Raw genomic sequence first — 57671 nt, forward strand, 5'->3', positions numbered from 1 at the left:
CGACGACCAGGACGGTGCCGTGCTTGGCGGTGAGCTTGTCGAGAACGGCCCGCATCTTGGGCTCGCTGTTCGGCAGCCGCTTGTCGAAGACCCGCTTTCCGGCCCGGGTCACCGCGGTTCCGTGGTGCTCGCCCTTGCCGACGTCCAGGCCGAGGAAGACGTCCACATCGCCGGTGTCGATCACGCTGATCCCTTACGAGGTCGTGCTGTCCCGGCCTCGTTGGCGTGGCATCAGTCGCCGGCATCCACGTTACGAAGAGCCTCCCAGCACGCTGGTGGTCCTGCCTCTATTAGCGGTCTACCGATGCCTCCGGCCCGGTGACACCACCCCCCGGATCATGCGAACTACAGGGGGGAACAGTCATGCCGGACCGGAGGCCGGGAGCCCCATTGCGGGGCCACGAAGAAGGTAACGGGGGGATCTGGCCTGGTCAGAGGCCAAAATCCCCCGGCACATCTTTGTCCAAATTGGTTTGGCTAATGGGTCCAAAAGAAAGGATGTAGGTAACAACAAAAAAGAGAAGCCACGGGCCCCCACACATTCCACCCGTCATTCGGCGGGTGGCCCACCGAAGAGAAAGAGAGCCCATCATGTTGATTGCCGAAGCCTGTGTAGAGATCGACCGGATTATCGAAGCCGGGGGCGTCGAGGACGCCTTGAACCTTTCCCGGCGACTCGCCCGCGAGGGTCAGGTAAACCCGGCGGTGGCCGTACGGCGGACCGTCAGCCGGGGCGAACTCGACCGGGGCGCCCTCTGGAAGACCGGCGAGGACTTCGCCGAGATCGCCGCCCGGAACGGCCAGTGGGTACGCGTTGAACACCTCGACCCCGGCCACGAAGCGGCCCAGTTCGGTGAGTTCGCCTCCATCCGCGAAGGCTGCCCTGAGTCGCAAAGGCTGTTCTGATTTCCGTGTGATCTCCCTGTCCAAATTGGTTTGGACAGGGAGTCATCGCGAAAGGATGTAAGTAACACCAAATACTGACAAAGGAGGGCAAAGTGGAAGCCGCCACCACCAAGGCCGTGTTCGCCGAGGCCGCCCGTTCCACCTCGTGGAAGGTCACCAACCTCGGCCCCGTCACCGAGGTCAGCCACAACGGCTACACGTACTCGGTCCAGCTGCCCCCCGCCAACGCCCCGAAGCCGTACCCGGCGGCCATCACCTACCGGGAGGGCTGCGGCGGCACCGACTTCCTCGACGTCCCCGCCACCTGGGCCCAGACCGCCGGAATCGTCGAGTCCGCCATGGCGGCAAGCCGCCTCCTCTGACCCTCCCCGGCGGGGCCCCACTGGGCCCCGCCGGCTCCCCCCTCAACCCTCAGCCGAAGGAGCGCCACCATGCCTCACACCCCGTCCCCCGCCACCATCGCCCGCCAGGCCGCAGAGGCCGCGTACCGCGCCAACCCGAACCCGGCGACGCTCGCCGACCTGCGGGCAGCAGGCCAGGCCGAGATGGACGAGTACCTGGCCGGCTTCGACGCCCGCCACGCGGCCGACGTGGAGGCCACTCCGTGGACCGAGCCCGAGCGGACGCCCGCTGCGGCCCCCTCGCGCGCGGACTACGCGCGGTACGTGTACGACGGCATCGGCGCCACGGACGGCTACTACGCCCCGATGGACTTCGAGCACTGGGCGCGCACCCTCGGTCGCACCCTCGCCTGACTGCCCCTCACCTCACCCACCCACCGGCCCGGCGGCCCGGCCTCCCAGCGAGGCACGGGCCCCGGGCCGGACCACATCCCGAAGGGACACCCGATGAGCGCGAGCACCTCCCGGTCCACGGGCAAGCTCGCCCCCCACTTCACCGCCGACGAGATCGAGCAGTTGCTCCGCGCGGTCGTCGACGCCACGTTCTTCGACGCCCACGACATGAGCCCCCGCAGGCAGGCCCTCGCCGCACGGGTCGACAAGCTGATCCACCTGGACATGGCGGGCAAGCTCCCCGACCCGCCGGAGCGCGAGGACACCGGCGACGAGATCCTCGCCACCGCCATGCGCACCGCGATCACCGGCGGCACGGGCATCGCCGTCGACCTCTTCCCGGACGGGTTCGAGATCACCGGCCCCGACGACGAATCGCTGTACCGGTCGGCCCGCACGCACACCCGGCGCGGCCTGGCCACCTTCCTCGGGATCGCACAGCACGACGTCCACCCCGCCTGACCCCTTCACCCACCGGCCGGGCGCGCACCGCAGCGCGCCCGGGCGGACCACGTACGGAAGGAACGACGCATGGCCGACATCACGATCAGTCACACCCGGGCCGAGGGCACTTCTGTTGGGCCGACGCGCCGGAAGTCGGCACCCGAGCTGATTGCGCGCTGTCCATCGATGTCGACGAACTCGTCATTCAGGACAGGAAGCTTGCTCATCACCTCGGCATACCCCTCGGGCTGGCCCAGCCCGCCACTGCCGCGAACCACCTCGACCACCTGCGGCAGTACGCGGTGCAGCGCCACGGCTCCATTGACCTTTTGCAGGACGAAGTCCGACGCCTCTTCGACCTTCTGGCTGCCGTCCCGAAAGGTCCGGTCACCCGTAACCGAGCCGCTCCCGCCAGGCCCGGGACAGCCGGGGTCGCAGGAAAACCACCCCCTGCTGGGTGCCGACGGCGAGGTCGAGGACGGGGCTCGCGGGCAGGGCGGCGAGGGAGGTGACGAGCGCCGGGAGAGGCGCCGACCACACCTTCTCGCCACTCGGTAGATGGCACAGTGCCACGCCCTGTTCGTCGCTCACCGCGACCAGCGTGTCGCCGGCCGGGACCCGTCCCGTCCACAGCAACCGGCAGGCCGGTACACCCAGCTGACGCGGGGTGTCGGGGGCGGCGGAATCCCAGACGGTGACCGGGGCCGCATGAGCGTCGTCGCAGGCCTCCGGGTCCAGGAGGAGCAGGACGGCGCCTCCGTCGGACAACTCGGTCCAGCGCAGGAAGACGTCGACTTCGGAGATCAACCGGTGACCGATGTTCGAACGGGGTTCGGCCACCGGCTGGCTCGGCCGGACCCGGTACCGGCTGTCCGTCGACAGATCGATGACTTCCGTCGTGCCCTCTCGCCCCTGCTGGGCCACCCACCGCGTCCCAGCTTTGGAGTGGTGCGGCAGAAGGAGGAAGACGTCGCCGAGGAGTTCCAGCGGCGTGCCCCTGCCGGGCGTGCCCGCTGAGACGTCCCACAGCCGGCCCTCCGTGACGCCGGTCCGCGGAGCCTCGCCTTCGACCGAGCGGTCGCATCGGCCCGCCACGCTGCTTTCCCAGCGCCAGATCGGGCGGGTGCCCGTCAGCAGCACGGTGGTTCCTGCCAGGGTGGTGAAGGCCGCCGAGCAGACCCAGTCGTTGCTCGGATCGACCGGCCAGGGAAGGTTGGTCCACCCAGGAGTGGAGTGCGGGGTGTCGAGGAGTCTCACCCGGCCGCGGACTGCGTCCAGGCCCAGCAGCCGGGTGTGCGGATGGCTTGATGTCGGTGGCAGCAGGTGCGCCTGGACCCCGAGATAGGCCCACCCCTCCAGCCAGGTCAGGTTCGTGTGTTCGGCGGGTTCGCCCGGGGCGATGCGGTGCCAGACCGCTTGGGAGTACGGCACGGAACTGGACCACCCGGGCAGGTCGGAGTGGACGTCCGGCTTCACGTGGCCCGTGTAGTCCCAGGTCAGGAGCTGGAGCGAGCCGTCCGGGTCCACAGCGCGCTCCTGTTCGGAGACTGCGTCGACGAACAGCTCCTCGACCAGGTCGAACGTGGTGCCGGGGGGCTCCGGGATGGGGGCAACGCGCCGGACCAAGCGGCCGGAGACGGCCATGACGCCGGTGGAGTCCTCGGGCCAGGCGATGATTGAGTCGATCTCCGGAGCGGACAGCTCTGGCGGTGCGGATCGCGGGTCGCCCGGGCTGTCGTGGTCGGCCCACCGCCACAGTCGAGCGGTCCCGTCGTTGCCCACCGCCAGGATGTCGGGTCCCGATTCACCGGGAGCGGGCAGTAGCCGGAGGGCGCAGACTGCGCCCTCGTGCCCCCACAGCGGTGAACCCACGGCGTCCGCGGTCGTGCAGCTGACCACGCTGACCTGGCTTCCGTAGCTGGTCGTCGCGGCGTATAGCCCGTCCCGCACCAGCACGGGTGCCAGGAGACGCGCATGGTCGGCTTCCTTGTCCCGGGCCGTGATGCGTTCTGCGGGGCCGTCGAGACGCGCGATGAGCAGATCGTAGTGGTCCTGCGTCACGAACACGGGGTCGTCCTCGCTGCTCAGGGCGAAGCCGCTCTCCTGCCAGGCGAAACCGTTGAACGGCAAGGCCACGATCCGCCCCGATCCCGTGCCGATCAGCGTCACCCGGGTGCGCGGCTCGCACACCGCGGCGACGGTGCCCTGACCGCCATGGATGCGGTCGGCCAGGAAGGGGCGGATGCAGTCGTCGAGCAGGACGTCGACGTCCCCCTCCGCGTCTAGGGAGTGCAGGGTGACACGACCGCGCACCACGTCGCACAGCAGGAGCCGGACGCGGCCGTCGGCGTCGTGGGTGAGGCAGGCGGATGCCCTAGGCGTGTCGACATCGTTCTTCGCGGATGTCTCGCAGGCCACCTGGACCAGTGGTTCCAGCAGGGGCAGCGTGCACACGCGGACCTGTTCGGCGTCCCCGTACACGACCACGGGTGTGCCGTCGTCGTGGAACCCCGCGTCGAACAGCAGCGTTGCCCCACTGGGGGCGGTGTGGAGCAGCGTCTGGTCGGCGACGTCCCATATTCGGATGTCCCCCCTGGCGTCGAGAGTCACTGCCTGCGCCGGGCTCGCACCGTCAATGAGCAGAGCGAGTCCCGCGACGTCGGCGGGATGCGGCAGCAGGGTCGACTGAGAGGGGTCGTCGAGCCACCACACGTGCACGTAGGGGGCTGACGGAGGCGCCGCGAGCACGACGTGGCCACCGTCCGGCAGGACCAGGTCCTCTATCTGCCACCCCATGTTGACCGAGCGGATCGCAAAAGCGTCCCCGTCGTGCCGGCCTACCACGCGATGCGGGGTGATCTCCCGTGGCTCCACCTGCACGCGCTCCAGCACGACCGACAGGTCCTGGGCCTGCCCGGACAGCGCGCGCTCCCCGTGTGTCGCCGCGACGAAAGCCAGCAGAGCTGGCTTGTCGACCCGGGCGGAGTCGGTGTTGGCGACGAGGTAGGCGTAGCGCTCGACGGCGAGGGCGAGCGTGGGACGGCGCAGTGCTCGCCGTACCGCTGGCAGCAGCGTCGCCGGGTCGGCGTGGATGACGAACGAGGCATCTTCGATGAGATCGTCCAGTTCTCCCGAAGCCGCGGCGTGCGTAGACAGGTGGGTGCGGACGTAACGATGCGCATGCAACCAGTTCCGGTCGGGCACGAGCTCCAGCAGGGTCGCCACGAAGCACTCCTGAAGGTCCGCCAGATCGCGGTATTTGAGCGCCCGCCACTTCAGATGATCCGTCAGTTCTTGGTGGTACAAACGGAAGTACTTCGTGCCGTCCACTTCGGCGTGCGCCAGATAGGAGCCGTCCTCGTCCAGCAGCAAGTCGACGTCCGCCTGGACGAGGGGGATGCCCGAGAGCTGCGTTGCCACCCGCACCCAAAGACGGCGCGGCAGGCCGTTGCCCTCTCCGAAGGCCAGCACGGTGAGCAGGGCCATGGTCTTGGCGTGCCGCTCCTGCGGCAGTCGCTGGAGATACGCCTCGAAGGCGCCTCCCACGTCCGAGGGCAGTTGCTCGGCCCAGCCCGGCGTGGTGGTGTCGACGACCGGGCCGCGCAACAGCGCGCTCGCCGTCATCCGGGCGACCAGGAAACACCTCCCGGCCCGGCGGGCTACCTCGCGGGCGACCCGGCGGGCCACGTCCGGCCGGTGTTCGTACGGTGCCCCCTCGTCGCAGAGGATCTTCGCCACGTACTCGGCTGGCCTTGTGTCCTGCGCATACTCACCGTCGTCGAGGTCGATCACCGGCATGTGGCCACCGAGGTGGGGCAGCAGCTCGCGACGTGAGCCGACTACGAGCCGGACACAGGCCACCGCCGCGAGGGGGCGGAGCAGTTCCCACGCGATGCGGCGGGCCTCGGCCTTGTCACCCGCTGAACCTGCCTCGTCGAGCGAGTCGACGACGATCCGGAAGGGGCGTTCCCGGTCCATGAGGGCGGTGCACAGGGCTACCGGCGTGCCCGCGCGGACGTCCGCCGCGGCGGCGATGCGCTGTATTAGGGCCTCCAGCGTTTGATGGTGCGCGTTGACGGAGGCGTCAGCACAGCCCTCCAGCACCAGTCGGCCCAGGACAGCGGACTTGCCCGAGCCGGGGTCGGCGGTGACGACCAGGGCTCGGCCCTGCTCGTCGCCCTCCAGATGGGCGCGTGCCACCCGCAGGGCCCGCTCACGTCCGGTGAAGTAAGAACCGGGGTCGTGCACATGCTCCACACCACGGCCGCGCGGCTCGAAGTGCGAGGAGAGGTCGGAGGCGTCGAAGACCGTGCGCCCGTCGCCCATGACTTCGGCGCGCGGGTCGAAGGAGGGGTTCACGAAGAATGGGGGCCGCTCGGACTGGTCGACGGACGAGCACGCGGCCCGCTGGGCCAGCCCCGCCGCCGTTAGGGAACGATTGATCCGCTCGGCAAGCGTGCTCGGCGCCAGGTACCGTTGCGATGGCCCGTCACCCCGATGGCTCGCCTCGGCCATTTCGGTCACGAAGGCGCCGTCGACCGCCAGATCGCGATGCCGGGCGGAGGCCAGCAGCCAGGTGCCCGCGCCGAATCCGTCGCCGCGTCCCCGGCCGGCCACGATGGTGTCGGTGACGGTGCCAATCTCCGCCGTGGCCGCCGCCGCGTGACAGGCGTCCACCACAAACAGGACGTTGCGGACCGGTGATGTGGCAAGGATTTCGGCAAGGTTGGGCAGTGACAGCCACGAGCGGGGTCGCCCCGGCTCGCTGTCAGCGCAGGCCAGACGGTACTGGCCGGCTGGGGAGCGGTCCCCGTGCCCGGCGTAGTACACAACGACGACGTCGTCAGCGGTCAGTCCGGGGGTGTGGCACCAGTCGGCCAAAGCGTTCTCGAAGGACTCGCAGTCCGGGTCGTAGGAGACGGCCGTCAGGACACGCTCGTAGCCCATCGCCACGAACAGCTCGGTCGCCTGGTCGACGTCCTTGTGGGCCAGGGGGAGTTCGGGGGCTTCCCGGTAGTGGCGGGTGCCCGCAGCGATGAGGTAACGCATCAGACAGGCCCGTTCCCCGGCAGCAGGCCCGTCAAGATGGCCCGCCCCGTCTCGACGGCGGTCAGGTACCGCGTGGCGTCGTGCATGTGGCTGCCGTTGTGCACCGCCACGTCCCGCACGCCGTCGCCGAAGGAAGGGCCGAGTTCGCGTACGACGGCGACGATGTCGGTGTCGTCGGCGATGTTGGTCCATGCCCGCAACGGCTTTGGCCACACGGCCCGGCAGTTCTCGGGCGCCGGTTCGAGCCGGTCGAGGACGAGGGCGCGCATGCCCAGCGGCGATCCCAGGGTGACGAGCATTGGGATGTCCCATTCGGCGTTGCGCCGCGGGTCGCAGAGCGTCTCGTAGGCGATGACCGACCCGAGCGAATGGGCCACGACGACCCGTGTCCTCGGGGTGATCCGCGCGGCCAGCCGGTCCTGCGCCGCACGCCGGATCTCCTCGTCGGTGAAGTAGCCGGTCATCTGCTTGAGACTGCCGATCAGCGCGCGGTCGAGGACTCCTCGCAGGTACCGGGCGCCCGTGAGGGCGTCCAGAGCTGCTCGTACGGCGTTGAGCCGGAGGGTCCGGGAGGCGGTCCAGCCCACGGGGCCCCGCGTACCGGTGGCTACGGGATCCGGGACCGCGGGGTCGGTGCGCGCCGCCTCGGCCCACCACTCCATCAGGAGGGCGAACTCCGCGTCGTTGTCGACATCGCCCTCGTCGTACGGGAGTTCGGCCCCCGCGCGGGTGCCGCGTGGCCGGAACAGGTCACCGTAGAAGGCCACCCCCACGTCGTCGGACGAAGGCACCGGTCCACCCGCCAGGCGTGTGCCGCCCTGGAGTTCGGGAACGACGTCCCGTGCCAAGGAATCCTCGCTCAGGTACTGCTTGCCGACGCCGTGCACGAAAACAACCTTGCTCAATGCCCCTCCCCGAGTGAGGGAACAAGATTACGCGGGCAAGGTCAGCCCGGCAGCTGGGTGACCAAGTCGAAGCGGCGCTCAGTCTGGGCGGTCGCCTCGGCTGACTACGAGAAGCACCGGCGCAGTCCCGGGGTGACGCTCCGCCGGATCGACGTCAAGGAGGCCGACCTGCGCAGGGTCGAGCGGCAGCAGATCCGCACCCTGCGGTGCCTCGTCGAGGACGTCGCGCGTACCGACCAGATCGCCGAGTCCTGGGAGGAGCTGGGCCGGCGGCACGGCGAACTCGCCGAGGAGATCGGTTACTGGCGGGAGGTCATCGCCGAGGCCGAGGCGAACGGCGTGAAGATCTGGTCCCGGGACGACTTCACCAAGGGCGACTTCGTGCGGTCTGGCGGCACCTGGTACGAGGTGCTGCGGGTGAACCCGAAGACGCTGACAGTCCCGTACACGCTGAACGTGGCCAAGGTGGTGACGGCCGCCGAGCACCAGCTGCGAGGGGTGACGTACCCGATCGAGTACAGCAAGGTGGCCGGGCGCATGAGCGGCGAAGAGATGCAACGGGTGCTCGCCGAGGTCGCCGCCCGCCGCGAGGCGAACCAGCCCTGACCTGTGGCTCCTTAGAAGTTTCTTTGCCAAATCCACTTGGATTGCACGGTTAGTCCAAGTGGATTTGGCCAAGGATGGAAGTAGATCAACAACACACCATCCATGACAAATCAACAGGGAGCGATTATGACCGTCACCACCACCACTCAGGCCACCACTTCCACCAGGAAGGCCCCGGCCCCCAAGAAGGCGGCACCCGCCAAGAAGGCCCCGGCCAGCAAGCTGGCGGCCCCCACGGCGGCCGAACCGAAGACGGTTCAGAAGACCATCCCGGTCGACCGCATCGACCGGGACCCCGGTCAGCCTCGTGAAGAGTTCAACGAGGCCAAGCTGAACGAGCTGGCCGCTTCGATGAAGAAGCTCGGGCAGCTCCAGCCGATCACCGTCCGGTACGTGCCCAGCACCAAGCGGTTTACGTTGGTCATGGGCGAGCGCCGGTGGCGGGCCGCCAAGATCGCGGGCCTCACCGAGATGACCGCGCTCGTCATGCACGGCGTCCCGGAAGGTTCCCGCGAGACCTTCGCCAAGGCGGTTGCCGAGAACTGCGGGCGCCTCGACATGACCCCCGTCGAGGAAGCCATGGCGTTCCAGCGCCTGGTCGACGCCGAGTACAGCATCGAAGAGGTCGCCGAAATGGTCGGCAAGTCCTCGGCCTACGTCGGCTGGAGGATCGACCTCCTCCGGCTGTGCGAGCCCGCCCGCGAAGCCCTCGGCAAGGGCCACCTGCCCGTCGGCCTCGCCTGGTACGTGTCCTTGCTGAACTGCGACAACCAGATGCGGTTCCTCACCCGGTACGCCCGGGGCGACTTCAAGAGCACCCGGGAAGCGGAGGCCTTCGCCCAGGCCGCCCGAGCGGAAGAGAAGCGGCAGGCAGAGCAGGGCAGCTTCTTCGTCCTCGCCGAAGAGGCCGCCACACCCGGCAGCGACCAGGACGCCCTCCCCGGAGCCCTCGACGTCCCCGAGGAGGAGCGCGAGCGCATCGTCTCCGAGCGCACCAAGTGGGTCGGCAAGATCGACCGGCTCGGCAACGCGGGCGCGATCCTCGCCGAGCTGGCCACCGCCGACCCCGAGGAGCTGGCACTCCTCCTCGCCGGTACCCCCGGCGGCGTCCCCGGCCACGCCCTGCGCATCGAGCACCTGCGGGACGTTGCGATGCGCGCCATGAAGAACCTCCGCCAGGCCCAGGCCATCGCCGCGGTCCGCGCGAACAGCATCCAGATCAACCCGGAGGCCGCCGCCTCCGCCTGACCACCAGCCGGCTGCGCCCCGCCCACCCGGGCGGGGCGCAGCCGCTGCCCGAACGAAGGAGACCGAGCATGTACCCACACTACGAGCTACCGAGTGAGCGAGTGATTGCTTATACGGCCGCCATGATCGACGGCGAGGGCAGTATCTGCATCCAAGGGTCCCATTACCAGGTCAACATCACCCAAGGCGTGGTGAATGACGGCGAGGACCTTTGCAGGTGGTTCGCCGAAGTCTGGGGATTCGGATACGTCGGCTGCCATCAGGGCGCGAGGAAGAACATGCACTGGAGGTGGGCGGTTGCTCAGACACATCAGTTGGACCACCTGCTGACGGCCTGCCTCCCGGACATGCGGGTCAAGAAGCAGAAGGCAATCGATGCGCTCGAATGGATCCACGGGCGTATCGCAGAGGGACGCAGGTGCCATTGGATGCGGCGAGGACCGGTGGTTGCTCGACCACTGGGATCAGCCTGATGCGGAGCTGGGTGCGGCATTCGGTCGCTCCAGGCAGTCGGTGATGAACCGCCGGAAGCTCATTCGCCCCGGAGCACCTGACCGTCGGGGGCTGGCGAACAAGCGGCGCGCACAGCCCCGGCCGTCCCCCAGCTGACGCCCCGGCAGCCGCCCAGGCGTCACCTGCCCTCTCCTGGGACGTAGGCGGCGCCCCTTCCCCCTCCATCCCCGGAGGGCTTCGCGGCGGTCACAGCGGCGTCCACGCCGCCCCGGCCAGAGGCGCCCCGCACCCTGTCTGACCTGCGGTTTCTTAGAAGTTTTGTTGACCAAATCCACTTGGTCTGTGCGGTTAGTCCAAGTGGTTTTGGTCAAGGATGGAAGTAGTGCCAACCACCCCAAAATCCCCACCCCGAGAGCGCCCGCCAATCGCGGTGAGCGCCGTCCGGCATGCCCGAAAGGAACCTCCGATGCGAATCCCGAACGAAGTCCTCGCCGTCCTCACCGACCGGCGGACGGTCATCAACCGCGACCGGGTGCAGATCCCGTTCCCGCTCGACCGGCCCGTGTACGACCAGGTCAACCGGATCCTCAAGGAGTTCGGCGGCCGGTGGGACGGCAGGCAGAAGGTCCGGGCCCACGTCTTCCCTTATCTGATCGAGGACTTCATGCGGCAATCGCTGCTCCTCGGAGAGTTCCCGTCCAAGCAGGACGAAGGATGGTTCCCCACCCCGCCCGCCGTGGTGGAGGAGATCCTCACGCTCGCCGGCATCCACCAGGGCGTCACGGTCCTCGAGCCGTCAGCCGGCGCCGGGGCCATCGCCGGACCGGCCGCCGCCCGAGGCGCCGTCGTCGACTGCGTCGAGATCAACGAGCGCCGCGCCCAGGTCCTCCGCGAGCACAGCGGAGCCCGCCGCGTCCGCCACGCCGACTTCCTCCAGCTCGACCCGCTCGACTACGAGACCGGGTTCGACCGGGTCCTGATGAACCCGCCGTTCCACAGCGGCCTGGACCACATCCGGCACGCCATGGGCTTCCTCGGCGAGGACGCGCTCCTCGTCGCCGTCATGTCCGCAGGCATCACCTGGTGGACGGACCGCAAGAGCACCGAACTCCGCGAGCTGATCGAAGAGGCCAACGGCGAGTTCATCCCGCTCCCCGACGACGCCTTCGCAGAGTCCGGCGCCAACGTCCGCACCGTCCTCGTCACCGCCGAGACCTGGCCCGGCCGCCGCCGGGTCCTCCCCGACCACGCCTGGCACCGGGCCCAGCCCCGCCAGCTCGACCTGTTCGCCGCCTAGCCGGGACGCCCATGCGCGCCCGACTGGTACACCTCTCCACCCATTTCCACCGAGAAAGGACCCCATCGTGAGCGATTCGCTCGCCCTCGCCACCTGCACCTACCAAGAGTTCCAGCCCGTCATGGGCGTGCCCGTGCGGACCACCGCCGGGCACCCCCGATTCCCCCTCGCCTACCAGCTCGCCGGCCACGCCCGGCTCGTCACCCCGACCCGACAGCTGCTCGCCGCGAACCTCCCCGAGGATGCCTACGAGTTCAGCTACCGGCGCCTGCTCGCCGGTCACGGCCTCGACGCCATCACCGCCGAACTCGCCGCGATCGCCGCAGGCCACGAGCCCGGCCGCCCGCTGGTCCTGCTCTGCTTCGACCGCCTGAACAAGCCCGGCGCATGGTGCCACAGGAGTCACCTGGCCAGGTGGTGGACCGAGCAGACCGGCCAGGACGTGCCCGAACTCGGGGCCCGCCCCGCCGGGCCCCCGCCCGCAACCCTCTTCGACTGACCCCACCCCGACAACCGACGGCCGGGACGCCAAGCGTCCCGGCCGTCCCCATGCCCGCACGGGAAGAACGGAGCGCCCGCATGAGCGCCAACCACATCACCAGCCGCGTCAGCATCGACGACCTGCTCGGCCCCTTCGAGGCCGAGGTCGACCCCACGAACCGGTGGAACGGCTTCCTCTACCCGCACTTCGCACTGGACGCCGTCCGCCAGCTCGCCGCCCGCACCCAAGAGGTCGCCGCCCAGTACGGCCACGACGCCTACGACACCGTGCACGTCATCGACGGCAGCGCCGACAGCGAAGGCCAGCCGCGCGCGGTCGTCCTGCTCATCAGCTGGAGGCACTTCGACGAGGGCCCCGAGTCGGTCACCGACATCGTCCAGCCGGACAGCCGCGGCCTCTACGACATCGGCGGCGGGTCCTGGGCCTGGTCCTTCGCCGGCTGGTGGTGCGCCTGCGGCTTTGACCAGGACTGGCACGAAACGCAGTGCGGCAACTGCGACCTGACCCGCGACACCCAGCCGTCCACGAAGCCCGGCGACTGCGGCGAGCCCGCCCAGCCCTCCGCCTGACCTCCCCTCCCTCAACCGAAGCAAGGAGCAGCGCCATGGCCGCCTACCGCAACGACGACACCGAGTTGACCTTGATGGACTGGTTCTGTGCGGACACAGAGACCGAGATCCTTACCGCCCGTGGCTGGCGGCGATACGACCAAGTCGCGGTCGGGGATCTGGTCGCCAGCCTCAACACGCGCGACGGCATCGCCCGCTGGGTGCCGGTCCAGCGGATGAACGTCTTCAACGTGGCCGAAGCGAAGATGCTGAGGGTCGAAGGCAAGGCGATGTCGGCCCTCGTGACAGCCGGCCACCGCTGGCCCGTACGGCAGCGCATCGGCACCCCATCCGGGCGTCGGCAAGAGTGGCAGGTCCGGACCTCCGACCAGCTCACCCTGGAATCGTCGGTCGTCCGCAGCGCCCCCTTCGAGCACCCGGAGCACGGCAGCCAGGAGCGAGCCGATCGGTACCCTGCCCACTCGCGACCGGTACGCCCTGGTCGCCGGCGAGATCGACGTGAACGACGTCCTGTTCCGGATGCTCGAACCCCACGAGATCGGCCGGGCGATGAGCTTCCACCCGGACTACGTGGTGCTCGGCTCCAAGCGGGACCGCGTCCGCCAGTACGGCAACGCCGTCACCCCGCCCGTCGCCGAGGTCATCCTGTGCGCCCTCGTCGAGGCCATCACCGGCGAGCCGATCGACCGCCACGGGCCGACGAAGGAGCGCTTCGCCCCCGCCGCGTGACCCCCTGCTGACCGGGCCGGGGCGGGCGACTTCAACCCGCCCGCCCCGGCCCCACCTCCCCTCTCTCAACCCGAAGGAGCACAGCCATGCGCCTCATCGGCATGCCCGCCAGCACCCAGGCCGCAGGCCTGTTCGTCGCCGCCTTCAACCACGTCTTCGAGGACGACCCGACCATGACGGTCCGCGTCCGCCGCGCGGACGGCACCGGCGTGGAAGTCGCCGGCGAGCTCGACGACTACGAGATGCGATTCAGCCCGGCCGCCGTGAGCGCGGTCGTCGGCGAGATCGCCGGCGTCCTCGACGACCCCGCAGGCCGGGCGGTCTTGTCCGTCACCGTCCCGGACGACCGGAGCCCCAACGGCTCCGGCACCTGGGCGTGGAACCTGCCCGACCTCAGCACGCTGACCTCCGAGGGCGCCCGGATGTGGCTCGACGAGCCCGCCTCGTACCTGGGCGCCGAGCACGGAGGGCACGACATCCAGGGCGCGTTCTGCGACCTCGACGCCACCGCGCTCACCGACGACGTGAAAGGGCTGCTTCTCGCAACCGACATGGCCCGGTACGGCGACCACCGCCCCGGTACGGCCGCCAGCTACCTGTACCGGGAACTGCGGATCGCCGGCTTCGCCGCGCGGGGCGAGGGCGACAGCAGCGGCGGGTGGCTCGCCATGGACCTCGGCGACGACGTCGAGATCTGGATCAACGGCGCCGAGGGGCCGCGCGAGAACGAGATCTCGTACCCGGTCGGCGAGCACCGCGGCTGGTTGGCCTGCTTCTACCCGGACGGCGGCTACAGCGGCGAGTTCGAAGAGATCTATCGCTCGCAGAGCAACGACTTGCGCGCGGATACCCGGGCGGTCGTCGCGGCGGTGGCCGCACGGATCGCCGAGCACCGTGCCGCCCGGTAGGCGGCCGGCTGGTGGGGGCCGGGAATCCCGGCCCCAGCTGCGGCGGTGAGCGGGAGTCACAAGGCCGTCCAGCGGCGCCCCTGACCGGCCCCCGGGGCACACCTCCCCGCGCCTGATGGGCCGGTTGACCTGTGGCTTCCTGGAAGTTCCTTTGCCAAATCTCTTTGGATTACGGGTTAGTCCAAAGCGATTTGGTCAAGGATGGAAGTAGAACACAACACCACAAACCGCCACCCCCCAAGGGAGAACGACATGACCGCCACCGCCCTCACCCCCGCCCAGCTCGCCCACGGTCTTCGCATCTTCACCGAGGGCGCGTTCGAACTGGACGAAGCGGCCCGCGCCCGGCTGACCAAGGCCCTGGCCTCCGGCGAGCACATCTCCTCCTTCCTCCTGGAGGGCGTGGTCGAGAAGCAGGCCGACGCGGCCAACTGGCGGCAGCTGATCAACCGTCTGGACAAGGGCGAGGACGTGATCGAGGCCGTCACCACCATCCGCCGGATGCTGACCAAGAAGCTGCTGGAGTACGGCGAGTCGACCTCCACCTCGGCGATCGCGAACGACATGAACCGCCAGGAGCGCGAGGCGGCCCGGCGCTTCCTCGACCGCACCGGCGGCCTGATCTGACCCACACCTCACCGGGCCCGCCCCAACCGGGGCGGGCCCCACCCCGCACGAGAGGAACCCCGATGACCGAGACCTGCCCGACCAGCCCCGAAGAGGCCGCCCTGTCCCACGCGTTCAACGACGCGTACGCGACAGCCACGCAGGCCCGCCGCGATGCGCTGGCCGCAGCCGCCGCCTACGTCGCCCACCTGATCCGGCCTCACCTGCCGGCCGCCGCGACGATCGGCGTCGACACCGCCGACGGCGAGCTGCGCACCGTCCGCGACTGCGACCGCTCGGTGCTCTGGTACGCCCCGGCCAGCGCGGGCGCCGGTCTGCCCGACGGCGTCGTCGACGAGGTCGAGGGCCTGATGCGTGACGTGCTGGAACTGGGCGCAGACGAGAAGGCGCTCGAGGACATGGGGTGGTCGAACCCCGACGCGTACAGCGGCATGTACGACCTGACCCTGCCCGGGACGCCCGAGGAGCGTGAGCGCCGCGAGTACATCGTCGCCGGGCAGAAGCAGGGAGCCGGCTTCGAGCTGTGGGACGTTGCCCCGGCCCCGACCGACCCGGACAAGCGGGCGCGGGCCCTGGAGGAGCTGGAGGTCGACGCGCACGACGCGTTCGGCACGATCGAGACCGTGTGGGCAGCCACCGCCCGCGAGGCCGTCACCACCCTGGTCGCCGAACTGGGCAAGGTGTCCGGCCTCGCCGACTACGGGCTGACCGAGGACAGCAACACCGACTGCCTCAGCCCGGCTGCGAAGGCGGAGCCCGGGAAGGCCCGCGCGGCGGCCGTCGTGGGCCGTGTCCTGCACGAGGTCGAAGCCGGGTTCATCGCCGGTCACGGCCCGTTCCGCGTCACCGACTTCGACGGCACCGAGCAGCGGGAGACCAGCGACCGGATCCTCGCGGCCATCCTGAACTCGGGCATCGGCTGGCCGGGCGGCACCGTGGCCGCCCGCACCACCTGGACCGGCCCGAGCCCGGCCGGTGACCTGGCCATCGCGTGCGCGGCCCTCTCCGCGGCCGGTCCCCTGCCCGGCACGGTCCTGGAGCACGTGGCCGTCATCGGTGAACTCGGCCTCGACGGCACCCTCCGGTCGGCCGGCGACGTGCCCGCCGCGGTCGCCGCCGCGAGGAACGTGGGCCGCCGCACGGTGGTCGTGCCCGCCGAGCACGGCGCGCTCGACCTGCCCGGCGTGTTCGTGTGCGGCGCGGGGAACCTCCGCGACGCCCTGGCCCTGCTCAACGTGGGCGCCCAGGTCCTCCAGTAGCAGCCCGGCAGCAGGTGAGGCCCGGGGAGCAGGCAGCGCTCCCCGGGCCTCACCGCGTTTCTACCGGACTTCGGCCCGCCCGACCTCCCACACCCCGAGAGGACCCGACGATGCGCCCCATCCGCCTCCCTGACGACCATCTCCCCCAGACCGGCGCGGCCACCTGGACGTGCCGCCAGTGCTCGGCCCCGTGGCCGTGCGATACCGCGGCCTCGTACCTGACGCCGGGCCGGTGCGACTGCGGCAGCCCCACCTGGTGGGAGCAGCGCGGCCCCCGCCGCTGGCACACCGGCCCGCGCTGCCACACCGCAGCCGAGGCCGTCGCCGCCCGGGCCGCCGACACCGCGCAGGGCCGCGCGCCGCACTACCCGCCGAGCCACTACTACCCGCCGAAGCCGTACCGGCCGCGCCGCCAGCGCCCGCCCTACCGGCACGACCTCACCGGCCCCGGCGACGTCCGACCCGGCCTGTGGCTGTGGGTCAAGCCCGGCGGGCTGCACCCCGGCTGGGGCGACATCCACCTCCTCGCCATGCTCACCGCCCCCCGCGCCCCGAAGTGTGAGATCTGGCTGTCGCTGGACGGCACCGTGCACGACGTCCGGGCGGACCACCTGATCCTGTTGGGCCTGCCCCGCGGTCTCCGCGCCGACTGGGCCCGGTGGACGGTCGCCCGGCACCTCGAACACGCGGCACCCGCGGCCCCGGCCCGCCCCCAGCCGGTGCAACCGGACCTGTTCAGCGGCCTCACCGGCGCCTAAGCCGATCACACCCCCCTGCCTTCCCTCCCCCCAAGTGGCCGCCACGAGGCGGCCACAGCCCCATCCAGCCCCGCCCCCACCGACACCACCAGGAGCCACCCCCCGTGACCAGCCCGAATCAGCCCCTCATCGTGATCCCCTGCGCCCGGCTCAAGTGGCACGAGCCTGCCCCGGCCGGGAAGTTCTACATCGGCCGCTACCACCAGGCGTGCAGGCAGGCCGCCGACGCCCTCACCCGCAACGGCGGCCAGGTCCTCATCCTGTCCGGCGGCTACGGCCTGGTCACCCTCGACCAGCGCCTGGAGCCGTACGACACCCGCATCGACGACCCGGACGCCGTCACCCCCGACGAGCTGCGCGCCCAGGCCCGCGCCCTGGCCGTCGACCAGGCCGACGACGTCACCGTGCTCGCCGGCGCCAAGTACGCCGCGGCGGCCCGTTCCGTGTGGCCCCGCGCGACGGCGCCGCTCCACGGCCTGGGCATCGGCCGCCAGCTCCAGCGCCTCGCACAGATCCGAGACGGGGCTGCAACGGCTGTGCAGCTTTGAGCGTCCTCGGTACTGACGGGATCTCAGGGGGAGGCGCGAATGCAGACCGCACAGGGCATGGACTGGGGCACGGTACCGGCTTGGTTCAGCGCGATCCTGTCCGGCGGCTCGGTGCTGCTGGCGCTCTACATCATCCTGCGCGACCGGAAGAAGGCCGAGCGCGAAGATGCCATGAAGGTGATCTGCTGGCGGGACTCGAGCGATGAAGAGAGAACGACTCACGTGCGCAACGCTGCCGGTCGTGCAATTCACCATGTTCGGATGCTTGGCTGGCTGCGGCCGAATGGCGGGGGTACAGCCGAGGACGTGGGATTTGAGGGATGGGGGATTGCTGGACTTCTCCATCCCGATGAGGATGCGGAAGTTACGACGCTCTACAGGCTGGGCGATCGCAAGATCGTCCACTGGGCGGTGCAGTTCACGGATGCCGACGGCAGGCAGTGGGTGCGCGAGTTGAACAGCGGGCGGCTCGCAGAGCAGGTCTCACAGCGGCGCAAGGCCCTCTGGCGTCGTGCCGTGCGACGCGAAGTACGACACCGGCGCGCCATGTGGCGCCAGGTACGAGGCTACGGCAGATGACGGCACATCAAATCTGATCACGGAGAGTGATGTATGCTCCGTGGCGGCCGGTCGTTCTGAGCAGCGGCGCGATCGGACCGCGCGTTGGTGGTGTAACAGCAGCACACCCGGCTTCCGGCCGGGAGGTCCAGGTGCGAATCCTGGCCGGCGCTCCGATGAAGGCCCCCGCCCAGCAGGGCGGGGGCCTTCGGCATTGAGCAGGGGAAACGCGGCAGATGCCGGATTAGCCGGTTGCGTTACCATCTCGCCCCGTCTTGACCGCCCCTCGTCGAGGAGCCGCCCCCATGTTCCACGGCTCGATCCCAGCGGACATGTGCCGCATCGTCAGGGAGCACGTCTCCCTCTGGACCGACGTCACCGACGTCTACAACGTGTGCTGCGGGAACTTCACCGTAGAGAAGACCATCGCCAGCCTCGGCAAGAACCTGCACTCGTGCGACGTGCTGATGTACTCCACCGCGATCGGCCGGTACTACGCCGGCGACCCGTACCCGCTCGTCCTCACCCCGTCCGCCGAGGCCGAGTTCCCGTGGATCACCCAGTACCACGACGCCCCGGAGAAGCAGCTCGCCACGATGCTGCTGTGCACGCGCCTCGCCCCGCTCATGGGGAAGCGCTCCAACCCGTACTGGGACAAGATGCGCCTGGCCTACGAGCAGCAGTGGCCCGACCTCCACGCGAAGACCACCGCGAAGATCCTGGCCGCCGGCGAGTCGCTCAAGCTCGCCTCGTACGCCGCCGAGGACGCCCTGACGTGGGTCGACAAGATCCCCGACGGGGCCGGAGTCGTGTCCTATCCGCCGTTCCACGGCGCGGGCAAGAACTTCGTGAGGGACTTCGCGAAGCTGGAAGAGATGTTCGAGTGGACTCCGCCCGAGTTCACGATCATGGAGGATCCTGAGCTGGAGTACCTGATCCAGCGGATCACGGACCGGGAGCACTGGCTGCTCGGCACCAACGAGGAGATCCCGGAGATGGAGGAGTTCCTGCGCGGCCGGACCCGCACCACGAACCGCGGCATCCCGATCTGGGTGTACGCCAAGTCCGGGCCGATCCGCCTCGTCCAGCCCCGCCAGCACACCGAAGCGTGGCCCGGCCCGCACCTCGCCGACGAAGAGATCGGCGACACCGCCAGCCTCGCGGTCCTCACCTCGGGGCAGTTCGCGGCGCTGCGGTCGGCGTACATGAACCACAACATCCGGCCGGGCTCGGAGTCCCTTGCCGTCGCCGTCTTCGTCGACCGGAAGCTCGTCGGGGTGTTCGCGTACTCGTGGGCGCCGACCCTCGGGAATTGGGCCGCGCACCTGCCGCAGCAGCCCAGCGTCTACCTGCTGTCCGACTTCCCCGTGTCCACCAGCCGGTACGCGAAGCTGTCGAAGCTGATCGTGATGGCCGCCGTGTCCCGCGAGGCCCAGCTCCTCGCCTGGCGGCACGGACACCGCCGCTACCAGTCCCTCGCCACCACGGCGTTCACGAAGCGCCCGGTGTCGATGAAGTACCGCGGCGTGCTGCGCCTGCTGAAGCGCGATCAGAAAGACGTCCTCAAGGAGGACTGGGCGCACGGCATCGACCCGAACGACTCGTACTACGCGCAGCAGTACCAGCTGCAGTACGGCGGCCCGTACACCGGGAAGCCCATGCAGCAGGTCCTCACCGAGTGGAAGAAGCGGTACGCCAAGGACCTCAAGCCGGCCGCCGGCGCCCGCGCCGCAGCCGCATCCGGCGACTGACCGCCCCGCACCGCCCCCCGCCGCTGCTCACGGCCCCCACCTCACCGCGTCTGGAAGGACGACCCCGTGAAGATCAGCGTGCAGTCTGGTGACCCCCGCGACCTGACCCTCCTCGAACTTAACGCTAGGTACATGCGCCATGAGCAGTTCCAGCAGCTCGTCGGCAACGTGCGCCGCGACGGCGCCCTCACGTCCACGCCGTTCGTGTGGTTCAACCAGGAGACCGGGCAGCGCATCGTCCTGTCTGGCAACCACCGCGTGAAGGCCGCCGTCGAAGCGGGCCTCGAAGAGATCCACTGGCTGGAGACCGACGAGGAACTGCCCGAAGGCCAGCGCCTCGGCATCCAGATCTCCCACAACAGCATCGTCGGCGAGGACGACCTGGCCATCCTCAAGACCCTGTACGAGCGCATCGACGAACTCGACTGGCGCGAGTACGCGGGCATCGACGACGCCACCCTCGAACTCCTCGCCGACCTCGACAGCCCCTCCATCAGCGAGGCCAACCTCACCTTCCAGACCCTGGCGATCGTGTTCCTCCCCGACGACCTCAAGGCCGCCCAAGACGTCATCCGTGACGCGCTCGCCCTGTCCTCGAGCGCAGACGCCGTCTGGGTCGCCCAGCTCCGCCAGTACGACCAGGTCATGGCCGGCCTCGACCTCGCCTCCAAGAGCCACGACGTCACCAACGTCGCCACAGCCCTCGGCGTGATCCTCCAGACGTTCACCGACCACGCCGACGAGCTCGCCGACGGCTGGTTCGACCGCGACACCGGCGAAGCGCGGCATCACGGCATGGCGCCGCTCCTCACGCTGCTCCACACCGACGCCATCCCCGCACAGTCCGCCGCGACCATCGAGCGGGCCATTCAGCAGGCAGTGGCACGAGGAGACGTCCCCTCTGAGCACCGGCACAAGGTCTTGGAACTGTGGGCACGGACCTACCTCGACACCCCTGCTCCGGCCACTACCTGACACCGGCACACGACGGCCAGGACACGACGATGACCACGAACCCGCCCATCACCCTTGATCCGGCCCTGGATCCCTGGGAACGGCAGCCCAAAGAGACCCCCAAGAAGCACGGCCAGTTCCTCACGTACCGTGACCTCGGCCGCGCGAGAACCTTGGTGAAGGCTGCGGAGGGCCTGACACTCGCGTACGGGCATGTGAGGAACGTCGCCGGAGAGTTCCGGTGGCGCGAGCGCGCCGAGGCCCACGACCGCCACCTGGACCGCCTGTACGAGGCCATGTGGCTCGAAGAGCGCCGCAAAGCAGCCGAGACCGACGCCAAGTTGCTCGGCGCAATCGTCGGCAAGCTGGCGCAGCGCCTCGGCTCGCTGAACGCCGCCGAGATGACCGTCGGCGACTTCGTGCGCCTCCTGGACGTCGCCATGCGGCACCGGCGCGTCCTGTTCGGCGACCCCACGGAGACGATCGCCCTCACCGGGCAGGGCGGCAACCCACTGGCCGTGCAACTCGCCGAGTTCGAGCAGCTACCCGCCGACCAGCGGCGCCTGCGCATCGCCGACCTCGCCGCGACCGTCGCCCGCCGCGTCAAAGCCGTCGACGGCAGCGACGACGAGGACGACGGCAACGAAGGCGACTGCCCGGCCGCCGGCGACGAGGACGAGGGCAGCGAGGAGGAGTGAGCCGCCCGCCCGGGGACGCCCAACTGGTGCACGCCGACGACGGCGCGGTGTACCAGCAGCTGGAGGCTGCCAGAAACGCGATGAGCCGGGACCTCCTGGCGAACCCGGTCACCCTGGCCCGGGGCCTCGACGCCACGTACCGGATGCGCCCGCACCTTCGGGTCATCGGCGAGGCCCTGGCCCGACTACGACCGCCTGTTGATCATCACCCCGCCGCAGGTCGGGAAGTCCACGACGGTCGCCGAGTGGTTCCCGTTCTGGTGGCTGGCGATGCACCCCGAGGACAAGGTCGCCGTCACCTCGTACTCGGACGACCTGGCGCTCAGGCGCGGCAAGACGATCCGTGCCTATGTGGAGGAGTACGGCGCCGAGTACGACCTGCGGCTGTTGGCCGGCTCCGGTGCCATGCAGGACTGGTCACTGACGAAGGGCGGTGGAGTCCGATCTGTATCAGTTGGTAAGGGTTTGACGGGGCATTCGGTAAACTGTGTGGCCGGTGACGTGGTGATCCGTACGCCGCGCGGTGACGTTCCCATTGGTGCATACGTCGGCTCCGGCAGCACGGACCCTGTGCTGGCGTACGACCATGACCACGAACGCGCGGTTTGGGCTTCCGTCACCGCTACGAGCGTGAGCGAGAGGGAGACCCTTGAAGTCGTCACCCGAGCTGGCCGAACGGTCCGCTGCACCCCAGAGCACCGGTTCTACGTCCCCGGCAGCGGGTACGTTGCTGCCGCCGACCTCCGCCCGGGAGACCCTCTCATCACGGGGCCGGACGTTGATCGAGGTGGCGTGCGTGCAGTGCAGCGAGACGTTCTGGCGGCTTCCCTCGGTACTCGCGAGAGCGCGACGCGAGGGGAAGCCGGGGCCGTTCTGCGGTCGGGCCTGCTCGAACAAGGCGCGGGGCGGGGCACCGCAGACCTGCGGACACTGCGGCACGGCCATGCCCCGCGTGACGGGCAAGACGTACTGCTCGGCGGACTGTCGGAAGGCCGCGTTTCTGATGACGCTGACCTGCGACGTGTGCGGCGAAATGTACCGACTCCCGCAGGCAGACCACGCGAAGAAGGTCCAACGCGGGCAGACGAAGTTTCTGTGCTCTCGCACTTGCTGGGCCAAGGCCAGGGCGCAGACCCGGGCGTGCGTGGGCTGCGGGACGGAGATGCCGAACCAGCAGTGGCGGCAAATCCGGTACTGCTCGCTGGCCTGCAAGGAACAGCACCCGAAGGAGCGCACACGGAAGCTCCCCGAGAAGGCGTGCAAGCAGTGCGGCACGACGTTCCGGCCGAAGAGCAGCAGGACGGCCTACTGCTCACGGCCCTGCGCCGACCTGGCGCACTCGCTGCGGATGACCGGCGAGGGCAACTCGCGGTACACCGACGGCACCTCGTATGCAACCTGGTTCCGAGCGATGCGCCCGCTGATCCTCGACCGCGACGGGCGACGCTGCGTGGCCTGCAAGACACCCGAGACATTCATGACGATCGTGCGCAAGGGCAAGAAGCAGCGCCGCACAACGTTCCACGTGCACCACATCAACGAGGACGTACGGGACAACCACCCGGAGAACCTGGTCAGCCTCTGCAAGACGTGCCATGCGGTGCACCACAAGTCGACTACGACGCCGTGGCCGTGGTTCGCCCGGTACGCGGCCGACCAGTCCGCGTCTATGACCTCCAAGTGGAAGGAACGAGCAACTTCTTTGCAGGCCAGGTACTCGTCCACAACTGCTTGATCGTCGACGATCCGCACAAGGACCGGGCCGATGCCGAGTCCGAGGCGTCCCGCAGGCACCTGCACGACTGGTACTCGTCGACCGCGTTGAAGCGTCTGCAGCCGGACCGGAACGCCGTGGTGGCCATCATGACCCGCTGGCACCCGGACGACTTCGCCGGCCGCCGCCTCGCGGAGGAAGGCCGCGTGGAGGACGGCGGCCGGTGGAAGGTCGTCCACCTCCCCGCGATCGCCGACCCGAAGTTCGGGCCCGACCCGCTCGGCCGCCAGCCCGAGGACCCGCTGCCGCACCCGAAGATCCCCACCAGGGACCGGCGGGCGCTGCTGGCGTGGTGGCAGGACATGAAGCGCACGTCGATCGTGCGTGACTGGCACTCCCTGGCCCAGGGCGACCCGCAGCCGGCTGAGGGTGCGCTGGTGTCGGAGGAGCTGCTGCGCCTCATCCGCGACCCGGGCGAGACCGTGGAGCCGCAGAAGATCGCCGTGGCCATCGACCCCTCGGGCGGCGGCCGCGACGTCGCCGGCGTCATCGGCGGCTTCCTGGGTGACGACGGGCGGGTGTGGGTCACCGACGACGTCTCGGCGGCCATGTCGTCGGCCGAGTGGTCCACCGCGGCGTGCCGCCTCGCTCACCGTACGAACGCGGCGATCATCTACGTCGAGTGGAACTTCGGCCGCGACATGTGCGTGCTCGCCATCCAGACGTCCTGGGAGGCGCTGCAGAACGCCGGGGAGATCCCCAAGGGTGTCCTGATGCCCGCCATCGCCCCGGTGCGCGCCAAGCAAGGCAAGCTGCTCCGCGCCGAACCGGTGGCGCAGCTGATGGTGCAGGACAAGGTGCGGCTGCGCGGGGTGTTCACCGACATGGAGCGGGAGTGGGCGACTTGGATGCCGACCGACCCGGACTCGCCCGGCCGGATCGACGCCTCGTGTGTCCTGGCGTACGGCCTGATCCCCGAGGCCAACAAGGGCGCTATCGTCCACGCCCCGCTCCCCACCGCCCCGCAGCCCAGCCAGATCGGACGGCCGGCCACCGGCGCTGCCGCCGCGTACACCCGGCAGATCTCCCGATGACCCGCCAGTCTGTCACGGTGATGGAGCCATTGTGGCGACGGCCTGAGTCCGGCAGCCTAGCCTCAGCAGTCACAGCGAAACCATCTAATCGGCGAACCGGGCAGCCCGCGGCGAGCGTGTTCGTATCGTCAGCCCACATCAAGGGGAGGGGGCCCATGACAGAAGGATCTGACGGTGACGGGACCGGCAGGTGGGGTCCGATGGCCGGGGCAGTTGCATCGGTGCTCGCGATCGTCGCCTGGCTGGGCGCGGGGAACATGCAAGAGTTGAAGGAGTGGGTGGTCTCTGACGGATCGTCTCCGATCAGCACCGCTACGCCGACGACGTATACTCCGCAGCCCATGCCAACCCTTCCGCAGCCCGAACCGACCCCGACGGTTGAGTCGACATTCGGGAGAGACCCCGGGTGTACGGCGGGCTCTGCCGCTACTGCCGCCGCGAACGCTGCCCTGGAGGGGGACGTGTCCCACTCCCAACTTGTCGGAATCGCATCCAGTTACACCGACGCCGCCGACGCCGCCCACGACGCTGATGTCAGATCGGCGCTCACCGCTGTGGCCGCGGACATGCGCTTCTTCGCCGATGCTCGCGAAGCCGGGAACTCCGATGCCATGACGAGTATCAGGAAGCAACTCTCGATAGACCTGGACCGTTATCTCGTAGCTTGCAACCCGAAACCGGCGGAATGAGCAGGAAGCAGCCCAGCCGGATCGGCCGGCCGGCCACCGGCGCCGCCGCGGCGTACACCCGGCAGATCTCCCGATGACCCGTCACCCGCCCAGCCGCGCCGGGATGCGACACCACCGCGGCGGCCGCACGCTGAGACTGGAGTGAGGGCATCCGAATCCCCCCGAGGAGCCCTCGTTGCATTGAGTAGGGCCCCCGCTGCGCGATCGGCGGGGGCCCGCCCTGTGCCTTGATCCGGCCTTCTTGGGAGCCATCCACCGCTACCGTGCGTCCCCTTGTCCAGAGATGCGAGGAGGAGCACGTGCCAGAGACGGGGACCCCGAGGCGAACCAGACTGCGTCTGGCCAGGCAGCGGCCTGGTCCGACACGCGTTCGGGCCCGCGAAAGAGTTGAAGTGGTTGATCAGCAAGAACCGGACCCGCCGCAGCCCTGGTGGCGTCGGATTCAGTGGACTGGGGTAGGGGCGACGGTCACGGTTCTCCTGGGTATCGGGAGCCTTGCATTCACCGCCTGGTCCACCTACTACGGCGCCCGTGTCGCCTCCGACCAGCTCGCACAGGGGCAGGAGGAGGCTGAACTGAGGGCGCGCGGCCAGGCCATGCGGGTCTCCGTCTATGGGAGCCAGGGGTCCGACCGCCGTCAACTCCTGCACCTGATCAACGGGTCATCTGACCCAGTTCAGCGTGTGCACGTCCAATTCCGTACCAAGATTGGCGATAAGGGCCAGCCCCAGCTAGCGGTGAATTACACGCTGGAGGAGCCGAGCATTCCGCCGTGTTCAGTGCTTGTCTACGACTTCGCGAAGTTCATGTACCGGCTGGACACAGCCAAGCCGCCCCTTGGCGACCTCCCAAAGCGCAACGCTCCACTAGTGCCACCTAACGAATGGCACAAGCAGCCGCGCATCGAGTGGTTGGATCTGGAGCGCTTTGTCTTCAGTGACCGCGATGGTATCGGGTGGCTACGGCGTTGGAACTCCCTGGAGCGACTAGGCGGCAACGCCGTGGCCGTCAGCCCGCGAGATTCTCATGCGCGCAAGGTAGGGACGGGCGTCTTGCGGGGGGAACCTCAGGTGAAACCTGTGCCAGCCTGTGGCGGTGGTGCGGCCGGCTAACCGCTGGGGGAGGAGGGCCGACGGTTGCGGGAGTGCACACGTCCCCGCGCCGACCGAACGCTGCCGCCGACACCCGGTATGGGCCCATCCTGTCTTGATCCGGCCTCCAAGGGAGCCAGCCGTCGGTACCGTGCGTCCCTCTGTGCAGAGCAGCGAGGAGGAGCACGTGCCGGGCTACGCCACCCCACGACGTACGAGATTCCGACGAGCGAGGCACGCGCCTGGTCCCAGCGGAATCCGGCCCCTTGGGCGAGCCGAAGCAGGTCAGGGAGAAGAAGGGGCCCAGCCAGCGGAAGCGGGTCCGAGGCACGGGAAGCTTGTCACCTGGGGTGCGGTCATCACGATCGTTGCGAGCGTCGGTGGCCTGCTGGCAACCGGCGTTGGCACGATCTACAGCGCCCTCGTGGCGAATGACCAGTTGACTCAATCCCAAGAGCAGCGCGAAGACCAACAGCGAGAGCAGGCATCGCGTGTGTCGGTCTGGGTGGCTGACAGCGGTGTACACGTGCTGAATCGATCTCCAGATCCAGTGGTTGATGCCCGCGTCACCTTCTATGCCTGGTGGCCAGATTTCACGAGGTCGAGCAACAAGAGGCACGTGCGAGACGTCACCTTCAACATTGTCCTGGGAGACCTACCGCCCTGCACGGACACCGTGATGGACCGCAAAGCCTTGAGGTTCATGGAGGGCACGCCTGCGTGGACTCCGCCACAACCAGGGGTGAGCACCAAGCCACTTCCGGACGTGGCCGTCATCAGCGGGCTAGGCATTTGGTTTGTAGACCGCGACGGCGTGGAGTGGAGTCGCGTGACGGGTGACCTCGGCCGCGATGACGATGACTCTGAAAACGGCAGCATTGGGCCGGGCGCAGGCCAGCTGGGGATTGTCACGAAGGAGCCGCAGGTTCGGCCAGCGTCGGGCTGTGGGAGTGAGGCTAAGAGCTGACCCCGCTGGGGAGGAGGGCCGACGGCTGCGGAGGTGCACACGCCCCGCGCCAGCCGAGCACGCAGCCGGTTCCCGATACGGGCAGCCTACACAACCCGGCCCGTAGCGCCCTCAATCCGTCGTGATCGGAAATAGCGGGCCTGACCTGCGAATTCGCTCACGGACGCCCGGATCGGTGATCCCCCTATGATATCCGCCGACATCCGGCGGATCTTCACCAGAGGGGCGAACCTTGATCGGTCCCGTTGAACTCGCCCTGCTAGGGCTCGCGGGGTACCGCGGCACCCAGCTGCTCGTCCATGACTCCATCCTCGATCCGGCCCGTGACAAGGTGTTCGCCTGGCACCTGGAGCGGCCCGAGTCGAAGCCCCGCACGTTCGTGATCACCCTGATCTCGTGCGTGTACTGCACCGGCTGGTGGGTCGCCGGGGCCATCCTCGCGACTTACCTCCTCGCCACCGGCCGGTTCGACCAGGCGCCGCTGCTGGTGCACGGCATCGAGTGGCTCGCGGTCGCGGGCGCCGCGGTGCTGATGAACCGTGTCGACGACACGATGGGCCGGGTGGGCTCATGACCACCGCCGCGCCCACGATGCTCTCCGCCGCCGCGTCCCGCTACGTCGCCCGCAAAGTCCGGGGCAAGGGCGGCAGCCCCGATCAGGGCTGGCAGAACCGCGCCTGGGACATGTACCACGCCGTGCCCGAGGTGCGGTTCGCCGCGAACTGGATCGGCAACGCCATGTCCGGCGCCCTGCTGTACGCCGCCCGCCGCGCCGACGACGGCACGATCGAACGCGCCCCCGACAACCACCGGGCGAACGAGATCGTGTCCCAGATCGCCGGAGGCCCCGACGGGCAGGCCAAGATGCTCGGCGCGTTCGGGAAACACCTCACCGTCCCCGGAGAGGGCTGGATCATCGTCCGCCCGAACGCGGACGTCCTCAGCCCCGACAGCCCCGAAGACGGCCACGACTGGCGTGTGCTGTCGGTGCGTGAGGTGAGGCAGCAGGCCGGGAAGCTGATCGCCACCATCGAAGGCGACGAGATCGAGGTCCCCGAAGGCGACCAGGAGAACGTCGACCCCGACGCCCCCGTGGCGATCCGCGTGTGGGAAGCCGACCCCGAGCGCGCCATCGAAGCCGACTCCCCGGTCCGCTCCTCCCTGGAGCTGCTGGAAGAACTCCAGCTGCTGAACGCCGCCGTGAAGGCCATCGCCCGCTCCCGCCTGACCGGCCGCGGCATCCTCCTCGTCCCCAAGGGCACCCGCTTCCCGACGACGACCACGCAGGCCGGCGCCGAGGACGACCTGATCGAGATCCTGATGACGGTCGCCGAGACCGCCATCCGCGACCCCGAGAGCGCCGCCGCCACCGTCCCGATCGTGCTGGAAGTCCCCGCCGAGTCCATCAGCGACTTCAAGCTGCTGACGTTCGAGTCCGACTTCGACGAGCTCGCGCTCAAGCTCCGAGAGGAGGCCGTGCGCCGCTTCGCGATCGGCATGGAGATCCCCGCCGAATTCCTCCTCGGCCTCGGCGACGTCAATCATTGGAGCGCATGGGCCCTCACAGAAGAGGCGATCCGCCTCGGTATCGAACCCAAGCTGGCCACGCTCTCGTACGCCATCACGCAGCAGTGGATGCGCCCGCTCCTCGAAGCCGAAGGCATCGAAGACTGGCACCGCTGGATGGTCTGGTACGACAGCAGCCCCCTGCGGGTCCGCGCCAACCGGTCCGAGACCGCGCTGCAGGTCCACGACCGAGGCGTCATCAGCGACGAGGCGCTGCGCCGTGAGACCGGCTTCGACGACTCCGACGCCCCCGACGAGGCAGAGCTCGCCCGCCGGAAGAAGGCCGCCGAAGAGGAGGCACCGGCCGAGCCCGAGCTGCCGGTCGACGAGACGACCAGCCCGCCCGACACCCAGCAGGACGAGCCCGAGCCCGACGACCTCCCGGCCTCCGCCGCCCCCGACCGGGCTGCCCTGTACGCAGCCGCCGACGGCCTGATCTGGGCCGCCCTCTCCGCCGCCGGGGAGAAGCTGAAGCGCACCCCGGCCTGCCCCCGCTCCGAACGCTCCCGGGCCCGCGAGATCCAGGCCGCCGCCCTCCATACCGCCCTGCCGGTCGCCGCCGACGGCGTGGAGAAGTGGCGCCTCCTCGACGGGGCATGGGCACGCGTCCCCGAGATCGCCGGCCGGTACGGCCTCGACCCCGAATGCCTGACCGCCTCGCTCGACGACTACGCCCGCGAGCTGATCGCCGCCGGAGTAGAGCACGACTACGGCGTGGTCCCCGGCGTCCTCACCTCGTGCCTGGCAGCGGCCGCGTGACGCCCGCCCCCGTCCCGCTCCTCACGGTCGTCCCCGGCAACGTCGCGACGGCCTGGTGCTACCGCTGCAAGGCGTGGACGCGCCTCGACGGCCAACTGCTGCTGCTCACCCCCGAGGGGGTGTCGACGGTCGGCACCTGGTCGTGGTGCGAGATCTGCGACGACCCGAGCGACCAGGAGGTGCCCCGCCGTGACGGAGCCGCCTAGCGAGTACGTGCCGCTGTACGCGGCGAACGCCGTTGCGGACGTCGCCCGGCGCTGCCCTGAGTGCGCCGAGGACGCGCTGACCGTCATCACGGTGTCGGTCGTCGTCCCCGACGGGTCGCGGCCGGCTGGCGGCTGGGCCGTCTGCACCGCGTGCAACGCCCTCCCTCACCCGCGTCTGGAGCTGCCCGATGCCTGACGAGTCCTCACCGCGCGTGGCGCCGCCCGGGCACTCCCGTGCCTCCCACCGTGCGCACGGCTGGTGCTCGCGCTGCCCGGGCCGCGAGGTCTGGGAGGAGCTGCACGCCTGGCGCATCCGGGAGAACGCCCTGGAGGGCGAGCCGGGCGTGCCGGACAAGGCCGTCGGCCCAAGCCCGGAGGTGCAGCGCCGTGGCTGAACTCGAGGAGCGCCTGGCCGCCGCAGAGCAGGACATCGCCCGCACGGTCGCCGACGTCCTGCGCGAAGTCGCCACGGAGTTCGGGCAGGAGCTGGCGGTCGCGGACGAGATCGTTGCCGCCCGCTTCTCGGTGTCCCGCATCGCGCGGATGTTCACCAGCCGGATGCCGCGCATCGTGCGCCGCCTGCTGCGCGTCTCCGAAGAGGCCGCGACGGTCTCGGCCGACGCGGTCGACGCGCCCCTCCCGGCCGGCTGGGACGACCTCCCGGGCCGGTACGACGACGGCACCCTCCCCGAGCCGTTCCGTGCCTACGTGGAGACCACGGAGCACCTGCTGCGGGCTGTCGGTGACCGCCTGGCCGACGTCGCCACCGCCGAGCTGTCGGAGGGCGTGCAGGCGGGGGAGACCATCGACCAGCTCCGCGCCCGCCTCCGCACGGCCTTCGACCGCGAGGGCGCGCAGCTCGGCGACACCCGCGAGGAGCGCATCGCCCGCACCGAAGCAGGGCGCGCCTGGAACACCGCCACCCTCGCCACCGCCCGCGCGGTGACTGGCCCGGACCGGCCGATCGTGAAGCAGTGGATCACCCGACGCGACGACCGGGTGCGGGAGTCTCACGAGGACGTGAACGGGCAGATCCGCCTGGTCGACGAGCCGTTCACGGTCGCCGGGATCGCCATGGACTGCCCGCACGACCCGACGGCCCCCGCGGCGGAGGTGGTGAACTGCCGCTGCGTCCTCGCTTTGTACCCGGAAATCCGAAGTGCCGCATTTGATTCTCAAGCGAGCCCACGGGCCCGTGTCTTCGAATCGCAGGAGCCGCCCGTGACGACTGCCCCCAGCCCCGCCCTACAGGCCGCCGCCGACGGGTCCCACCTCAAGCGCGCGATGATCGCCCTCATCCCGTCGGACGAGGACGCCCAGCGCTTGGCCCTCGACGGCGGAGAGGACGCGGCCGAGCTCCACCTGACGCTGTACTTCCTCGGCGAGGGAGCCGACTGGAGCGACGAGTCCCGCGCCGAGCTGACTGACCTGGTCCGTGCGGCAGCCGCCGACCTCGGCGGCCCCGTCCACGCCAACGCGTTCGGCGCCGCCCACTGGAACGCCGACAGCGACGCCCCGTCATGGGTGTGGTCCGTCGGCGACGACCGCGACCGCCCCAGCGAAGCGCCTACCCTCGGCGAGACCCGGGCCGCCGCAGGCGTGGCCCTGGAGGACTCGCGCGGCCCCGAGATCCCCGTGCAGCACTCGCCCTGGCAGCCGCATGTGTGTGCGGCGTACAGCGCCGACTTCGGGCTGCTGGGCGCGCTCGTGGAACGCCTCGGCCCCATCACCTTCGACTGCATCAGGGTCGCCTTCGCCGGCGACCACACGGACATCCCGCTCGCCACCGAGGAGGACACACCCATGGGAGACGACGAGGAGACCACCGCGGCGGCCCTGGCCACGCGTACCTGGTCCACACCCGACGACACCGCGCTGGCCTTCGAGAACCAGGAGACCGGCGACGGCCGGATCTTCGCCGCAGGCGCCCTGTACTGGGAGGCCGGGCCGTGGCCGCTCCAGTACGCCGACGAGATGCTGATGGGCCACGAAGGCGCCGAACTGGCCGGGGCCATCGATACCGTCGGCCGCGACGGCGACCGCATCACCGGCTCCGGCGTGCTGTACGCGAACCGGCCGGCCGGTGCCGACGCGTGCACGCTCCTCGATGAGGGCGCCCCGCTCGGCGTCTCCGTCGACCTGGACTCGGTCGACGTCGAGTTCGTCGACCGCACCGTCACCGAAGACGAAGAGGGCTTCCTGATCTACGCCTCCGCGCATCTCCCGCAGGCCAGCCTTCTCCGCCTTGAGGACGGCGCCTGGATGCTCACGGCGCGGAGCGCCGCAGACTGGGCGGCGGCCGGGATCGCGCTGTCCCGGTCGGCGAGCGCGGTGCAGCTCATCACCGGCCCCGGCGGCAGGGTGTCCCGCGACGCGGTCCGGCAGGCGTTCGCCGGAACCGGCATGCTCACCGCCGCGGCCGGGGACGCCGACGACCCCGAAGGCGTCGTGGTCCACTCCGAGCAGGCCGGTGACTTCCTCATCCGCATCACCCGCGCCCGCATGCGCGGCGCCACCCTCGTGGCGATGCCCGCGTACGACCGGGCCCGCATCGTCATCGACCCGCCCGGCGACCAGGAGGAAGCGGCGGCCGCCGCGGTGGTCGCTGCCGCCTCCACCGACCCACACGAGCGCGTCATCACGTACGTGTCGTCGTCCCCGCTCCCCGTCGGCCCCCGCGAAGTCGCCCGCGCCCTCGGCATGCGCATGGACGTCGTCCACGGCCACCTGGTGCGTGCCGCCCAGTCCGGCCGCATCGTCCGCCTCGCCCGAGGCCAGTACATGGCCGCCTCCACCATCCCCGAAGGCCCCGCCGTCACCGCGTCAGGCGCCGAGGCCCTGACGGAGCTTGAGGCGTCCGCCTGGTCGGCGATGCGGGACACCCCGCCGATGCCCGCAGCCTGGTTCCGTGAGCCCACCCCCGAGGAGCTGCCGCCGGGCTCGGGCGGGGTGCACTACGCGGGCGGCCGGATCTACGGCTGGGTCGCCCAGGCCGGTGAGCCGCACGCCGGGTTCCCCGGCAAGAAGATCACCATCGACAGTCTCGGCAAGCTCGACCTCACCCACTTCCTACGGGCCCGGTTCCAGCTCGACGACGGCCAGACCGTGCGCGCCGGTGCCTTCACCATGAACGTCGGCCACCACCGCGACGGAGCCGAGTGCGAGACCGCCGCCTGCCAGTTCGACGACACCCGCACCGTGGCCGGCATCGTCACCGTCGGCATGAGCAAGGGCGGACTGTGGTTCTCCGGCGCCGCCGCCCCCTGGCTGTCCGAGTGGGACCGGCAGGTGTTCGCCGCCTGCCAGCCCAGCTACCACATGGTGAAGGGCCGCAACGGCTGGCAGCTTCGCGCCGTGCTGTCCGTACCGGTGCCCGGACACTCGTCCCCGCTCGTCGCGACCGCAGTCGCCGAGCGGGCGAACCTCGCCCTGGCAGCGTCGGCCGCAGGGCTGCTGACCAGCGCGGACACCGTGTCCGGACACCCGGACGCCGCGCCCGGACACGGTGAGGACACGGTATCCCCGGCCGTGGACGGCCCTGTGGATCACGCCTCCACCGTGGCGGCGCTCCTCGCCGACCCTGGCCTGATCGACGCCCTCACCGCCGCCATGGCCCGACGTGACGAGGAACGGCGCGCTGAAGCTGCCGCGCTCGCGGCCTCCATCACCCTGCCCGACCAGACCACGCCCGAACCGAAGGGAACCCACTGATGCCCTGCTCCTGCCAGTCCAAGCGCCAGCAGTTCGAGGTCGTCGCCCAGAACGGGAAGGTCGTCTTCACGTCCGCGAACAAGGCCACCGCCGAGGCCGTAGGTAAGCGGTACCCGGACAGCGAGGTCCGCGAGAAGGGCAAGACGCCGGCCGACGCGAAGGTCGGGAAGGAGCCCGACGCCTGACCGGCCGAGCCCGGCGCGTCGCACGGCGCGCCGGGCTCCCGGAACCGAGGTAGCCGATCTGCACGTCTCCTAGAGCCTCCAAAAGTATGCGGACGGGGGCGAGATGGCAGATCCGGATTGGGTCGCGCGCGGCATAGCTGGGGGAAGTGCCCTATTCACGGCATGCAACATGGCGATCGCCCACGCCAACTACAGGCGTAAGAAGCCACGACTTTCCCTAAGGGTGTTGATGGCGGGCGCGTCCCTCAAGCCTGGGAGGAGGTCGGCTGCCTTCAATCTCTTTCTCGCCAACCTCGGTGAGACGCCGATCCAGATCCAGCAGGTGTGGATAGAGGTGAGACCGGCAGCAACGTTGCGTAGGCGAAGGCATCTGATTCCGCCCCGTAAGCGGCATTGGCAGAGCGTGGGCCAGGGCCTCAAACTTGTCGCCATAGACGATGATAAGGAATCAGTCCCCAGCAAATTGCCACCCCTGGGACAGTTCGAGCACGTAAAAGCCACGTACGCCCTGGGTGCGTGCGGCGATCAGATACTGCGCGCTGTACCCGGACCGCCCCTGTTTCGCATTCAGGTGCAGCTTCCCGGCGATCGGTACGTGAATAGCCCCTGGGAGGTGCCGGACATGGCGTACTTCGACTGCGAGTGCAGCCAGTGCGGCGGGCGGTCCGTACAGATGACGTTCGACGAACTGGATGCCTGAATGTTGGGCATAGCTCCCCCACGCCGCAGGGCCTGCGGACGAATGGACGCGCGGGCTAAGATGCCCCACTAGACGACTGCTGGTTGTGGGCCGGGTCTCCTGATCGATCACTGGAGATCCGTCCCATGGCCGAGTTCGAGCTTCCTGAGGACCTGACTGCCCTCTCCGACGATGAGCTGTCTGAGGTTCTCGACGGCGCCCGCGCCGCGTTCGATGCCCTGTCGTCGTCCGACAACGTCACCCCCGACGGCCTCGCCGCTATGCGCGAGCTGGCCGCCGGTGTCGAGTCCATCCGCACCGAGCAGGCCGCCCGCGTCGCTGCCGCCGAGGAGGCCGCCCGCGAGATCGAGGCCCTGGCCGCGCAGATCCGCGGCGAGGAGGAGGCCACCGCAGCGGCCGAGGCCGAGCAGGCCGCCGAGCCGGCCACCGCCGCCGCCGAGCCCGCCCCGGTGGTGGAGCCGGAGCCCGTCGCCCCGCCCGCCCCGGTCGCGCAGACCGCTTCGGCCGCGCGCCGCTCCCTGAACCTGTCCGGTGTGCGGCAGCGTCAGCCCCGCGTCCTGCCGGAGCCGCCGGCCCCGACCACCAGCATCACTGCGGCGGTCGATGTCCCCGGCTACACCCCCGGTTCGGCCCTGGAGTTCGGCCAGATCACCGCTGGGATCATCTCCCGCGCCAACGCCCTCAAGACCGCGGGCGGCGGCGTCGGTCAGGTCATCTCCTACCGGCACCCGTACGCGGCTGACCTCATCGTCACCGACTCGTCGTCGGCGCCGGAGGGCACCGAGGTTGCGATGCGGGCGGCCGACCAGCGGCGCCTGCCGCAGCAGAACCTAGTCGCGTCCGGTGGCTGGTGCGCCCCGTCGGAGACGCTGTACGAGATCACCGACATCGCCTGCCCCGACATGCTGTGGGACCTGCCCGAGGTGCAGCTCGCCCGGGGCGGCCTGCGCTACTACAAGACGCCGTCGCTGGACGTCGGCGCCCTGACCTGGGTCCACACCGAGGCCGACGACATCTCCGGCGCCACGAAGCCGTGCTTCAAGGTGCCGTGCCCGGACCCGGTGGAGGTCCGCTGTGACGCGGTCGGTGTCTGCCTTGAGGCAGGCATCCTGACGCAGCGCCACTTCCCGGAGCTTGTGTCCTGGTACCTGCGGAACACGATGGTCGCCCACGAGATCCGCATCCGCTCCGAGCTGTGGACGAAGGCCACCGCCCTGGCGACCCCGGTCACGCTGGCCGCCACGTTCGGCGCCGTGTCCGCCGTGTTCGCCGCTGTGGCGCTGCAGGCCGCCGACATGATCGAGCGCCACAGCTTCTGTGACTCGATCAGCCTCGAAGTGGTCTTCCCGTGGTGGTCGCGGAACCTGTTCCTCGCCGACATCGCGCGCCGTAACGGCGTCGGCATCGACGAGGTCTCCAACGCCGACGTGCAGGACGTGTTCAGCCCGCTCGGTGTCCGCATCCAGTGGGCCCGCAACCTCACCCCGGCCGTGCCGACCGACATCGGCGGCGCCACCCCCGCCACGGCGTGGCCGGACGAGATCAGCTTCCTGATCTACCCGGCCGGCCAGCTCCAGCTGGGCCGCGGCGAAGAGGTCAACCTCGGCGTGATCCACGACAGCACGAAGTTCAGCACCAACGACTACACGGCGCTGTTCGCGGAGGAGTGCATCGCGCTGATCGACCGCTCCGTCGACACCCGGTACGTCACCGTCCCGGTCTGCCCCTCGGGCACCACCGGCGGCCAGCAGCTCCTGACCTGCCCCGCGGCCTGATCCCTGCCCGCCCCCATTCGTGCCGGGCCCGACCGAGGCGCGGGCCCGGCACACCCCTATGAACACGGAGGCGAGCAGTGGCCGCAGGCCTGCGAAGGTACGTCGAGGCGATCCCCGGGAGGCCACTCCCGCACGGGATCCTCAACACGTGCACGGACGTCCGCGACGTCGACGACGTCCACGAGCTGCTGGGCGTCGAGTGGCTGGCGCTCGGCTGCTGCCCCGTGCAGGTGTGGCAGGACCCGTGCATCAACGATGACGAGTCGCCGGGCGCCCCGGCGCAGAAGGAGTTCTGCCGCCCTGAGCTGGAGCACGCCGAGCCCATCACGGTCTACGCCGGGTCGGAGTGCTCCACGATGGGCTGGACCTACGCCGAGGCCCGCGCCCATGCCGAAGCCTCGTTGGCGCTCGGCGAGCAGCAGGCCGTAGAGGCCGGGTTCTGGACACAGCACCTCGCCACGACGGCTGTCGACCTCACCCCCGCTGAGGGGCCGGTGAACATCGCGCAAGGCGTCGCCGCCCTGGAGGGCTGCCTGGCCGAGTCGTACGGCGGCGTCGGCACCCTCCACGTCCCCGCCGGAGCGGCCGCCCTCCTCGGCTGCTGCAACCTCGTCCGCGAAGAGCCCGAGACCGGGTCGCTGCGCACCCTCGCCGGGAACTGCGCGATCATCGGCGCCGGCTACTCGGCGATGAACACCGGCCCCGGCAACATCCCGGCCGACCCCGGCACCGCCTGGCTCTACATCACCGGCCCCGTCGTCGTGCGCCGGGGCCCGACCGTGACCGTGCCCGACCAGCCCGGCCAGTCCGTGAACATCCGCAACAACGACCGGCGCGTCCTGGTCGAGCGGACCTACGTCGTCGCCACGACCTGCGTCGTGTGCGCCATCTCGGTGGTGACTTGCCCGTGAGCAGCAGGAACCTGATCCACATTCAGCCGACCAGGGACCGCCGTGTCGGCTTCGCCCGCTGGGCCGTCGCGCAGCGCCCGAAGGTCGGCACCGTCGGCCCGCACACGTTCGCCGTCCCGGCCCGCCTCTTCCCCGACATCGCGGAGGAGCTGCTGATCGGCGCTGTGGTCGACGGCCGGCCGTACGTGTCGCCCGACCAGGCCCCGGCAGCGGCGTCCCCGGAGAGGGAGGGGATCCCCGGGGAGCCGCTGCCGCCCGCTCCTGAGGCGGCGTACCCGGCGGACCCGGTGCCGCTGCCGCCGCCGGACTTCGCGCCGCTGGAGGACGCCCCCGCCGACGACAGCGACCGAAGCGACGCAAGCCAGGACGAAGAACCCAACTCGGATGGCAGGTTCGCGTGCGGCGGCTGCCCGCGCGACTTCTCCACGAAGCGCGGGCGGGACCTCCACCAGCGCCAGGCACACCCGGAGGACTGAGCGGATGCCCGTCGAGCCCGTTCCCTGCCAGACCGGCGGTGGCGATACCCCGGTAGAGGTCACCACCTGCTGCGCGCCGTCGATCGCCTCGGCGGCGCTCTGTCGCGCTGACGGCTCGACGGTCCTCCTCGTCGTCCGGTCCGGCTGCGTCGAGTGCGGCGAGGCCGCCCCCGATCCTGAGGTCGCCGGCTGGATCGACGCCGCCACCGGCGCGTTCACCGCCGGGCCCCCTCCTGCCGACGCGGGCCCGTGCGATGCCGGCTGTGTGGACACGGTGTGCCGCCAACTGTGCGACGACACCGACGGCGACGGCCAGGCCGACGCCACGTACAGCGAGCTGTGGTGCATCCGTGCGGACGGTTCCGCCGAGCTCGTCCTGACGTACCAGGTCGACCCGTCCGTGCCATACGTGCCGGTCGCGCCGGTGGAGTGCGCCTACGGGTGCCCCGAGTCGGAGACGGTGACGCTATGCGACGACTCCGGCCCGTTCCTGCGCCGGTACAGCTTCCTCAACGGGACAGCAACGTACGAGGACGTCGCCCTCGACGGGCAGACCCCGCACGTCGTCACCGGCACCGTCGGCGTCTGCGGGCCTGACACCTCCTCGGACTGCGTCACCGTCTGCCGCCAACTGTGCGACGACACCGACGGCGACGGCCAGCCCGACGCCACCTACAGCGAACTGTGGTGCGTCCACGCCGACGGCACCGCCGAGCTCGTCCTCACCTACCAGGACGACCCGTCCGTGCCGTACACGCCGGTCGCCCCGGTCGACTGCGAGTACGCCAACGAGACGACCGAAGTCCTGACCCTGTGCGACGACACCGGGCCGTTCCTGCGCCGCTACTCCTGGCTCGGCGACACCGCCAGCTTCGAGGACGTCGAACTGGACGGCGTCACCCCGCACGTCGTCACCGGCACCGTCGGCGTCTGCGCCGCCCAGACCGAGTGCGAGGCGGCCACGACCCCGGCGGCGACGCTCGGCCTGTGCCTCGCGGACGGCACACCGATCGCCGTCCTCGTCACCCGCGACTGCACCGGCACGACGACGCAAGACGGATGGCTCAACCTCACCACCGGCGCCTACAGTGCGGGCAGCCCGCCGGCCGGGACCATGGCGTGCGGCAATCCCCGCAGCATCACCACGGCCGGAACGTTCTGCGACGTCGACCCCAGCACAGGGGACGTCCTCGGCCTGGTGCTCATCGAGTACACGTACGGCGCGGACGGCGCGGTCACCGCAGTGCGCCTGGTCGACGCCACCACCGGCCAGACCTACGTGCCCCAGGGCGAGGTGACGACCTGCCCGGCCGGCGTCGAGCAGCCCGAACGCGACCTCGTCCAGCTCTGCGACACCGCCGCCGACGGCACCGTCACCGAGTTCGTCCGGGACTACGCCCGCGACGAGAACGGCGCCATCACCGGCCACACGGACTACCTCCTGGACGGTGCGCCCTACACCCCGGCCGGGACCGTGGGCCGCTGCGTCGACCAGTGCCAGGACTGCGAGACCGTCGTCCTGTGCGACGCCGACGCCAACGAACCGGCCACCGTCGCCGGGACCGCCTCGTCCGGGACGCTGCCCAACGGTGTCGCTTGGTCGGCAACCGGCCCGGCCCCGTTCGCGCCGAACCGGCAGAGCGACGGCGCGGCCTGGTGGGGCGTGGGTCTCTTCCCCAACCAGGTCGTACCCGTCACCACGTGGACGTTCAGCCGGCCCGTGACCGTGGACTTCAGCGTCGCCCTGGTCTACGTGGCCGGCACCACCGGCGGGGAGAACACGGTCCAGCTCCCGCCCGGCGCGATCCCGATCAGCCTCCCGCCCGGCTACACCTACGACCCGGCCACGCGCATCCTGCGCGGGGACGCCACCCTCACCGGCTGCACGATCAACGCCCCCACCAGGGCGGCGAGCGCCCGCTTCCGTGTCATCGGGGTGTCCTCCTTCGCGCTGCAGTATCTCGGCCCGCGCGTCCTCGTCCCCGCCTGCCAGCGCTTCGGGAACTGGCAGTTCGGCGCCCTCGATGTTTCCCTCGGCGGGCAGTTCCTCCGCACCGTGTGCCGGGACTGCACCGGTGCCACCACGTCCGTCACGGACACCCTCCTCGACGGCTCCACGCCGTACACGCCGGTCGGGCTCGTGGGCGTCTGCCCGCCCGGAGATGACGGCGAGGGCTGCACCAACGGCACCACGGTCCTGCTGTGCGACCAGCCTGCCGGGGGGAGCGGGCCGGTCACCGCGGCGATCACGGACGCCACGTCCGCCGACGTCGGGCAGACCCAGTTCACCAACCTGCCCGGCTCGTACACGTCGCTGTGGTCTGGTGGCTCGCTGGTCTACCCGGCCGGGACGGGTCCGAATCAGGAGCACGCGCAGGCCACGGGCCGGATCACCGCCGTGGCGCCGGCCGGGTGCGAGACGTCCGGCGGCACCCTCACGGTGTCCGTCCGGGTCACGCAGAACGGCCCCGGCACCGGGCAGGCATGGGACGGCGCACTCCGGCTTTTCCGGGGGACGACGCTCCTGGACTTCGACGACGCCCTCACCTACGCGCCGCCCGGCTGGACGAAGACGCTCACCGTGTCCGCTCCGGTCACGGCCGCCGACCTCACCAGCGGCAACCTGTTCGTCGGTCTCCCCCTGGAGACCTTCCACGGCACCGCGAAGCACTGGACCGCCGACCAGTTCGAGGCGACGGTCCAGCTCACGGACTGCGCGAGCAGCGAGAGCGTCCAGTTCCTCCGCACGATCGTCACGGACTGCGAGACCGGCGCGGTCGTCGCCACCAGCGACACCACCCTGGACGGCGACCCGTACACCGTCACCGGCGACGTCGGCCAGTGCGCGGCGGCTGGCGGCGACGAGGAGGAGTGCTGCGAGAGCGGCAGCACGCTGACCCTGTGCGACGTCGCCGACGACGGCACGAGCACGCCGTTCCTGCGCCGCCTCACCTACACCCCCGGTATCGCCACGCCCACCGTTGCGGACTTCGCCCTCGACGGCATCACGCCGTACACGGTGGCGGGCACCGTTGGCGTCTGCGCCCCGGAGGCCGAGCCGTGCCGGAACTCCAACTCGCTCCTGCTGTGTGACCTGCCCACGGACGGCGACCCTGCGCCGACCGTCACCGACACCCCCGGCGGGCCGTACTACCCGTACACAACGGGCGTGGCCATGCCCGGGGCTCAAACCCTGTGGGACGGCGGCACGCTCGTCTTCCCGGACGCGGCGGGTCCGCAGCCGGGCACGGGCGGGACCGTCCGCACCGCCGCGGCGGTCATCCAGGCTCCGCGGCCGGCCTGTGACACGGGCACCGCGCACGTGACGGTGCAGGTCGACGTCACCCAGCTCGGCCCCGACAACGGCTGCCGGAACAGTGGCTTCCTCGGCCTCTACAACGGCCCCGGCGACGCGAACCGGGTGGCCCTGGCGCTCGCCCCGCTCGACACCCCCGCCGGGTGGTCCGGAACGCTCACCGCCGAGGCCGACGTCCCCGCCGCCGATCTCGCCGCCGGGAACATCGCCGTCCTAGTCGCGTTCGACGCCTACGACGACAGCGGCGCCACCTGCCCGCCGCCGCGCCGCACCGCCTGGCAGCTCTCCGCGTTCACCGCCACCACGGCGTACGACCAGACCGGATGCGACACGCAGTTCCTGCGCACCGTCACCGTGGACTGCGAGACCGGGGCCGTGACCGCCGTGGTGGACACCACCATGGACGGGCAGCCCTACACGCCCACAGGTCAGCCCGGCCAGTGCTCGGCCACCGGCGGCGCCTGCTGCCCCGAGCAGCCGTGCGGGGACACCGAGGTCGTCCAGCTCTGTGACCTGACCTACGACCCGCAGGCCCCCATCCCGACCCCGGCCGGAGACTTCACACTGACCGGGAACGTGGTGGCCGCCAACAACGGCACCACCCTCTGGTTCGCCCAGGCCAATCAGGTGGCCAACGGCGTCGCCGAGCTCCTCGTCTCCGGGCTGCTCCCGGCCACGCTGTACGAGTTCCGGTTCGCGTCCGCCTGGATCGGCGCGGGAGGCTCCGACCCGGTCGGCAACGCCGCGATCTACCGGCTGGACATCCTCGACGGCGCAACGCTGCTCGCCACCAGGACCCGGAACGTCTCCAACGGGTCGAACGTGTTCCCCGGCGGTGTACTGACCGAAGACCTCCCGCCGCTGGCGTTCATCGCCCCCGCAACGGGCGCGGTCACAATCAGGTTCACCGACCAGACAACCGGCGGCGCGGTCAACGACCGCGACCTGTTCCTCATGCCGTTGGAGGTGCGGACGGCGGCGCTGACCGTCACCCGCACACCGTTCCTGCGGCGCTTCACCTACGACTGCGACGGCGCCCTCACCTCGACCCAGGACCTCGGGCTGGACGGCACCACGCCGTACGTTGTGGAGGGCGAGGCAAGCAACTGCGCTGGTGACAGCACGGCTGCCGGGTCGGTAACCCCGTGCGACGTGCAGAACGTCGTCCAGGCGTGCAGGTGCGACGACACGGACGGCGACGGCCTCGCCGACACCGATTACCTGGAGCTGCTGGGCGTCGACTGTGACGGCCAGCTCACCAGCCTCGGCACCTACCTGCCGGACCTCTCTGCCCCGTACACCCCGGTCGCCCCGGTCGACTGCGGGCAGGTCGACGAAGGCGCGGACCCGGCCGTCGGAGTCCAGGCGCACCGGATCGAGCTCAACGCCGAGGCCTCCTGGGACGCCGCTTCGGTCGCGGCCCTGCAATCCGTCACCGCCGTCGCGCACGGCGGCACCGGAACGATCACCACCGTGGACGGGGCCAGCACCCTGCACACCGGCGAGGCGGCCACCTGGAGCGTCGCCCGCACCGAGGACGCCGCCCTGACCGGCCCGCTCACCATCACCGCCAATAGCGGCACCGTGACCGTGACCTGGACGCAGGGGGTGACCCTGTAGACCGCCTGGGGCCCGCCGCACCGACCGGTTCGGCGGGCCCCAGTACGGAGTAATTGTCAATAGTTGTGGATCAACGGATCAGAACGCTTCATGGGCCAGTGCTTCGAGCCCTTCGATGGAGGTCAGGGTGCCGTTGAGCACGCTGTCCAATGCCGGTGCAGTGACCAGCACGAGGGTCTGGAATGCTGCGTGCTCCGAAGCGTAGAGATCGTCTTCTTCGTCGTCTCCAGGGATAGCGTTGGGCTGGATCTCGATCTCAGTGCCCCCTGCCTCGGCCTTGAGGTATTCGCCGCGGAAGTAGCTGTCGTGCTCGGCGAAGGTCAGGTTGAGGAGTGGCGCGAGCAGCCCGGCCAGCTCCTTGACCGTGTGGGTCTTGGTCCCGTAGGTGTCGTAAATGGTCATCGCGGGGTCACCCTAGGCCGCGAGGCGATCGGGGCGTTCGACGAGGTGGCCGCGTTCGAAGCGGTCGCCGGCTCGGACGAGGGCGACCAGGTGAGGTGCGCCACCGTTGCTGGGCGGACTCGACGAGTTTGAAGACCATAGTCAGGGCAGCGGCCGCGCTGCCGGCCCCGCGGGTGACCTTGGTTCGCAGCCGGACGGTGGCGAGGGTCGACTCAATGGGATTCGTGGTCCGCAGGTGGATCCAGTGCTCGGCCGGAAAGTCGTAGAACGCCAGCAGCTCGTCCGAGTCGTCGGTGATCTTCTTGACGGCCTTGGGGAACTTCGCGCCGTATGCCTTCTCGAACGCAGTGATGGCCTTGAGCGCGTGGTCGCGGTCCTCGGCGTTGTAGATCTCCTGCAGGGCCTTCTTCGCGCTGGGCTGCGCGGACTTCGGCAGGGCGCTCGCGACATTGGCGGTCTTGTGAACCCAGCACCTCTGGTGCCGGGTGGCGGGGAACACCTCGCTGATCGCCTTCCCGAAGCCCAAGGCTCCGTCGCCGACCGCGAGGACGGGGGCGCGCATGCCGCGTCGCTGGGCGTCCCGCAGCAAGTCGGCCCAGGAGTCGGCCGATTCGCGGTAGCCGTCGGCCATGGCGATCAGTTCCTTGGTGCCGTCGGCGCGCACGCCCATCAATACCAGCACATATGACCTGGCCTCGCGCAGGCGGATGCGCAGGTGGATGCCGTCGGCCCAGACGTAGACGTAGTCGGCCCCTGGCAGGTCGCGCTCGCCGAACGCGGTGTGGTCGGCCTGCCACTGCTGGGTGAGCCGCGTGACGGTCGCCGGGGAGAGTCCGGCGGAGCTGCCCAGGAACTGCTCCAGGGCGGCCACGAAGTCGCCGGTGGACAGGCCGTGCAGGTAGAGCAGCGGCAGCACCTCGCTGATCTTCGGGGACTTGCGGCACCAGGGCGGCAGGATCGCCGAGGAGAACCGCTTGCGCTCACCCGTCGCCTCGTCGACGCGCTTGTCGTTCACCCGCGGGGCCTTCACCTCGACCGTCCCGGCCGCGGTGGTGACCTTCCGCGGCTGGTGGTGGCCGTTGCGGACCACCAGACGGCGCCCGCGCTCGTCGCGCTCGCCAGCCAACTCGGCTATATAGGCATCGACTTCGGCCTCCAATGCGGCGGCCAGCATCCGCCTTGCACCCTCACGGACGATGTCGTCGATCAGAGAGCGGGTCTCGGTCGTTCCATCGGCATTCACTACGCTCAGCACGGGCGTGCGTTCCCGACCGACGGTGCAACGTCGGCCTACTCGATGACCAGAAGTCGATCACTCGGGAAGGTACGCCCTCCGCGTCCAACCCAAGGCCCGTCCACAGGTCATGAGCATTGCTCCCCAGTACGCGCGGGCTACCAGAGAGGTACTTGCTCCGCTCGCGGTCGCGGGATGGCGAGACGGTCGTCGACGAAGGCCAAGACAGCCGCGAGGGTGTGCCCTTGGAAGTACTCCCGGCCGACAATGGGAACTTCCCCAGCATCCCGCAAGACGGCAAGGAGATCGCGCTCCAGGTCCGGAGCCACAGTGTCGGGCAGCCCGGTGTGGAGGCGGATCACTTCCCGGTATCCCACGCGTGCGTGATTGGACAGGCGCGGCCGGGGATCACCCGATGTGATGCCGAACTTCACAGCGTCCGCTGCTGGATTGCGCACGACATAGAACGCGTCCCAGGTTTTGCCCGCACACAGACGGCACGCGCCATGTCCTTGGAGAACACCGTTCGGGCGTGGAGCGCATGCGTGACCGCTATCGCAGACCATGTCGACGGGCGTGACCGCGTTGACGTAGCGGCCGATGACGGTCCAGCCACGTTGGCCACTCAGTGTCCGGAAGCGCAGTTCGGCCTCATCCGAATTCAACCCGGCGCAGATGGAGCAGATGCCGCGACCGACAAGCACCTTGTTCGGAGTGGGCATGCATGCGTGGCCTGCCGCACATGTCATTTCGATCGGCGTGCGGTTGTTGACGTACGTCCCGGCGATCGTCCAGCCGTGCCGGGCGGCGATCTGGCGGAACCTGGCCTCAGTAGTTGCAGGGTCCCGGTCAGCGCAAATGCGGCAGATGCCCTGACCTGCCAGCACGCCGTTAGGGCGAGGACGGCACGGGTGCCCCTCGGTGCAAATCATGCTGATCGGCGTATGCCGCCCCCGGTAGTCCCCGGTGATGGTCCATCCGCGCTCCGCTGCGATTGCGCGAACGCGGGCCTCTGCGGCCTCTGGAGACCGCCCCGCGCAGACTCGACAGCCACTGCCCTGCATCACCTGGGAAGGTCGCGGGACCCACTGATGCCCTTTGTCGCAGCTCAGTGGAATGGGAGTCCGATTGTTCACGTATGGGGCGTGGACGGTCCAGCCCCTCCGCGTGACTACCTCGCGGAACTCCGCCTCGGCACGGATGGACTTCGCCTGCCGCTTGGGCGCGCGGGCAGGCGGTGCCGTAGTCTCGGGCACAGCCGGTCTCCTTGCTCTGATCAAGGTTTTCGGTCAGAGGGCCGCCGGTGTTACCGCACCTGCGGCCTTCGTCGTGTTCAACGCAGTAGCGGACGGTGTGGTTCCCGTCTCGGACGGTAGCCTTATCGGTGATGCCGCTGGTTCTGGGCCGGGCTCCTTGTCATCAGTGACCGAGGAGTTCTCCCTGTGAGTGGATGCTGCGGGCAGGGGCCCGTGATCGTCTCTGGAGCCGCCGCCACGCCCCGGCTGGACGCAGAGGCCACACTCCTCTGCGATGTACTGGCGGACGGCACGGCGGCTGGGGTCGCGCTGGTTGAGGCCCTGTACGACGCGACGAGCGGCGCCCGCGTGGGCACGCGCATCGTGGACCCGGTCACCGGCGCCACCTACACCCCCCAAGGCACCCTGGGCCCGTGCTCGCCGGACGGCTGCAACGCCACGACCTCCGTCCTGGTCCTGTGCGACGTAGCAGCGGATGGCACCGCCACCCAGTTCGTACGGGCCACCACGTACGACTGTGCGGGCGCGCTCCTCGCCACCCTTGACCGCGACCTGGCCGGCGCCGCCTACACAGTTACCGGCACTGTGGGCGTCTGCCCGACCTCCCCAGACTGCGAGTCGCCGACCACCCCTGTGACCTCGGTCGGCCTGTGCCTGGCGGACGGCACGCCCATCGCCGTGACCGTGGTCCGCGACTGCGACGGAGTGGTCACCAGCGAAGGCTGGATCAACCTCGCCACCGGGGCGTGGTCGGCGGGCGCGGTCCCGGCCGGCACCGTCGCATGCGGGGAGTCCCGCTCGATTCAAGTGAGCGGAACCTTCTGCGACCTGGACACCAACGGCGACGTGGTGGGCCTGGTCCTGGTCGAGTACACCTACGGCGAGGACGGGGCGATCGCCTCCGTCCGCCTGGTCGACGCCGTCACCGGCGGCACCTACACCCCGACCGGCACTGTCACCGTCTGCCCGGCCGGCGTGGCACAGCCCGAGCGTGATCTCCTCCAGCTCTGCGACACCGCCACCGACGGCACCGTGACCGCGTTCGTGCGGGACTACGCCCGCGACGAGAACGGCGCCATCGTCGGTCACAGCGACTACGCCCTCGACGGCACGCCCTACACCCCGGCCGGGACTGTCGGCTCCTGCTCTCTGGAGCCGTGCCGCGACTCCCAGACCGTCATGGTGTGCGACGTCCCGGCGGACTCCACGACGACGATCACGCCCACGATCACGGACGCCTCCGGCGCCGATGCCGGGCTCGGCCGGTTCCCGGACCTCCCCGGCCCGTATACGCCGCTGTGGACGGGCGGCTCGATGGTGTGGCCGGCCGACCCGGGCCCGGCCCCGGCGCAGATCCATCCGGTCGCCACCGGCCTGATCGCCGCCGACCTGGCGGGGTGTGATGGCGCGTCCGGCACCCTCAGCGTCTCTGTACGCGTCACGCAGGACGGGCCCGGCACCGGGCAGGCGTGGGACGGCGCGCTCCAGCTCATCAAGGGGACGACGGTCCTCGACTCGCAGGACGCGCTTCATGACGCGCCTGCGGGGTGGTCCGGCACCCTGAGCGTGAGCGCCCCCGTTACGGCCGCCGACGTCGCCGCCGGGGACCTCTACGTAGCCCTCATCCTGGAGACCTTCCACCTGTCCTCGAAGCAGTGGACGGCCGACCAGTTCACCATGTCCCTGGAGCTGGAGGGCTGCGAGGCCACCACCTCGACGCAGTTCCTCCGGACGCTGGTGACGGACTGCGCGACCGGTGAGGTCGTCGCCACCACGGACACCACCATGGACGGGCAGCCCTACACCGTCACCGGCGAGGTCGCCCAGTGCACGGCCACCCCCGACAGCAGCACCCCGGACTGCCAGAGCTGCGCCCCGGTCGTCCTGTGCGACACGGACGACACCGGCGCCACCGTGCCGTTCCTGCGCACCGTCTGCCGGGACTGCAACGGCCTCGTCGTCAGCAGCACGGACACCGAGCTCGACGGGACCACCCCGTACGCCGTGGCCGGCACGGTCGCCAACTGCGCGGGCGGCTCGGCGGACACCTGCGCGAAGCAGATCATCGAACGATGCGGCTGCTCGGATGAGGATGGAGACGGCATCGGTGACGTCATGTACACCGAGCTGTGGGCCATCGACCCGTGCGGCACCGACGCCCCCGTGCTCCTCGGCACCTACGAGGACGGCGACCCGGCCAAGCCTTACACGCCGACCGCCCCGGTGGAGTGCACCGTCGACGAGGACGCCGGACCGACGCCGCTGAGCACAGGCGTACGGGCCGTGACGGGCACCGCGGCGCAGGACCTCGTCGCGGGCTTCCCCGGCCTGCAGAGCATCTCCCTGACCGTCCTCGCGGGCGCGGTGAACGTGACCATGACGGATGGCAGCGCCGTGCCGATCCCGGCCGGAATCACGATGACGTGGTCCGTCGCCAAGGACGAGGACAGCGCCCTCGCGGCGGCCTCCTTCGCCGGCGCCTCGGCCGCCGCCTCCTACCTCCTGAACTACACCTTCCGCTGACCGCCCCGGGGGCTGCCGCCCACGCCCCGGGCGGCGGCCCCTCCAGCCGTGAGGAGACACCCCGATGAGCGACGAGACACCGAACCCCCGCTACTTCACCAAGGAGGGGGAGAGCGTCCAGGTGGTCTACAACCTGCGGGACGCTACCCCGTACTTCGATCTCGGATATGAGGAGGTGGACGAGGCCGCTTACCTGGCGAGCCTGCCCGCCCCTGCCAACGTCTCTACTGTGGAGGGTGACTGATGGCTGGTAAGTGCTGCGGCGGTGGAACCATGGTGGTCCGCTCCGCCTCCTCGTCGGCCGCCCTGGACCCGGCCGCGTGCAACACACTCACGCAGTCGGCGGCCGGCCTCCTCGTGCCGTCCGTCGCCGTCCAGGGCATCGCCCCCGGCGGCGCCGTCTCCACGGAGCGGTCCGTGGACGTGGACGTGACCGCCCCGGCGGCCGGCGGCTGCCCGGCCGTCTGGCAGGTCGGGGCGCGGCTCACGCCCGCGCTCGGGGAGTCGCTCCTCCCGGCCATCGTGGACCTGGCCCCCATCGCCAACGACACCTGGATCAACACGGGCCTGACGGTCGCACTCCCGGAGGCCGGCGTCTACGAGGTCACCGCGACCGTGCGGTCCTCGATCGCCCGTGGGGCGTCGACCGCGCCGTTCGCCGTCAACATCAGCGCCCGCCTGTTCAACCTCACCGGCGGCAACGCCATCCCGAGCACGGACTACACCGTGCAGCAGGTCAACGAGGCATCCCCGAGCAGCGGCCAGACCACGCAGGTGGCGCTGTCCACCTTCCACAAGTTCGTGACGGTGACCGGGCCGACGACCATCGGTCTCCAGGCCAACCGGAACACGATCAACGGCACGGCCGTGAACGTCACCGCCATCCAGACCGGAAATACCCGCCTCGGTTTCAAGAAGGTGGCGGACTAAGTGAGCGGCACCAATGCTGGGCTGCGCGCTGGCGCGGTGGCGCTCGACCCCGCCGGTTGTAATGCCCTCCAGCAGACGGCGGATGGGCTCCTCGTGCCGCACGCCGAGGTCACCGGGATCGCTCCCGGTGGCGCGGTGTCGGCGACCCGCTCGGTCGACGTCGACGTGCAGGGACCGGCCGCCAGCGCCTGCCCGGAGACCTGGACGGTCGGCGCGCGTCTCACCCCCGTCAGCGGTGAAGTGTTCGGAGCAGACACGGATCTCCAAGCCGCTGCAGCCGGAACATGGGTGGCGACCGGTACCCAGGTTGTGCTGCCCGAGGCCGGGACGTACGCCCTGTCCGCAGACCTCTATTCGCATGTCGCGGCGACCACGCCATGGGCGGTGGCGATCAACGCCCGGCTGTTCAATGTTGCCGCGGGGGCACTCGTGCCCGGCACCAACCGGCGGATCCAGTTCGGCAACATCAACGACCCCGGCGGTGGCACGGTGATGTCCCTCCAGACCGCCGGCAGCCTCAGCGCCTTCCTCACCGTCACCGGGCCGACGACGATCCGCGTGGACGGGAACCGGCAGCACGTCGGATTCAACGACTCCAGCCAGGCCATCCTCGGAGGACCACGCCTCGGCTTCGTAAAGGTGAGCGACTGATGGCCGAACGGGGGGTTGGCGTGCGGCCTCCGGGACCACCACGCAGAGGGCTGTATGGGCCCAGCGTCGCCCGCATCGCCAGGCTCTTCCCCCTGTAATGCCCCACTGCCCCAAGGAGGCCACCCATGTCCGGTACCACCGGAAGCGTCGGCGCCGCCGGTGTCGATGCTGAGTTCGTCGTCCTTTGTGACGACGACGGGGCGGGCGTGATTACCCCGTTCGTGCGGCGCTTCTCCACGACCCCGGCCGGAGCCGTCACCACCGTGGACACCGAGCTGGACGGCACCACGCCGTACACCGCGGCGGGCACGATCGGCCTGTGTGGGAAAGTCCCGCCGGTCGACGTCGTCCCGCACGGCGTGGAGAACACGGACTGGTCCCTGGCCACCAACCCGGGAACGCAGTCGGTGACCCTCCTCGTCTTCACCGGCACCGTGGCGGTCACCACCGCCGAGGGCGCGCTGACCGTCCCGGCGGGCACGGCCCTGTCGTGGTCGGTAGACGGCGACGAGGTCGACGGTCGGCTGGCCGGGACGCTCAGCATCGACGGCACGGCTCCGGCCGCGTCGTGGCAGGTGCTGTGGACCACGCAGGCCTGAGCAGCCGGTGAGCACCAGCGGAGCGGTCAAGCCGTCATCGGGGCGGCGGGTGTACGCGGCCACGGGCGTCAGCGGCGCGGCGGGCACGGTCACGTTCAACTTCGTGCCGCCGTTCGCCGCGCCGCCCGTGGTCTCGCACGCGACGCAGACCGCGGTGGCCGACCTGACCGAGTGCCGGATCACGGCCCTGTCGGCGGCGGCGGTGACGTTCGCGGTGCGCCGCTCGCCGGCGGTGACGCTCCTCGGCATCGCCATCCTCCAGGTGCCGCAGGCCGCGCCTGGGGTGACGGTGCACTGTACGGCGGTCGAGGCTGGTCCGATCTGACCTGACGGAGCGTGAGAGCCCAGGCTTGCGGCGCTGTCACCTGGCTATGCTGGTGGCAGCGCCGCTGGTTCTGGGCCGGGCCGCACCAACACGTGTTGGAGGGCCTGATGACCTGCCCCCTGATCAGCAACCTGGACGTGGTCCGCGTTACGCGCCTCGACCAGTGTGGTCGACCCGTCTGTGGCGATGACAACGGATTCGTGTTCGACTGCCTCGCGAGTATTGCCATGAATCCGTCAATTGAGGACGGAGAGGACGTCACGTACAAGGCCGCTAATGGCCGCCAGTGCGGGTTCAAGAAGGGCTGCCCGTCGCTGCAGAACTACGACCTGGAGATCAACTTCTTCTCGGTGTCGCCCGAGTTCCTGGAGATCACCACCGGCAACCCGGTCGTGTTCGGCTGGGACGGCAAGCCGATCGGCTACGACGACTGCTCCATCAAGTGCGACACCGGCTTCGCCCTGGAGTTCTGGACCGAGGTCCTGGGCGACGACGTGTGCGCCGCCGACGGCGCCGGCGAAGGCCAGTGGATCTACTTCCTGCTGCCGTGGGTGACCAACGGCATCCTCGGCGACCTGGAGATCGGATCCGAGGCCGTCACGCTCCAGCTGCAGGGCGCAAGCCGCGCCGGAGGCGGCTGGGGCACCGGCCCGTACGACGTCATGCCGATCGATGCCGCGAACACCGCGGGTCCGATGCTCACGCCGGTCGGACCGTCCTGCCACCGCCGGTCGTTCCTCACGTCGATCGCTCCGCCGGAGCCGATCTGCGAGTACACGCCGGTCACGGGCGGCCTCTGCCTGGCTTCCTGATGGGACCGCTCGACCTGGTCGTGCCCGTGCGTGAGGGCCCCGTCAACGAGCAGCTGCGGTACGCGCTGCGCTCGTGGGCGGCGCACCTCCCGCACGGGCGCGTGTGGATCATCGGCTACCTGCCTGCGTGGGTGGCCGGTGTCCGGCACGTCCCCACCGAGCAGGCCGGGCGGACCAAGTACGTCAACACCACCAGCGCGGTGCGGGCGGCATGCGAGCATCCGGAGGTCAGCGACCCGATCCTGCTGTGCAATGACGACTTCTTCACGATGCGGCCCATCGAGGAGATGCCGGTGCTGCACCGCGGGCCCGTGCGCGAGGTAGAGGCGTACTACGCGAGTCGTGGCAACGGCTCGTACCTGCGCGGGCTTCGGGAGACCCGGGATCTCCTCGTCCAGCTCGGGCACGCCGACCCGCTGTCGTACGAGCTGCACGTCCCGCTCGAGGTCGGCAAGGCGGCGATGCTGGCGGCCCTTGACGCGGGCCGCCACCTCGACGTGATCCACAAGCGGACGATGTACGGCAACCTGGCCGGCCTCGGCGGGGAGCGCATCGACGACGTGAAGGTGCTGCACCGCATGCCCCGCTTCGACAAGGGCGCGGCGTTCCTGTCGACGATGCCGGACTCCTTCACCAACGGCGCCGTCGGCCACCACATCCGGCGCGCCTTCCCGCAGGCCTGCACGTACGAGAGGAGGCGCTGATGCCGCTGCAGATCGGGCCGTGTGAGCCCTGGCCGGTCGACCTGTGCTGTGAGGTGCCGGAGGGCGACGACGGCCCTGCCATCGTCGAGAAGTGGCAGCGCGTCGCCTCGCAGATCCTGTGGGCGCTGTCCGGGCGCAGGATCGGCCCGTGCCCCGTCACCGTGCGGCCGTGCCGCCGGTCCTGCATGGACGCCAGCCCGATCAGTTTCCAGGCCGGGGCGTACGGTACCGGCGGCTGGATCCCGTACATCGGCGTCGACGGGGCGTGGCGGAACGCGTCGCTCGCGTGCGGCTGCGCCTCCGACTGCTCCTGCGGCGAGCTGTGCGATGTCTACCTGCCCGGGCCGGTCTACGACGTGGTCGAGGTCGACATCGACGGCGACGTCCTGGTCCCGGAGGCGTACCGCGTCGATGCGCCCGGCCGGCTGGTCCGTACCGACGGTGAGTGCTGGCCGGACTGCCAGGACATGGCCGCCCCGCCAGGTACGCCAGGGACGTTCACCGTGACGTACCGGTGGGGCCTGCCAGTCGACGACGCCGCCGAGGCCGCGGTGTCCGAGCTGACGTGCCACCTGATGAAGGGTTGCGGCGGCGCCGGGTCGTGCGGCTGCAAGGCGAACCCGCGCGCGACCCGTCTGGTGCGGCAGGGCTTCGAGATGGAGATGCCCGACCCGACGCTGCTCTACAGCGAGGGCCGCACCGGGCTGCCCCTCGTCGACCTGTGGCTGAGCGTCGTCAACCCGTACCGCATGACCAGCCCGAGCCGGGTCTACAGCCCCGACTTCAAGCGCCCGCGGGTGACGACGTGGCCCTGACCGCCTTCTCCATCCACGACCTCGCCGAGTCCGTCCTCGCCTGCGTGTGCGCCGCCCTGGAGACCACCGCGGCCGAGGTTGACGGGCAGCCCGGCTGCCCCGACTGCGGGGCGTGCCTCGTCCCCGGCTCGCCGGCGTGGGACCGCTGCGACGACCCGTGCTCTCAGTCGACGACCGGCGGCCAGTTGTCGGTCAACGTCGCCCGGATCTATCCGTCGACCGAGTTCCCGGCGGAGGATCGGCAGGTGCGCGGCCTGCGCGGCTGCGTCCCACCGCCGGTGACCGCCGTGGAGCTGGTCATCACGCTGCTGCGGTGCGCGCCCGTGCCCTCCGAGAACGGGTGCCCGCCCACCTGTGACGAGCTGAGCGACGCGGCGCGCATCCTCCACGTCGACCAGGTGACGCTCTACAACGCCATGCTGTGCTGCCTCCCCGGCACAGACCCGAACCGGCGCCGCGGCCGGAAGTTCGTCCTGGGCGCGCAGCGCGTCGTCGGCCCCGAAGGCGGCTGCGTCGGCATCGAGCAGCGGGTCACCGTGGCCCTGCCCGGCTGCTCGCCCTGCCCCGGAGGCGACACGTCGTGAAGTCCGACGCGCTGATCGCCGAGCTGCAGCGCCTCCAGGACGAGCACGGCGTCCTGGAGGTCCGCGTCTACGACTACGCCGAGATCGAGCCGGACGCCGTCACGGCCGGAGGTCGAGAGGGACCGGCAGGGCGAGACGTACGTCCTGCTGCGGCCGTAAGGAGCCCCTGTGAGCGTTGAGATGTACCTGGACCAGGGCCGGCTGAGCCGGTTCCTGCGGCTGCGTGGCGGGCGCGTGGAGCGCAAGCTGCGCGAGCGCACCGCCCGCGTCGCCCGCTACGCCGAAGAGGGCGCACCGGGCCGCATGGGCGCGTACGTGTCGTGGAAGATCACCGAGGGCCCCAAGGGTCTCCAGGGCGTCATCGTCTGCGACCACCCGGCAGTGCACTACGTCCTCAACGGCACCCGGCCCCACATCATCCGGCCGCGCCGCGCGAAGGTGCTGCGGTTCGAGATCGGCGGCCGCGAGGTCTTCGCCGCGTACGTGCGTCACCCGGGCACGAAGCCCAACGACTTCATGCTGCGGGCCCTCGAGCGCGGACGCTGATCAGAAAAGGGGCAGGGCGTCCTCGTCGTCGACGTGCCCGGACTCGTCGGCGCCGAGCTCCAGCTGTAGGTCGCCGTCGGCGGGCAGGTCCACGACGGCGCGGGAGCCCGAGCAGGACACCAGGACGCCGGCGAAGTCCTCCCGCATGCCGGGCTCGTCGTGCCGCCGCAGGCGGCCCCGGCCGAGACGACCCGCCACGGGCCCGGCCGCGATCGGCCGGCCACAGGTCGGGCAGGAGATGCGAGGCAGCTTCATGCCACCAGTGTCGACCTGACGACCGACACCAGGCGGGCTGCCAGCCGAACCGGCTGCCTGAGAAGGGCCTGACCTGCACGAACATGCTGGAAGCATTGTGGGAGACGGACAATGGTCAGCGCTGTACGGCAGATAGTTACTGCGGATCTATGTTGCGATCGCTGCCGCACGATGTATCTGGATCTAAGTTCCGGCGCCGGAGCATAGTTACAGGAAGGCTCGGACCCGAGGTTAAGGACTCCGCTAATTATCGGGTTAGCGTTGTCCGTAGGTTAGAAACGTAACTATAGTTGGGTTAGCGCATCAGGGGTTGCACTATCGCGGTGCGTCAACCTTGATGTAGAGGTGGACGCCGACCCGTCGGTCGACGCCCACACTCACCACACGGTCGCCGAGTCAGTGGGGGCTGGTCTTCTCGATCACATCCAGTGCTAGCTGGATGAGGTCGATCGCTAGGAAGACCCAGATCCCCCACCTCGGCGATTGGCCATCGGGCATGTTTCACCTCCTCTTTCGTCACGTGCGCGGAAGAGGGGGTGTTTGCCAGCGAAGGCACACCGTTGAAGGACAAGCCTATGGGCGCCTGGGCAGTTGAAATGACGATTCTCGGGACTTTTCTTCTGTGGCAGCAGCAACTCGGTTGCCAACCGCGTGAATTCGCAGGTCAGGGAAGCCATCCGGTGAAGTCGACGGCGAGACGTGTTGTGCGCGACCAGCCCAACCCAAAGGCGCATGCCGGGCATCTCGTGCTTATCGGTCGTTAACGCCGGACTCTCACGGTAGTGGCGGGTGATCTCCGCGCTGCATCCGTCCCCGAGTTGATCACTCCGGGATCACGCTGAAGCGCTCGCCGGCGAGGCGTACGACTACCCTTCCCCATACGCCGCTGGTTCTGGGCCGGGCGAAGCGCGGGAGACCAAGGACTACGCCCGTGAAGAAGACGTTCTCGTTGCATACGGAGCCGCACATCGCCGATGTGGGCGGCCGGGAGTTGCAGTTCCTGCCCGAGGTGATGGGCGATCAGTTCATGGACGCTTACAGCGGGCTCATCGAGGCGCAGCGGACGGCCAGCGGCATCGACCTCGAAGACCTCTCGACCGTCGACGCGAACCAGCTGCGAGGCGCGGCCCGGGCGATGCGGACGTTCCTGGCGGAGCTGATGCTGCCGGAGTCCGCCGAGCTGTTCACCCGCGTGCACGTGGTCAAGGACGGCCAGGTGCTGATGCAGTTGCCGAACCGGGAGGCCGCTCAGGAGTACGCGGACCAGGTGGAGGGCGGTCCTGCGCAGGTCGTGGACGCGTTCCCGCTGCCGGACCGCATCCTGGTCCAGCTGCTGGAGTGGGTCGTCGAGCTGTACGGAGGGGGCGCCGGAGAGCGCCCTACTGGACCGTCCTCAGGCTCTGCGACAGCATCGCGGAGGGCTGGGAGGCGTGGGATGGGAGTGCCCTCCTCCAGGGCGTGAACATCCGGACGTTCACGCTGCGCCAGATGCTCGCCGCAGCGGAGGCCACCATGGACCAGGCGGCCAACGATGACGCGGAGCGGGCCCGGAACAGGGCCCAGCTGTACGCCCCGCCGAAGGGTCAGCGACGCCGCCGCACTCGGGACGGCGAGCGCGACCGGCCGACGGGCGACGGCATGAAGATGCGTGACGCGCAGCAGCTCATGGCACAGCTGGCCGCCCAAGACGCCCACCTTGCCGGGGGGCGCAGCGGCTAGTCTGGGATCACCGGCGGGCCTCTGGGGCGCCGCCGATGCCGCTGGTTCTGGGCCGGGCAACCTCTCCACACCTCGTGAGGTTGCCCGGTGCCCGGCGATGAGATCGACTACGGCAGCGCGACCATCCGGATCGAGCTGGATGACGTCGAGGCTGTCAGCGACGCCCGCGATCTGGGTCTGCGGATCCGGCGGGCCTTGGACCGGGCGACGCGCGACACCGGCGACCTGATCCGCCGCAACATCGAGCGCGGCATGCGCGCCGCCGCCGTCGCGGTCACCGTCGAGCCCGACCTGCGCCGCTTCGAGTCGGCGCTCCTCACCGGCCTGCGGGGCCTGGGCAGCATCAGCATCCCCGTGGAGCCGGACCTGACCGGCTTCACCGAGCGCCTGCGCGCCCACCTCGCAGGGGAGGAGCTGCGCGTCCAGGTCGTGCCGGACCTGGCCCGCTTCGACTCGGGCCTCCTCACCGGCCTGAGGTCGCTGGACTCCATCAACGTGCCGGTGACGCCGGACCTGACCGGGTTCGTCGAGCGGATCCGGGCGCTCCTCGCCGGCGAGGAGTTCGCCGTCCGGGTCGTGCCGGACATGGACGGCTTCGATGACCGGATCCGGGCGCACAACCCGCCGGACGTGACGGTCGACGTGAATGCCGACGTCGACAGCAACCGGTTCACGCGGGCCCTGTCCGGCCTCGGCAGGATCGCAGGCCGTGTCGGCTCGGGCCTGACCAGCCTGCTGCAGTTCGGCGCGGTCGGGATCGCCGCGGCGGGCGCCGCGCAGGGCGTGATCGGCCTGACGGCCGCGCTCGCCCCCGCGGCCGGGATCATCGCTGCGCTGCCCGCCGCCGTCGCGGGGTTCCAGGCCGCGCTGGGCACGCTGCGCCTGGCCGTCGTCGGTGTCGGTGACGCCCTCGGTGCCGCGTTCGCCGGCGACGCCGCGAAGTTCCAGGAGGCCCTGGAGAAGCTGTCGCCGTCCGCGCAGAAAGCCGTCCTCGCGGTCAAAGAGTTCGCGCCGGAGCTGAAGAAGGTCCAGCAGTCCGTCCAAGAGGCGTTCTTCTCCCAGTTCGCCGGCGAGATCTCCGGCGCGGTCAAGAACCTGCTGCCGATGCAGAGCGGGCTGCGGGCCATCGCGTTGGGGTTCGGGCAGGCCGCGCAGGAGGGGTTGAAGTTCCTGCAGACGCGGCAGGCCCTCGCGTCCGTGATGGGTGTCCTCGCCGGGACGTCCGACGCCGTGGAGGGTTTGTCTGCCGCTGTAGGCCCGCTGGCGCAGGGCCTCCTCAGTGTGGCGTCGTCTGTGTCGCAAGCGTTCGGGGCGCGGCTGGGCACGGCGCTGGGCGGCCTCGGCCAGCAGCTCGGGGACTTCCTGACCCGCATCGCGAACAACGGGCAGGCGGTCGCCTGGGTTGAGGGTGCGCTGACGGTCTTCAAGCAGCTCGGCTCGATCATCTCGAACGTTGGCCAGATCCTCAGCGGCGTCTTCCAGGCCGCGAACGCCTCCGGCGGCGGGCTGCTGAACAACCTCAAGCAGATCACCGCCTCGTTCGCCGAGTTCGTCAACTCCGCGCAGGGCCAGGAGGCGATCGGGAACATCTTCTCAACGCTGGCCACGGTCGCCGCCCAGCTCGGCCCGATCCTGTCTGCCGTCGTGACGCAAGTCGGCGCCATCGCGCCCGCGCTGGCGCCGATCTTCACCGCGCTCGGCCCCGCCATCGTCAACCTCGTCAACGCGCTCGGCCCCGCGCTGGCCGCGATCGCGCCCGCGCTCGCTACCGTCGGCCAGGCCCTCGCGCAGGGGCTCGGCGCGCTCGGCCCGTCCTTAGCGCCGCTCGGCGAGGCCATCGGCCGCGCAGTCACCGCGCTGGCCCCGCTGCTGCCCCTGGTCGGCGAGGTCGCCGGCGCCGTGGCGCAGATCCTCGCCCCCGCGCTGGACATCCTGACGTCGGTCCTGTCCCCGATCATCGACGCGCTCGTGGC

At 70.2% G+C, this 57671-nt stretch carries 57 protein-coding genes, 1 tRNA gene and 2 pseudogenes (1 of these 60 running past the window's edge); 52 read left to right on the forward strand and 8 right to left on the reverse strand.

The features are described 5' to 3' along the window. Positions 1-184 (reverse strand): IS110 family transposase (locus B085_RS0114140; RefSeq protein ID WP_018559218.1); only part of this gene is annotated, 184 nt, incomplete at its 3' end. A gap of 407 nt (positions 185-591) precedes the next feature. On the opposite strand from B085_RS0114140, the gene B085_RS0114145 reads away from it, so the two are divergent. From B085_RS0114145 to B085_RS0114160, 4 genes are all read left to right on the forward strand, one after another. Further along, positions 592-906, forward strand: coding sequence for a hypothetical protein (locus B085_RS0114145; protein ID WP_026251023.1), 315 nt, complete (start codon positions 592-594; stop codon positions 904-906). A 92-nt stretch (positions 907-998) separates the two neighbouring features. Next, the gene (locus tag B085_RS0114150; protein ID WP_018559220.1) at positions 999-1268 is read left to right on the forward strand and encodes a hypothetical protein; all 270 of its coding nucleotides are present in this window, start codon (positions 999-1001) and stop codon (positions 1266-1268) included. 69 nt (positions 1269-1337) lie between these two features. Then, on the forward strand, positions 1338-1661 hold the full coding sequence (locus B085_RS0114155) for a hypothetical protein (RefSeq protein ID WP_018559221.1): 324 nt from the start codon (positions 1338-1340) through the stop codon (positions 1659-1661). Positions 1662-1754: 93 nt separating this feature from the next. Next, positions 1755-2162, forward strand: a complete 408-nt coding sequence (locus B085_RS0114160) for a hypothetical protein (RefSeq protein ID WP_018559222.1) — start codon at positions 1755-1757, stop codon at positions 2160-2162. 89 nt (positions 2163-2251) lie between these two features. Here the strand turns inward: B085_RS0114160 and B085_RS0114165 are convergent, their stop codons facing one another. From B085_RS0114165 to B085_RS0114175, 3 genes are all read right to left on the reverse strand, one after another. Beyond that, positions 2252-2458 carry a hypothetical protein gene (locus tag B085_RS0114165; protein ID WP_018559223.1) on the reverse strand — a complete coding sequence of 69 codons (207 nt, stop codon included), beginning with the start codon at positions 2456-2458 and terminating at the stop codon, positions 2252-2254. Positions 2459-2531: 73 nt separating this feature from the next. Continuing rightward, positions 2532-7193, reverse strand: a complete 4662-nt coding sequence (locus B085_RS0114170) for a caspase family protein (protein ID WP_026251024.1) — start codon at positions 7191-7193, stop codon at positions 2532-2534. After that, a complete protein-coding gene (locus tag B085_RS0114175; RefSeq protein WP_026251025.1) occupies positions 7193-8098 on the reverse strand; it encodes a hypothetical protein in 906 nt (301 codons plus the stop codon). Before B085_RS0114175 ends, B085_RS0114170 begins: the two co-directional genes overlap by 1 nt. A gap of 57 nt (positions 8099-8155) precedes the next feature. On the opposite strand from B085_RS0114175, the gene B085_RS42315 reads away from it, so the two are divergent. The 33 genes and pseudogenes from B085_RS42315 to B085_RS0114350 all read left to right on the forward strand — a co-directional run bounded on the left by B085_RS42315 (position 8156) and on the right by B085_RS0114350 (position 42343). Then, the gene (locus B085_RS42315) at positions 8156-8704 is read left to right on the forward strand and encodes a hypothetical protein (RefSeq protein ID WP_018559225.1); all 549 of its coding nucleotides are present in this window, start codon (positions 8156-8158) and stop codon (positions 8702-8704) included. A 126-nt stretch (positions 8705-8830) separates the two neighbouring features. Further along, the gene (locus B085_RS0114185) at positions 8831-9952 is read left to right on the forward strand and encodes a ParB/RepB/Spo0J family partition protein (protein WP_018559226.1); all 1122 of its coding nucleotides are present in this window, start codon (positions 8831-8833) and stop codon (positions 9950-9952) included. A gap of 68 nt (positions 9953-10020) precedes the next feature. Continuing rightward, the gene (locus B085_RS0114190) at positions 10021-10425 is read left to right on the forward strand and encodes a hypothetical protein (protein WP_018559227.1); all 405 of its coding nucleotides are present in this window, start codon (positions 10021-10023) and stop codon (positions 10423-10425) included. A gap of 446 nt (positions 10426-10871) precedes the next feature. After that, on the forward strand, positions 10872-11702 hold the full coding sequence (locus B085_RS0114195; RefSeq protein WP_018559228.1) for a methyltransferase: 831 nt from the start codon (positions 10872-10874) through the stop codon (positions 11700-11702). Positions 11703-11769: 67 nt separating this feature from the next. After that, on the forward strand, positions 11770-12201 hold the full coding sequence (locus tag B085_RS0114200; protein WP_018559229.1) for a hypothetical protein: 432 nt from the start codon (positions 11770-11772) through the stop codon (positions 12199-12201). Between the two features lie 80 nt (positions 12202-12281). Continuing rightward, positions 12282-12773 (forward strand): hypothetical protein, encoded by a 492-nt coding sequence (locus B085_RS42320; RefSeq protein ID WP_018559230.1) that lies wholly within the window; start codon positions 12282-12284, stop codon positions 12771-12773. 498 nt (positions 12774-13271) lie between these two features. After that, a complete protein-coding gene (locus B085_RS0114215; RefSeq protein WP_018559232.1) occupies positions 13272-13502 on the forward strand; it encodes a DNA cytosine methyltransferase in 231 nt (76 codons plus the stop codon). Between the two features lie 86 nt (positions 13503-13588). Then, positions 13589-14410 carry a hypothetical protein gene (locus tag B085_RS46900; RefSeq protein ID WP_018559233.1) on the forward strand — a complete coding sequence of 274 codons (822 nt, stop codon included), beginning with the start codon at positions 13589-13591 and terminating at the stop codon, positions 14408-14410. Positions 14411-14662: 252 nt separating this feature from the next. Continuing rightward, positions 14663-15037 (forward strand): hypothetical protein, encoded by a 375-nt coding sequence (locus B085_RS0114225; protein WP_018559234.1) that lies wholly within the window; start codon positions 14663-14665, stop codon positions 15035-15037. Between the two features lie 62 nt (positions 15038-15099). Then, positions 15100-16296: a magnesium chelatase domain-containing protein gene (locus B085_RS0114230; RefSeq protein WP_018559235.1), complete on the forward strand. Its 1197-nt coding sequence runs from the start codon at positions 15100-15102 to the stop codon at positions 16294-16296. Between the two features lie 110 nt (positions 16297-16406). Then, the gene (locus B085_RS45605; protein WP_018559236.1) at positions 16407-17054 is read left to right on the forward strand and encodes a hypothetical protein; all 648 of its coding nucleotides are present in this window, start codon (positions 16407-16409) and stop codon (positions 17052-17054) included. Positions 17055-17158: 104 nt separating this feature from the next. Continuing rightward, positions 17159-17602, forward strand: a complete 444-nt coding sequence (locus B085_RS42340; RefSeq protein ID WP_018559237.1) for a DUF6884 domain-containing protein — start codon at positions 17159-17161, stop codon at positions 17600-17602. Between the two features lie 39 nt (positions 17603-17641). After that, the gene (locus B085_RS0114245) at positions 17642-18181 is read left to right on the forward strand and encodes a hypothetical protein (protein WP_018559238.1); all 540 of its coding nucleotides are present in this window, start codon (positions 17642-17644) and stop codon (positions 18179-18181) included. Positions 18182-18262: 81 nt separating this feature from the next. Beyond that, a tRNA-Gly gene (locus tag B085_RS0114250) sits at positions 18263-18333 on the forward strand. Between the two features lie 132 nt (positions 18334-18465). Further along, positions 18466-19911 (forward strand): hypothetical protein, encoded by a 1446-nt coding sequence (locus B085_RS42345; protein WP_018559239.1) that lies wholly within the window; start codon positions 18466-18468, stop codon positions 19909-19911. Positions 19912-19977: 66 nt separating this feature from the next. Further along, the gene (locus B085_RS0114260) at positions 19978-20886 is read left to right on the forward strand and encodes a hypothetical protein (RefSeq protein ID WP_026251026.1); all 909 of its coding nucleotides are present in this window, start codon (positions 19978-19980) and stop codon (positions 20884-20886) included. Positions 20887-20915: 29 nt separating this feature from the next. Continuing rightward, positions 20916-21563: a hypothetical protein gene (locus tag B085_RS0114265; RefSeq protein WP_018559241.1), complete on the forward strand. Its 648-nt coding sequence runs from the start codon at positions 20916-20918 to the stop codon at positions 21561-21563. Between the two features lie 405 nt (positions 21564-21968). Continuing rightward, positions 21969-22214: pseudogene (locus tag B085_RS51900) on the forward strand (hypothetical protein); the annotation flags it as partial. 511 nt (positions 22215-22725) lie between these two features. Next, the gene (locus B085_RS50725; protein WP_234018569.1) at positions 22726-23298 is read left to right on the forward strand and encodes an HNH endonuclease; all 573 of its coding nucleotides are present in this window, start codon (positions 22726-22728) and stop codon (positions 23296-23298) included. Continuing rightward, positions 23244-24371 (forward strand): hypothetical protein, encoded by a 1128-nt coding sequence (locus B085_RS50730; protein ID WP_234018570.1) that lies wholly within the window; start codon positions 23244-23246, stop codon positions 24369-24371. Before B085_RS50725 ends, B085_RS50730 begins: the two co-directional genes overlap by 55 nt. Before the next feature lie 200 nt (positions 24372-24571). After that, positions 24572-25060, forward strand: coding sequence for a hypothetical protein (locus tag B085_RS0114290; protein WP_018559245.1), 489 nt, complete (start codon positions 24572-24574; stop codon positions 25058-25060). Between the two features lie 2290 nt (positions 25061-27350). Then, on the forward strand, positions 27351-27692 hold the full coding sequence (locus B085_RS0114295; protein WP_018559246.1) for a DUF1360 domain-containing protein: 342 nt from the start codon (positions 27351-27353) through the stop codon (positions 27690-27692). Further along, positions 27689-29443, forward strand: a complete 1755-nt coding sequence (locus B085_RS0114300; protein ID WP_018559247.1) for a hypothetical protein — start codon at positions 27689-27691, stop codon at positions 29441-29443. Before B085_RS0114295 ends, B085_RS0114300 begins: the two co-directional genes overlap by 4 nt. Then, on the forward strand, positions 29440-29649 hold the full coding sequence (locus B085_RS0114305) for a hypothetical protein (RefSeq protein ID WP_158689720.1): 210 nt from the start codon (positions 29440-29442) through the stop codon (positions 29647-29649). Before B085_RS0114300 ends, B085_RS0114305 begins: the two co-directional genes overlap by 4 nt. Beyond that, a complete protein-coding gene (locus B085_RS0114310; RefSeq protein ID WP_018559249.1) occupies positions 29633-29845 on the forward strand; it encodes a hypothetical protein in 213 nt (70 codons plus the stop codon). The genes B085_RS0114305 and B085_RS0114310 overlap by 17 nt, the downstream gene beginning before the upstream one ends. Further along, the gene (locus B085_RS0114315; protein ID WP_018559250.1) at positions 29838-30044 is read left to right on the forward strand and encodes a hypothetical protein; all 207 of its coding nucleotides are present in this window, start codon (positions 29838-29840) and stop codon (positions 30042-30044) included. The genes B085_RS0114310 and B085_RS0114315 overlap by 8 nt, the downstream gene beginning before the upstream one ends. Further along, positions 30037-33360, forward strand: a complete 3324-nt coding sequence (locus B085_RS0114320) for a phage minor head protein (RefSeq protein WP_018559251.1) — start codon at positions 30037-30039, stop codon at positions 33358-33360. Before B085_RS0114315 ends, B085_RS0114320 begins: the two co-directional genes overlap by 8 nt. After that, positions 33360-33545, forward strand: coding sequence for a hypothetical protein (locus B085_RS0114325; RefSeq protein WP_018559252.1), 186 nt, complete (start codon positions 33360-33362; stop codon positions 33543-33545). The genes B085_RS0114320 and B085_RS0114325 overlap by 1 nt, the downstream gene beginning before the upstream one ends. A 169-nt stretch (positions 33546-33714) precedes the next feature. Continuing rightward, positions 33715-34245 (forward strand): hypothetical protein, encoded by a 531-nt coding sequence (locus tag B085_RS0114330; RefSeq protein WP_158689721.1) that lies wholly within the window; start codon positions 33715-33717, stop codon positions 34243-34245. A 125-nt stretch (positions 34246-34370) separates the two neighbouring features. Continuing rightward, positions 34371-36020: a major capsid protein gene (locus tag B085_RS0114335; protein ID WP_018559254.1), complete on the forward strand. Its 1650-nt coding sequence runs from the start codon at positions 34371-34373 to the stop codon at positions 36018-36020. A gap of 77 nt (positions 36021-36097) precedes the next feature. Continuing rightward, a complete protein-coding gene (locus B085_RS0114340) occupies positions 36098-36931 on the forward strand; it encodes a hypothetical protein (protein ID WP_018559255.1) in 834 nt (277 codons plus the stop codon). Continuing rightward, positions 36928-37407: a hypothetical protein gene (locus tag B085_RS0114345; RefSeq protein WP_018559256.1), complete on the forward strand. Its 480-nt coding sequence runs from the start codon at positions 36928-36930 to the stop codon at positions 37405-37407. Before B085_RS0114340 ends, B085_RS0114345 begins: the two co-directional genes overlap by 4 nt. 4 nt (positions 37408-37411) lie before the next feature. Further along, positions 37412-42343, forward strand: coding sequence for a hypothetical protein (locus B085_RS0114350; protein ID WP_018559257.1), 4932 nt, complete (start codon positions 37412-37414; stop codon positions 42341-42343). 78 nt (positions 42344-42421) lie between these two features. Here the strand turns inward: B085_RS0114350 and B085_RS0114355 are convergent, their stop codons facing one another. From B085_RS0114355 to B085_RS49270, 3 genes and pseudogenes are all read right to left on the reverse strand, one after another. Next, the gene (locus B085_RS0114355) at positions 42422-42745 is read right to left on the reverse strand and encodes a hypothetical protein (RefSeq protein WP_018559258.1); all 324 of its coding nucleotides are present in this window, start codon (positions 42743-42745) and stop codon (positions 42422-42424) included. A gap of 12 nt (positions 42746-42757) precedes the next feature. Continuing rightward, a pseudogene (locus B085_RS42360) lies at positions 42758-44000 on the reverse strand (IS256 family transposase). A gap of 137 nt (positions 44001-44137) precedes the next feature. Then, positions 44138-44866: a hypothetical protein gene (locus B085_RS49270; protein ID WP_158689722.1), complete on the reverse strand. Its 729-nt coding sequence runs from the start codon at positions 44864-44866 to the stop codon at positions 44138-44140. Between the two features lie 582 nt (positions 44867-45448). Here B085_RS49270 and B085_RS0114370 point away from each other — a divergent pair. From B085_RS0114370 to B085_RS0114425, 12 genes are all read left to right on the forward strand, one after another. Then, positions 45449-47758, forward strand: a complete 2310-nt coding sequence (locus tag B085_RS0114370; RefSeq protein WP_018559260.1) for a hypothetical protein — start codon at positions 45449-45451, stop codon at positions 47756-47758. Positions 47759-47822: 64 nt separating this feature from the next. Further along, positions 47823-48002 carry a hypothetical protein gene (locus B085_RS0114375; RefSeq protein WP_018559261.1) on the forward strand — a complete coding sequence of 60 codons (180 nt, stop codon included), beginning with the start codon at positions 47823-47825 and terminating at the stop codon, positions 48000-48002. Then, positions 48002-48688, forward strand: coding sequence for a hypothetical protein (locus tag B085_RS0114380; RefSeq protein WP_158689723.1), 687 nt, complete (start codon positions 48002-48004; stop codon positions 48686-48688). Before B085_RS0114375 ends, B085_RS0114380 begins: the two co-directional genes overlap by 1 nt. Further along, positions 48689-49339: a hypothetical protein gene (locus tag B085_RS45610; protein WP_158689724.1), complete on the forward strand. Its 651-nt coding sequence runs from the start codon at positions 48689-48691 to the stop codon at positions 49337-49339. 125 nt (positions 49340-49464) lie between these two features. After that, positions 49465-49938, forward strand: a complete 474-nt coding sequence (locus B085_RS0114390) for a hypothetical protein (protein WP_018559264.1) — start codon at positions 49465-49467, stop codon at positions 49936-49938. 7 nt (positions 49939-49945) lie between these two features. Further along, positions 49946-50263: a hypothetical protein gene (locus tag B085_RS0114395; RefSeq protein WP_158689725.1), complete on the forward strand. Its 318-nt coding sequence runs from the start codon at positions 49946-49948 to the stop codon at positions 50261-50263. 227 nt (positions 50264-50490) lie between these two features. Then, positions 50491-51075: a hypothetical protein gene (locus B085_RS0114400; RefSeq protein ID WP_018559266.1), complete on the forward strand. Its 585-nt coding sequence runs from the start codon at positions 50491-50493 to the stop codon at positions 51073-51075. Next, positions 51075-51779, forward strand: a complete 705-nt coding sequence (locus tag B085_RS0114405) for a hypothetical protein (RefSeq protein WP_018559267.1) — start codon at positions 51075-51077, stop codon at positions 51777-51779. Before B085_RS0114400 ends, B085_RS0114405 begins: the two co-directional genes overlap by 1 nt. Continuing rightward, positions 51779-52594, forward strand: coding sequence for a hypothetical protein (locus B085_RS0114410; protein ID WP_018559268.1), 816 nt, complete (start codon positions 51779-51781; stop codon positions 52592-52594). Before B085_RS0114405 ends, B085_RS0114410 begins: the two co-directional genes overlap by 1 nt. Then, positions 52585-53178 carry a hypothetical protein gene (locus B085_RS0114415; protein WP_018559269.1) on the forward strand — a complete coding sequence of 198 codons (594 nt, stop codon included), beginning with the start codon at positions 52585-52587 and terminating at the stop codon, positions 53176-53178. Before B085_RS0114410 ends, B085_RS0114415 begins: the two co-directional genes overlap by 10 nt. Next, positions 53175-53357, forward strand: a complete 183-nt coding sequence (locus B085_RS0114420; protein WP_018559270.1) for a hypothetical protein — start codon at positions 53175-53177, stop codon at positions 53355-53357. The genes B085_RS0114415 and B085_RS0114420 overlap by 4 nt, the downstream gene beginning before the upstream one ends. After that, positions 53347-53724 (forward strand): hypothetical protein, encoded by a 378-nt coding sequence (locus tag B085_RS0114425; RefSeq protein WP_026251031.1) that lies wholly within the window; start codon positions 53347-53349, stop codon positions 53722-53724. Before B085_RS0114420 ends, B085_RS0114425 begins: the two co-directional genes overlap by 11 nt. Here the strand turns inward: B085_RS0114425 and B085_RS0114430 are convergent, their stop codons facing one another. After that, a complete protein-coding gene (locus tag B085_RS0114430) occupies positions 53725-53979 on the reverse strand; it encodes a hypothetical protein (RefSeq protein WP_018559272.1) in 255 nt (84 codons plus the stop codon). A 931-nt stretch (positions 53980-54910) separates the two neighbouring features. On the opposite strand from B085_RS0114430, the gene B085_RS0114440 reads away from it, so the two are divergent. From B085_RS0114440 to B085_RS42370, 3 genes are all read left to right on the forward strand, one after another. Further along, positions 54911-55441, forward strand: coding sequence for a hypothetical protein (locus B085_RS0114440; RefSeq protein WP_018559274.1), 531 nt, complete (start codon positions 54911-54913; stop codon positions 55439-55441). Beyond that, positions 55438-55698 (forward strand): hypothetical protein, encoded by a 261-nt coding sequence (locus tag B085_RS0114445; protein ID WP_018559275.1) that lies wholly within the window; start codon positions 55438-55440, stop codon positions 55696-55698. Before B085_RS0114440 ends, B085_RS0114445 begins: the two co-directional genes overlap by 4 nt. 87 nt (positions 55699-55785) lie before the next feature. Continuing rightward, positions 55786-57671, forward strand: partial view of a hypothetical protein gene (locus B085_RS42370; RefSeq protein WP_020573042.1) — the 5' end (the start) only. Its footprint extends 2731 nt past the window's final position; only the first 1886 of its 4617 coding nucleotides appear in the window; its start codon is at positions 55786-55788; its stop codon lies off the right edge, out of view.

It is taken from the genome of Streptomyces sp. BoleA5, from assembly GCF_000373665.1.
GTDB lineage: Bacteria > Actinomycetota > Actinomycetes > Streptomycetales > Streptomycetaceae > Actinacidiphila.

Bases quoted from the DNA above. Each gene is read 5' to 3' on its own strand.
- B085_RS50725 (WP_234018569.1), top strand. From the start codon at position 22,726: ATGCCGAACCAGCAGTGGCGGCAAATCCGGTACTGCTCGCTGGCCTGC.
- B085_RS0114410 (WP_018559268.1), top strand. From the start codon at position 51,779: ATGCCGCTGCAGATCGGGCCGTGTGAGCCCTGGCCGGTCGACCTGTGC.
- B085_RS0114380 (WP_158689723.1), top strand. From the start codon at position 48,002: ATGGCTGGTAAGTGCTGCGGCGGTGGAACCATGGTGGTCCGCTCCGCC.
- B085_RS0114400 (WP_018559266.1), top strand. From the start codon at position 50,491: ATGAATCCGTCAATTGAGGACGGAGAGGACGTCACGTACAAGGCCGCT.
- B085_RS0114325 (WP_018559252.1), top strand. From the start codon at position 33,360: ATGCCCTGCTCCTGCCAGTCCAAGCGCCAGCAGTTCGAGGTCGTCGCC.
- B085_RS0114290 (WP_018559245.1), top strand. From the start codon at position 24,572: ATGGCCGGGGCAGTTGCATCGGTGCTCGCGATCGTCGCCTGGCTGGGC.
- B085_RS0114190 (WP_018559227.1), top strand. From the start codon at position 10,021: ATGTACCCACACTACGAGCTACCGAGTGAGCGAGTGATTGCTTATACG.
- B085_RS0114170 (WP_026251024.1), bottom strand. From the start codon at position 7,193: ATGCGTTACCTCATCGCTGCGGGCACCCGCCACTACCGGGAAGCCCCC.
- B085_RS42320 (WP_018559230.1), top strand. From the start codon at position 12,282: ATGAGCGCCAACCACATCACCAGCCGCGTCAGCATCGACGACCTGCTC.
- B085_RS46900 (WP_018559233.1), top strand. From the start codon at position 13,589: ATGCGCCTCATCGGCATGCCCGCCAGCACCCAGGCCGCAGGCCTGTTC.
- B085_RS0114430 (WP_018559272.1), bottom strand. From the start codon at position 53,979: ATGAAGCTGCCTCGCATCTCCTGCCCGACCTGTGGCCGGCCGATCGCG.
- B085_RS42345 (WP_018559239.1), top strand. From the start codon at position 18,466: ATGTTCCACGGCTCGATCCCAGCGGACATGTGCCGCATCGTCAGGGAG.
- B085_RS0114375 (WP_018559261.1), top strand. From the start codon at position 47,823: ATGAGCGACGAGACACCGAACCCCCGCTACTTCACCAAGGAGGGGGAG.
- B085_RS0114315 (WP_018559250.1), top strand. From the start codon at position 29,838: ATGCCTGACGAGTCCTCACCGCGCGTGGCGCCGCCCGGGCACTCCCGT.
- B085_RS0114355 (WP_018559258.1), bottom strand. From the start codon at position 42,745: ATGACCATTTACGACACCTACGGGACCAAGACCCACACGGTCAAGGAG.
- B085_RS0114160 (WP_018559222.1), top strand. From the start codon at position 1,755: ATGAGCGCGAGCACCTCCCGGTCCACGGGCAAGCTCGCCCCCCACTTC.
- B085_RS0114245 (WP_018559238.1), top strand. From the start codon at position 17,642: ATGCAGACCGCACAGGGCATGGACTGGGGCACGGTACCGGCTTGGTTC.
- B085_RS0114265 (WP_018559241.1), top strand. From the start codon at position 20,916: ATGACCACGAACCCGCCCATCACCCTTGATCCGGCCCTGGATCCCTGG.
- B085_RS0114225 (WP_018559234.1), top strand. From the start codon at position 14,663: ATGACCGCCACCGCCCTCACCCCCGCCCAGCTCGCCCACGGTCTTCGC.
- B085_RS0114330 (WP_158689721.1), top strand. From the start codon at position 33,715: ATGGCGATCGCCCACGCCAACTACAGGCGTAAGAAGCCACGACTTTCC.
- B085_RS0114230 (WP_018559235.1), top strand. From the start codon at position 15,100: ATGACCGAGACCTGCCCGACCAGCCCCGAAGAGGCCGCCCTGTCCCAC.
- B085_RS0114405 (WP_018559267.1), top strand. From the start codon at position 51,075: ATGGGACCGCTCGACCTGGTCGTGCCCGTGCGTGAGGGCCCCGTCAAC.
- B085_RS0114300 (WP_018559247.1), top strand. From the start codon at position 27,689: ATGACCACCGCCGCGCCCACGATGCTCTCCGCCGCCGCGTCCCGCTAC.
- B085_RS0114145 (WP_026251023.1), top strand. From the start codon at position 592: ATGTTGATTGCCGAAGCCTGTGTAGAGATCGACCGGATTATCGAAGCC.
- B085_RS45605 (WP_018559236.1), top strand. From the start codon at position 16,407: ATGCGCCCCATCCGCCTCCCTGACGACCATCTCCCCCAGACCGGCGCG.
- B085_RS0114335 (WP_018559254.1), top strand. From the start codon at position 34,371: ATGGCCGAGTTCGAGCTTCCTGAGGACCTGACTGCCCTCTCCGACGAT.
- B085_RS0114185 (WP_018559226.1), top strand. From the start codon at position 8,831: ATGACCGTCACCACCACCACTCAGGCCACCACTTCCACCAGGAAGGCC.
- B085_RS0114390 (WP_018559264.1), top strand. From the start codon at position 49,465: ATGTCCGGTACCACCGGAAGCGTCGGCGCCGCCGGTGTCGATGCTGAG.
- B085_RS0114195 (WP_018559228.1), top strand. From the start codon at position 10,872: ATGCGAATCCCGAACGAAGTCCTCGCCGTCCTCACCGACCGGCGGACG.
- B085_RS0114350 (WP_018559257.1), top strand. From the start codon at position 37,412: ATGCCCGTCGAGCCCGTTCCCTGCCAGACCGGCGGTGGCGATACCCCG.
- B085_RS0114155 (WP_018559221.1), top strand. From the start codon at position 1,338: ATGCCTCACACCCCGTCCCCCGCCACCATCGCCCGCCAGGCCGCAGAG.